The 57671-nt window shown below is 36.9% G+C and carries 52 protein-coding genes, 1 pseudogene and 1 CRISPR repeat array (2 of these 54 only partly in view); of the genes and pseudogenes, 32 read left to right on the top strand and 21 right to left on the bottom strand.

Features of this window, described 5'->3' with window-relative positions; translation table 11 throughout:
* A pseudogene (locus AC4PG8_RS05775) lies at positions 1-804 on the top strand (leucine-rich repeat domain-containing protein); its annotated part reaches 429 nt to the left of the window's first position; the annotation flags it as partial.
* Between the two features lie 722 nt (positions 805-1526).
* Here AC4PG8_RS05775 and AC4PG8_RS05770 read toward each other — a convergent pair.
* On the bottom strand, positions 1527-4430 hold the full coding sequence (locus AC4PG8_RS05770) for a hypothetical protein (protein ID WP_492170132.1): 2904 nt from the start codon (positions 4428-4430) through the stop codon (positions 1527-1529).
* Here AC4PG8_RS05770 and AC4PG8_RS05765 point away from each other — a divergent pair.
* Positions 4429-4605 (top strand): LPXTG cell wall anchor domain-containing protein, encoded by a 177-nt coding sequence (locus tag AC4PG8_RS05765; protein ID WP_185505237.1) that lies wholly within the window; start codon positions 4429-4431, stop codon positions 4603-4605. The two genes, AC4PG8_RS05770 and AC4PG8_RS05765, sit on opposite strands and share 2 nt — an antisense overlap.
* Positions 4606-4781: 176 nt before the next feature.
* On the opposite strand, the gene AC4PG8_RS05760 is transcribed toward AC4PG8_RS05765, so the two are convergent.
* The 3 genes from AC4PG8_RS05760 to AC4PG8_RS05750 form a co-directional block, all read right to left on the bottom strand.
* The gene (locus tag AC4PG8_RS05760; RefSeq protein WP_185540375.1) at positions 4782-5540 is read right to left on the bottom strand and encodes a LytR/AlgR family response regulator transcription factor; all 759 of its coding nucleotides are present in this window, start codon (positions 5538-5540) and stop codon (positions 4782-4784) included.
* Between the two features lie 22 nt (positions 5541-5562).
* Entirely contained in the window at positions 5563-6219 is a 657-nt protein-coding gene (locus AC4PG8_RS05755; protein ID WP_492170131.1) for a GHKL domain-containing protein, read from the bottom strand.
* 178 nt (positions 6220-6397) lie between these two features.
* Positions 6398-6841, bottom strand: coding sequence for a hypothetical protein (locus tag AC4PG8_RS05750; protein ID WP_185540371.1), 444 nt, complete (start codon positions 6839-6841; stop codon positions 6398-6400).
* 278 nt (positions 6842-7119) lie between these two features.
* Between AC4PG8_RS05750 and AC4PG8_RS05745 the strand changes: the two genes are divergently transcribed.
* Positions 7120-7764, top strand: coding sequence for a hypothetical protein (locus AC4PG8_RS05745; RefSeq protein WP_185540369.1), 645 nt, complete (start codon positions 7120-7122; stop codon positions 7762-7764).
* Positions 7757-8095: a hypothetical protein gene (locus AC4PG8_RS05740; RefSeq protein ID WP_185540367.1), complete on the top strand. Its 339-nt coding sequence runs from the start codon at positions 7757-7759 to the stop codon at positions 8093-8095. Before AC4PG8_RS05745 ends, AC4PG8_RS05740 begins: the two co-directional genes overlap by 8 nt.
* 57 nt (positions 8096-8152) lie before the next feature.
* On the opposite strand, the gene AC4PG8_RS05735 is transcribed toward AC4PG8_RS05740, so the two are convergent.
* Genes AC4PG8_RS05735 through AC4PG8_RS05720 form a run of 4 tightly spaced genes read right to left on the bottom strand, consistent with a single transcriptional unit; the run spans position 8153 to position 12103 of the window.
* On the bottom strand, positions 8153-9484 hold the full coding sequence (locus AC4PG8_RS05735; protein WP_492170130.1) for a glycosyltransferase family protein: 1332 nt from the start codon (positions 9482-9484) through the stop codon (positions 8153-8155).
* Positions 9465-10979 (bottom strand): glycosyltransferase, encoded by a 1515-nt coding sequence (locus tag AC4PG8_RS05730; protein WP_492170129.1) that lies wholly within the window; start codon positions 10977-10979, stop codon positions 9465-9467. The genes AC4PG8_RS05735 and AC4PG8_RS05730 overlap by 20 nt, the downstream gene beginning before the upstream one ends.
* 21 nt (positions 10980-11000) lie before the next feature.
* Entirely contained in the window at positions 11001-11867 is an 867-nt protein-coding gene (locus AC4PG8_RS05725) for a CatB-related O-acetyltransferase (RefSeq protein WP_185538003.1), read from the bottom strand.
* Positions 11864-12103: a hypothetical protein gene (locus tag AC4PG8_RS05720; RefSeq protein WP_160464209.1), complete on the bottom strand. Its 240-nt coding sequence runs from the start codon at positions 12101-12103 to the stop codon at positions 11864-11866. Before AC4PG8_RS05720 ends, AC4PG8_RS05725 begins: the two co-directional genes overlap by 4 nt.
* A gap of 280 nt (positions 12104-12383) precedes the next feature.
* Between AC4PG8_RS05720 and cas6 the strand changes: the two genes are divergently transcribed.
* The 7 genes from cas6 (at position 12384) to cas2 (ending at position 19261) form a co-directional block, all read left to right on the top strand.
* Positions 12384-13106, top strand: coding sequence for a CRISPR-associated endoribonuclease Cas6 (gene cas6 / locus AC4PG8_RS05715; RefSeq protein ID WP_492170128.1), 723 nt, complete (start codon positions 12384-12386; stop codon positions 13104-13106).
* 15 nt (positions 13107-13121) lie between these two features.
* Positions 13122-14810 (top strand): type I-B CRISPR-associated protein Cas8b1/Cst1, encoded by a 1689-nt coding sequence (gene cas8a1, locus AC4PG8_RS05710; RefSeq protein ID WP_492170127.1) that lies wholly within the window; start codon positions 13122-13124, stop codon positions 14808-14810.
* Positions 14800-15669 (top strand): type I-B CRISPR-associated protein Cas7/Cst2/DevR, encoded by an 870-nt coding sequence (gene cas7i / locus AC4PG8_RS05705; RefSeq protein ID WP_070753592.1) that lies wholly within the window; start codon positions 14800-14802, stop codon positions 15667-15669. Before cas8a1 ends, cas7i begins: the two co-directional genes overlap by 11 nt.
* A complete protein-coding gene (cas5b, locus tag AC4PG8_RS05700; protein ID WP_185512876.1) occupies positions 15647-16429 on the top strand; it encodes a type I-B CRISPR-associated protein Cas5b in 783 nt (260 codons plus the stop codon). Before cas7i ends, cas5b begins: the two co-directional genes overlap by 23 nt.
* Positions 16430-16496: 67 nt before the next feature.
* Positions 16497-18680: a CRISPR-associated helicase Cas3' gene (cas3, locus tag AC4PG8_RS05695; protein WP_185512875.1), complete on the top strand. Its 2184-nt coding sequence runs from the start codon at positions 16497-16499 to the stop codon at positions 18678-18680.
* A 16-nt stretch (positions 18681-18696) separates the two neighbouring features.
* Positions 18697-18978 (top strand): CRISPR-associated endonuclease Cas1, encoded by a 282-nt coding sequence (gene cas1, locus AC4PG8_RS05690; protein WP_312025204.1) that lies wholly within the window; start codon positions 18697-18699, stop codon positions 18976-18978.
* A 4-nt stretch (positions 18979-18982) separates the two neighbouring features.
* Positions 18983-19261 carry a CRISPR-associated endonuclease Cas2 gene (cas2, locus tag AC4PG8_RS05685; protein WP_003721310.1) on the top strand — a complete coding sequence of 93 codons (279 nt, stop codon included), beginning with the start codon at positions 18983-18985 and terminating at the stop codon, positions 19259-19261.
* Between the two features lie 197 nt (positions 19262-19458).
* Positions 19459-20777: direct repeats of the CRISPR family, unit length 29 nt; unit sequence GTTTTAACTACTTATTATGAAATGTAAAT.
* 72 nt (positions 20778-20849) lie between these two features.
* Here the strand turns inward: cas2 and AC4PG8_RS05680 are convergent.
* Complete coding sequence (locus tag AC4PG8_RS05680; protein WP_185512874.1) at positions 20850-21218, bottom strand: DUF1304 domain-containing protein; 369 nt, start codon at positions 21216-21218, stop codon at positions 20850-20852.
* Between the two features lie 145 nt (positions 21219-21363).
* Between AC4PG8_RS05680 and AC4PG8_RS05675 the strand changes: the two genes are divergently transcribed.
* Both AC4PG8_RS05675 and AC4PG8_RS05670 read left to right on the top strand, forming a co-directional pair.
* Entirely contained in the window at positions 21364-22779 is a 1416-nt protein-coding gene (locus AC4PG8_RS05675) for a DHA2 family efflux MFS transporter permease subunit (RefSeq protein WP_003770629.1), read from the top strand.
* Between the two features lie 131 nt (positions 22780-22910).
* Positions 22911-23915, top strand: a complete 1005-nt coding sequence (locus tag AC4PG8_RS05670; RefSeq protein ID WP_492170126.1) for an ROK family protein — start codon at positions 22911-22913, stop codon at positions 23913-23915.
* Positions 23916-23945: 30 nt separating this feature from the next.
* On the opposite strand, the gene AC4PG8_RS05665 is transcribed toward AC4PG8_RS05670, so the two are convergent.
* On the bottom strand, positions 23946-25262 hold the full coding sequence (locus AC4PG8_RS05665) for a 6-phospho-beta-glucosidase (protein WP_003726689.1): 1317 nt from the start codon (positions 25260-25262) through the stop codon (positions 23946-23948).
* Positions 25263-25464: 202 nt separating this feature from the next.
* Between AC4PG8_RS05665 and AC4PG8_RS05660 the strand changes: the two genes are divergently transcribed.
* Positions 25465-26217, top strand: a complete 753-nt coding sequence (locus AC4PG8_RS05660) for a MurR/RpiR family transcriptional regulator (RefSeq protein ID WP_003726690.1) — start codon at positions 25465-25467, stop codon at positions 26215-26217.
* A gap of 106 nt (positions 26218-26323) precedes the next feature.
* Entirely contained in the window at positions 26324-26767 is a 444-nt protein-coding gene (locus AC4PG8_RS05655; RefSeq protein ID WP_185481838.1) for a DUF2798 domain-containing protein, read from the top strand.
* A gap of 47 nt (positions 26768-26814) precedes the next feature.
* On the opposite strand, the gene AC4PG8_RS05650 is transcribed toward AC4PG8_RS05655, so the two are convergent.
* Positions 26815-28476 (bottom strand): SulP family inorganic anion transporter, encoded by a 1662-nt coding sequence (locus tag AC4PG8_RS05650; protein ID WP_003760615.1) that lies wholly within the window; start codon positions 28474-28476, stop codon positions 26815-26817.
* A 152-nt stretch (positions 28477-28628) separates the two neighbouring features.
* Positions 28629-29369 (bottom strand): MerR family transcriptional regulator, encoded by a 741-nt coding sequence (locus AC4PG8_RS05645; RefSeq protein ID WP_010990469.1) that lies wholly within the window; start codon positions 29367-29369, stop codon positions 28629-28631.
* Positions 29370-29606: 237 nt separating this feature from the next.
* Here AC4PG8_RS05645 and wsfD point away from each other — a divergent pair, with 237 nt between their 5' ends.
* From wsfD to AC4PG8_RS05605, 8 genes are all read left to right on the top strand, one after another.
* The gene (gene wsfD / locus AC4PG8_RS05640; RefSeq protein ID WP_492170125.1) at positions 29607-31082 is read left to right on the top strand and encodes a glycan biosynthesis hexose transferase WsfD; all 1476 of its coding nucleotides are present in this window, start codon (positions 29607-29609) and stop codon (positions 31080-31082) included.
* A complete protein-coding gene (locus AC4PG8_RS05635; protein WP_160464198.1) occupies positions 31075-32574 on the top strand; it encodes a DUF2334 domain-containing protein in 1500 nt (499 codons plus the stop codon). Before wsfD ends, AC4PG8_RS05635 begins: the two co-directional genes overlap by 8 nt.
* 10 nt (positions 32575-32584) lie before the next feature.
* Positions 32585-33835: a glycosyltransferase family 2 protein gene (locus AC4PG8_RS05630; RefSeq protein ID WP_160464197.1), complete on the top strand. Its 1251-nt coding sequence runs from the start codon at positions 32585-32587 to the stop codon at positions 33833-33835.
* 15 nt (positions 33836-33850) lie between these two features.
* Complete coding sequence (locus tag AC4PG8_RS05625) at positions 33851-35902, top strand: cellulose biosynthesis cyclic di-GMP-binding regulatory protein BcsB (protein WP_492170124.1); 2052 nt, start codon at positions 33851-33853, stop codon at positions 35900-35902.
* Between the two features lie 13 nt (positions 35903-35915).
* Entirely contained in the window at positions 35916-36770 is an 855-nt protein-coding gene (locus AC4PG8_RS05620) for a diguanylate cyclase domain-containing protein (RefSeq protein WP_003770648.1), read from the top strand.
* A 59-nt stretch (positions 36771-36829) separates the two neighbouring features.
* A complete protein-coding gene (locus AC4PG8_RS05615) occupies positions 36830-37660 on the top strand; it encodes a class I SAM-dependent methyltransferase (RefSeq protein ID WP_492170123.1) in 831 nt (276 codons plus the stop codon).
* 77 nt (positions 37661-37737) lie between these two features.
* Positions 37738-38007, top strand: a complete 270-nt coding sequence (locus tag AC4PG8_RS05610) for an ACT domain-containing protein (protein ID WP_003760632.1) — start codon at positions 37738-37740, stop codon at positions 38005-38007.
* Between the two features lie 18 nt (positions 38008-38025).
* Positions 38026-39381 (top strand): PFL family protein, encoded by a 1356-nt coding sequence (locus tag AC4PG8_RS05605; RefSeq protein ID WP_045554391.1) that lies wholly within the window; start codon positions 38026-38028, stop codon positions 39379-39381.
* Positions 39382-39420: 39 nt separating this feature from the next.
* On the opposite strand, the gene AC4PG8_RS05600 is transcribed toward AC4PG8_RS05605, so the two are convergent.
* Positions 39421-40389: a LacI family DNA-binding transcriptional regulator gene (locus AC4PG8_RS05600; RefSeq protein WP_070753580.1), complete on the bottom strand. Its 969-nt coding sequence runs from the start codon at positions 40387-40389 to the stop codon at positions 39421-39423.
* Between the two features lie 171 nt (positions 40390-40560).
* Here AC4PG8_RS05600 and AC4PG8_RS05595 point away from each other — a divergent pair, with 171 nt between their 5' ends.
* The 3 genes from AC4PG8_RS05595 (at position 40561) to AC4PG8_RS05585 (ending at position 44405) form a co-directional block, all read left to right on the top strand.
* The gene (locus AC4PG8_RS05595) at positions 40561-41883 is read left to right on the top strand and encodes a 6-phospho-beta-glucosidase (protein WP_003721330.1); all 1323 of its coding nucleotides are present in this window, start codon (positions 40561-40563) and stop codon (positions 41881-41883) included.
* A gap of 103 nt (positions 41884-41986) precedes the next feature.
* On the top strand, positions 41987-43231 hold the full coding sequence (locus AC4PG8_RS05590; protein WP_185540344.1) for a Zn-dependent hydrolase: 1245 nt from the start codon (positions 41987-41989) through the stop codon (positions 43229-43231).
* Positions 43224-44405, top strand: coding sequence for a M20 family metallopeptidase (locus tag AC4PG8_RS05585; protein WP_185540342.1), 1182 nt, complete (start codon positions 43224-43226; stop codon positions 44403-44405). Before AC4PG8_RS05590 ends, AC4PG8_RS05585 begins: the two co-directional genes overlap by 8 nt.
* A 53-nt stretch (positions 44406-44458) precedes the next feature.
* On the opposite strand, the gene AC4PG8_RS05580 is transcribed toward AC4PG8_RS05585, so the two are convergent.
* Positions 44459-45475, bottom strand: coding sequence for a tagatose-bisphosphate aldolase (locus AC4PG8_RS05580; protein WP_003770662.1), 1017 nt, complete (start codon positions 45473-45475; stop codon positions 44459-44461).
* A 237-nt stretch (positions 45476-45712) separates the two neighbouring features.
* On the opposite strand from AC4PG8_RS05580, the gene AC4PG8_RS05575 reads away from it, so the two are divergent.
* Positions 45713-46909: a serine hydrolase domain-containing protein gene (locus AC4PG8_RS05575; RefSeq protein WP_112120118.1), complete on the top strand. Its 1197-nt coding sequence runs from the start codon at positions 45713-45715 to the stop codon at positions 46907-46909.
* 36 nt (positions 46910-46945) lie between these two features.
* Here AC4PG8_RS05575 and AC4PG8_RS05570 read toward each other — a convergent pair whose 3' ends face one another.
* The 7 genes from AC4PG8_RS05570 to AC4PG8_RS05540 all read right to left on the bottom strand — a co-directional run bounded on the left by AC4PG8_RS05570 (position 46946) and on the right by AC4PG8_RS05540 (position 52793).
* Entirely contained in the window at positions 46946-47866 is a 921-nt protein-coding gene (locus AC4PG8_RS05570) for an ABC transporter substrate-binding protein (protein ID WP_003760649.1), read from the bottom strand.
* Between the two features lie 111 nt (positions 47867-47977).
* A complete protein-coding gene (locus AC4PG8_RS05565; protein WP_185484781.1) occupies positions 47978-48328 on the bottom strand; it encodes a PTS glucitol/sorbitol transporter subunit IIA in 351 nt (116 codons plus the stop codon).
* A gap of 19 nt (positions 48329-48347) precedes the next feature.
* Entirely contained in the window at positions 48348-49334 is a 987-nt protein-coding gene (srlE, locus tag AC4PG8_RS05560) for a PTS glucitol/sorbitol transporter subunit IIB (RefSeq protein WP_003765622.1), read from the bottom strand.
* Positions 49335-49355: 21 nt separating this feature from the next.
* Positions 49356-49877 (bottom strand): PTS glucitol/sorbitol transporter subunit IIC, encoded by a 522-nt coding sequence (gene srlA / locus AC4PG8_RS05555; RefSeq protein ID WP_003760655.1) that lies wholly within the window; start codon positions 49875-49877, stop codon positions 49356-49358.
* Positions 49878-49901: 24 nt separating this feature from the next.
* A complete protein-coding gene (locus AC4PG8_RS05550; RefSeq protein WP_070753575.1) occupies positions 49902-50282 on the bottom strand; it encodes a transcriptional regulator GutM in 381 nt (126 codons plus the stop codon).
* 54 nt (positions 50283-50336) lie between these two features.
* A complete protein-coding gene (locus AC4PG8_RS05545) occupies positions 50337-51587 on the bottom strand; it encodes an NAD(P)H-dependent oxidoreductase (protein ID WP_010990480.1) in 1251 nt (416 codons plus the stop codon).
* Between the two features lie 258 nt (positions 51588-51845).
* The gene (locus AC4PG8_RS05540) at positions 51846-52793 is read right to left on the bottom strand and encodes a sugar-binding transcriptional regulator (protein WP_003760660.1); all 948 of its coding nucleotides are present in this window, start codon (positions 52791-52793) and stop codon (positions 51846-51848) included.
* A gap of 365 nt (positions 52794-53158) precedes the next feature.
* Here AC4PG8_RS05540 and AC4PG8_RS05535 point away from each other — a divergent pair, with 365 nt between their 5' ends.
* The 5 genes from AC4PG8_RS05535 to AC4PG8_RS05515 all read left to right on the top strand — a co-directional run.
* Positions 53159-53824 carry a Crp/Fnr family transcriptional regulator gene (locus AC4PG8_RS05535; RefSeq protein ID WP_160464190.1) on the top strand — a complete coding sequence of 222 codons (666 nt, stop codon included), beginning with the start codon at positions 53159-53161 and terminating at the stop codon, positions 53822-53824.
* A 20-nt stretch (positions 53825-53844) separates the two neighbouring features.
* Positions 53845-55974, top strand: a complete 2130-nt coding sequence (locus AC4PG8_RS05530; protein ID WP_492170122.1) for a LapB repeat-containing protein — start codon at positions 53845-53847, stop codon at positions 55972-55974.
* 19 nt (positions 55975-55993) lie between these two features.
* Positions 55994-56287, top strand: coding sequence for an LPXTG cell wall anchor domain-containing protein (locus AC4PG8_RS05525; protein WP_492170121.1), 294 nt, complete (start codon positions 55994-55996; stop codon positions 56285-56287).
* A 46-nt stretch (positions 56288-56333) separates the two neighbouring features.
* A complete protein-coding gene (locus AC4PG8_RS05520; RefSeq protein ID WP_185341317.1) occupies positions 56334-57176 on the top strand; it encodes a WxL domain-containing protein in 843 nt (280 codons plus the stop codon).
* A 79-nt stretch (positions 57177-57255) separates the two neighbouring features.
* Positions 57256-57671, top strand: the start of a protein-coding gene (locus AC4PG8_RS05515) for a WxLIP family cell surface protein (RefSeq protein WP_492170120.1). It continues 616 nt past the right edge of the window; 416 of the gene's 1032 nt are visible here — the first part of the coding sequence; the start codon lies at positions 57256-57258; its stop codon lies off the right edge, out of view.

The following is a 57671-nucleotide window of genomic DNA, read 5'->3' as shown; positions in this document are numbered from 1 at the left end:
GGGAAGTCTTCTGTTGACGATACGGTAACTCAGGCCGAATTAGATTCTTGTACATTTCTAAATGTAAGCTTTAAAAATATTATTGATGTCACAGGGATTGAAAATTTGAGGGAGTTAACATATTTAGATATTGGTAACAATAAGATTGTTGATATAAGCCCGGTCGCTGGACTGGTGAATTTATATAACATGAGAGTAGACGGTAATAAAGAGCTTAGTGATATAAGTCCGGTGGCTAATATGCCAAGTTTGACTCATTTTTACATGCATAATTGTGCGATTAGTGATATAAGTCCCGTATCGAACCTAACAGGTATGCAGGTTATTACATTGAGTAACAATAAGCTTAGTGATATAAGCCCATTAGCAAATTTAACAAACTTAGTGCAATTAACCGCAGATGGTAATATGATTGAAAATGTAGATGTAATAGCAAATTTAAATAAACTATTTACTTTAAAATTAGATAATAATAAAATTAGTGATGTATCAAGTTTGAGTGGATATACAGGTGCCGAGCTATATATTAATAATAATAAAATTAGTGATATATCAAGTTTAAGTGGGTTTAATGGATTTATAAGAGCTGGACAACAAAAAATTACACTTCCAGCAATGGACTGGAATAATCCAATAAATATAACTAGCATAATAAAAGATAAAACAGGTAATTTGGTGACCCCTTCTAGTGTTGGTAGCGGGGGGAGCAGCATAGGTCCTTCAATAACATGGTCTATTCCTAATGCCACTAATCAAGTTTCGTATCAGTGGTCGGAAATATCATCGGCTGCAAAACAAAATTTTAGTGGGAAGGTAAGTATAGGAGTTAACCAAATTCATGCAGTGCATATTCTGATTGATGATGATGGTGATAGTAATACAACGGGAGATCAAACTTTACTAGGAGAAGAAATAAATAATGTTAGTACAGCAGAAGCTAAGTATAATTATGCGAAAGCACAGTTAGATGGAACCGATTATGGATTGGTAGATATTCAAATAAATGATTTAGATTATACGATTATCGTTTCTAAAGTAGGCGCATTAAAAAGAGTGGATTCCGAGGGTGCATCGATTGCAGCGGATGTTTCTTATACTCCCACTTATCAAGTGACGGGAACAGGGGATGCGGCGCAACTTTCTGCTTCTTATGAGGTAACCATAGATGCGCCACCATCAGGGTTTGTGTATGTTTACGAAAAAGGGACGGCACAAGAAAAACGTTATACTACAAATACGCCTGTAACTATCCCGAACACAGATGTTAATGGAAATGGAGTTTCTAACTGGCGTGATAACTATACAGTAGTAAAGTATAAGAAAGCCGGAAATTTGAATCCAGTTGGACCTGGAGGAACTCCAATTCCAGGAGGGGTAATTGACATTCCTGATGAATCCATAAAAGGAGACATCATTACTGTACCTGATAAGATTACAGGGACAGACGGAAACGAGTATACAGTAGATCCTAGTGTGGATAGAGATCCGAATAATCCAGGAGTTCAAATTACGTTAGAGGATGAAGATCAAGATGTCCCGTATCTTGATGTTGCTTTATCTGAATCGGAATCGACGTCGTTGAGCGAGTCGGAGTCCACATCGTTAAGCGAATCGGAATCGACATCATTGAGTGAGTCGGAGTCTACATCGTTAAGCGAATCGGAGTCGATCTCGTTAAGTGAGTCGGAATCCACATCATTAAGTGAATCCGAATCCATGTCGCTAAGCGAATCCGAATCCATGTCGTTGAGCGAGTCAGAATCCACATCGCTGAGCGAATCGGAATCCACATCATTAAGTGAATCGGAATCCACGTCGTTGAGTGAGTCGGAGTCCACATCATTAAGTGAGTCCGAGTCGACATCGTTGAGCGAATCAGAATCAACATCATTAAGTGAGTCGGAGTCTACGTCGCTGAGTGAGTCCGAGTCTACATCGCTAAGCGAGTCAGAATCCACATCATTAAGTGAGTCCGAATCGACGTCGTTAAGTGAATCGGAGTCCACATCGTTAAGCGAGTCAGAATCCACATCATTAAGTGAATCGGAATCGACGTCGTTAAGTGAGTCGGAATCCACATCACTAAGTGAGTCGGAGTCTACATCGTTAAGCGAATCGGAGTCGATGTCATTAAGTGAGTCGGAATCCACATCACTAAGTGAATCGGAGTCCACATCGTTAAGTGAATCCGAATCGACATCATTGAGTGAGTCCGAGTCTACATCGTTGAGCGAATCAGAATCTACATCATTAAGTGAGTCCGAGTCTACATCGCTAAGCGAGTCAGAATCCACATCATTAAGTGAGTCGGAATCGACGTCGTTAAGTGAATCGGAGTCCACATCGTTAAGCGAGTCAGAATCCACATCACTAAGTGAATCGGAGTCAATGTCGTTAAGTGAGTCGGAATCCACATCATTAAGTGAATCCGAGTCGATGTCGCTAAGTGAGTCCGAGTCGACATCGTTGAGCGAGTCAGAATCCACGTCGTTGAGCGAATCAGAATCTACATCATTAAGTGAGTCGGAGTCAACGTCGCTGAGTGAGTCCGAGTCTACATCGCTAAGCGAGTCAGAATCCACATCGTTAAGCGAATCGGAATCGACGTCGTTAAGTGAGTCGGAGTCCACATCATTAAGTGAGTCCGAGTCGACATCGTTGAGCGAATCCGAATCAACATCATTAAGTGAGTCGGAATCGATGTCGCTAAGCGAATCCGAATCCATGTCGTTGAGCGAGTCAGAATCAGCATCGCTGAGCGAATCCGAGTCGATGTCGCTAAGTGAGTCCGAGTCGACATCGTTGAGCGAGTCAGAATCCACATCACTAAGTGAGTCGGAGTCCACGTCGTTGAGTGAGTCCGAATCGACATCGTTAAGCGAATCGGAATCCACATCATTAAGTGAGTCGGAGTCAACGTCGCTGAGTGAGTCGGAATCCACATCGTTGAGCGAATCGGAATCGACATCATTGAGTGAGTCCGAGTCTACATCGTTAAGCGAATCGGAGTCGATCTCGTTAAGTGAGTCGGAATCCACATCATTAAGTGAATCGGAATCCACGTCGCTGAGTGAGTCAGAGTCCACATCGTTAAGTGAGTCCGAATCCACGTCGCTAAGCGAGTCGGAATCCACGTCGTTGAGTGAGTCCGAATCGACATCGTTAAGCGAATCAGAGTCCACATCGTTAAGCGAATCGGAATCGACATCATTGAGTGAGTCAGAGTCTACATCGTTAAGCGAATCGGAGTCGATCTCGTTAAGTGAGTCGGAATCCACATCATTAAGTGAATCCGAATCCATGTCATTGAGTGAGTCGGAATCGATGTCGCTAAGCGAATCCGAGTCCACATCGTTAAGCGAATCGGAATCGACATCATTGAGTGAGTCCGAGTCTACATCGTTAAGCGAATCGGAGTCGATCTCGTTAAGTGAGTCGGAATCCACATCATTAAGTGAATCCGAATCCATGTCATTGAGTGAGTCGGAATCGATGTCGCTAAGCGAATCCGAGTCGATCTCGCTAAGTGAGTCAGAGTCCACATCGTTAAGCGAATCGGAATCGACATCGTTAAGTGAGTCGGAATCCACATCACTAAGTGAATCCGAATCCACGTCGTTGAGTGAGTCGGAATCGATGTCATTGAGTGAGTCGGAGTCCATGTCGTTGAGTGAGTCAGAATCGACATCGTTAAGCGAATCGGAGTCAATGTCGTTGAGTGAGTCGGAATCGACGTCATTAAGTGAGTCGGAGTCCACATCGTTAAGCGAGTCTGAGTCTACAGCGTTAAGCGAATCGGAATCGACGTCGTTGAGCGAGTCAGAGTCCACGTCATTAAGTGAATCCGAATCAACGTCATTGAGTGAGTCGGAGTCCACATCACTAAGTGAATCGGAGTCCACGTCGTTGAGTGAGTCAGAATCGACATCGTTAAGCGAATCCGAATCAACGTCGTTAAGTGAGTCGGAGTCCACATCGTTGAGCGAATCAGAATCTACATCATTAAGTGAGTCGGAGTCTACGTCGCTGAGTGAGTCCGAGTCGACATCGCTAAGCGAGTCAGAATCAACGTCGTTAAGTGAGTCGGAGTCCACATCACTAAGTGAATCCGAATCAACGTCGTTGAGCGAATCAGAGTCCACGTCATTAAGTGAATCCGAATCAACGTCATTGAGTGAGTCGGAATCGACGTCGCTTAGCGAGTCTGAGTCCACATCGCTAAGTGAATCCGAATCCACATCATTGAGTGAGTCCGAGTCTACATCGTTAAGCGAATCGGAATCAACGTCGCTGAGTGAGTCAGAATCGACGTCATTAAGTGAGTCGGAATCGATGTCGCTAAGTGAGTCCGAGTCAACGTCATTGAGTGAATCGGAGTCCTCATCACTAAGTGAATCCGAATCAACATCACTGAATGAAAGTGAATCCATGATAGTTCCAGATAAAATAACAGAATACAGTCCGCCATCGTCCTTTTCAGATAGAGAAGGAAAACTTGCTAAAACGGGTGATGCAAGTACGATGTCCCTTCAAGGAGTAGGAGCAGGATTATTGGCTTACCTATCGGGAATGTGGATATGGGCAAAAAAGAAAAAGAATAATTAATAAAAAAGAACCAGTAAGCTTCCATTCAGAAATGAAGGATCGCTTGCTGGTTCTTTTTATAAGAAACGGATAATCTTAAAACAAAAAACTATCGTTACAATCAAATAAATGACTATAACGATAGCTGCACTGTTAGTAAAAGTACGAAACTCACCTAAACTTGCTTAGATTTTTTACTAGAGCATTTCATGATTATTTATGAATGTTTGAATTTTATCAATCAAACGAGGGGTTAATGTAAGTACATCTTCATTTTTAAAAATAATTAAGGATTCTTTTCTGTAAATTTCTTGTATATTCATAACATTGATAATAACAGATTTTAATTCAGTATGTAGGTTGGCAGAGTTAAGGCTTTTCTTTAATTTTGCTATCGTGGTGCCTAGAACAATCTCATTATTAATCAGTTTAAATAGCGTACTGTAACGGTTTCCCTCAATTGTTTGAATATAATTAATATCACTTTCTTTGAAAATATGCATTTGACCTCTAGATTTAACAGCAATATTTTTCTCGCTAGTTACTGGCTTTAAATGCTGAATAATATCATCAAAAGTATGCATCAACTGCTTATAAATTGTAGTAATAGTGTTGTTTTCTTTAACGATATAGGCAAAAGGATTGATGCGGAGATTTAAAATATCAATGCTCTTATCCAATTCAGCGGTTACGAAAATAAGAAAACAATTTAGATTGTAATTACGAACAATCTCGCCGATTTGGATGCCATTAAGAAAAGAAGAAAGATTTATATCTAAAAAAAAGATGTCTGTATCTGAAATGTTTTTTTCTGACAAAGAGCGGATAAAATTAGGAATATCATTGATTAGAATTAAATCAAAGTAAATATTTTTCTGGGAAATTACATTTGAAATTTGATCATAAAGATATTCTCGGTGTAAAAAATTATCTTCTATCAGATATATTTTTGCCATGGAGTCAGCTCCTCATAAATTGTCATTCTAAAGCAATCGTTAGTTCGAGCACAAAAAGATTATTTTGGATACTAATTGAATAAACTACATGTTCATATTTATGTGTTATTTTTGCAAGATTATATAGACCAATCCCTTGGTGATCAGTCTTTGTAGAAAAATTTTTCTTGTTAATTTCTGAAAGATCCACTTTGTTAGAAGCCTCAAAATTATTTTTTACAGTTAAAGTAATAACTTCATTTGTTTGGATTATACTTATGTCGATGCGAGGGTTTCTAGCTGATTGAGCCGCTTCAATCGCATTGTTAAGAATAATATCAAGGCAACGAATATAATCTAAAGTAGCTATAGCAGTAATGTAAATATCTTTGTTTATCGCAAGTGAATAGTGGATTTTCAAAGCATTTATCCTTTTGATTTTTTCGGCCAGTAAAGACTGAACAGGGATGGGCTGAATATTTTTTATAGTTTTACAAGATTCATCTTTAAGTCGTTCATTGGAGTAATCTGTGATAGAAGCTAATAAATCTAAGGCTTCTTTTGTTTTATTTTGTTCTATATAAGTAGTAAGGGAAAGTAGCAGACCTTTATAATCATGTTTAAAAGAGTTCACCTTATCAATATGATTTTGCTCTTGATGATGTGAGGATGCTGCTTGTTTTTTTTCAAGTTTTGCCAAATAGATATGGTATATAAAAAGACAAATAGAACTTAAATAAATCAAAATAAAAATATCTATTAAAAGAAATTGATATTTACTAGACGATATATGTAAGAAAGTTAAATAAACCGTATAACAATTAACGATAAAAAATGTAGTGACGAAAGGAAATTCTCCATTTACCAAAAAAATTAATTCAAATAGAGGAGCATGCAGTTTTGCTTTTTTTTTTGATATAAAAAATGACGGCAAGAAGAATGAACGCAATAGCAATCAGGATTAATGGTGGCATGTAGCTGGCAGATAGATTTGGATCGAAATGATATAGCATCACATAATTATCTGAAATAGCCACCCAAAGAAAGCCAATTAAAGCTGTAGAGCATAAGAGCATAATTGTAAAAATAAAAAATACACATGTTGTTATAATCAAAAAAACATCAATTGCAGTTATAATCAATAAAAAAACAATCTCCAGTGGAAGGCCTGAAAAAGATTGTGCCAGTACAGCAAACATGCAGGAGATAGTACTAAATATTAAGATGTTTTTAAAAGAAAACGGTAACTCGTTTTTAAAAATATAAAGAGCTAAAAGAAAATTTATTAGAATCAATATACAAATTAGTATATGAATATTCACGTTACATCCTCCTTTTAAAATGCATACTAGGTTCATTTCCTACTTAAGTATATAGATAAAGTAGTAAAGAATATAGCACGCCAAGAGCATTTTCTTAGCTGAGGATTTATTTGTAAAAGAATGTTCACAAAATGTATTTTTTTTAAAGAAATAACTACTGAAATGTATTTTAACAAACATGAAATGCACTAAATAGCACTAGTAAAAAGAGTATAATAATGAAACAATAGAGACTAGGAAAGGATAATATATGCTAGCTAACATATAAGGGTGAGGAAATGGAATATATTGAATTTTTTTATCACATTTGTCAAAAAACGATTTTGAAAGATTTTGTTTTTAGAAAACTATTAGTAAGAAGGAAAAGAGTTAAAAAAGATACCGAAATTGTTATTCCGAATGATACCGTTATTTATATTGATAATACTTACTTCTTAAGAGAAATTCACTTTGAAAATAAAGTCTACTATGACTTATTAGAAGGTGGTAATTTTGTTTTTGTTACAAAAGAAGATTCGGAAATGATTTTAGTTCCATTGGTAGATACAGAATATAATTTATTCAATAAAAATGATTTGTTCAAACTACTTGAATCTGAAAAAATTTTGTCCTGTTTCTATTTAATGTATGTAAAAAAAATACAAGAAGGTATTCGTTTCAATTTGAAAATATCTCAAGAAGAGACGTGGCTGAGAGTGATTTATTTACTTGATAGATTGTTTGAGAAAAAAGAAAGCAACATGGTTCTTAACACATTTTCTCTTCAGAACATTGCTCGTATAGTGGATTCCTCCTATAAAGAAATAGAGGAAGCTATACTGATTTTACAAGCGAAAGGATACATTCAAAAGAGCGGAAAAAAACTTATTTATTATCATTGTCCAAAGATTGTTAGCGAGAATGGAGCGTTAAAAATTGATTAGTGAACCATTTTTCTTTATGAAAATAATTGAAGAGGTAGAGCACCAAGTAATTAAATTAGAGCATAATAAACTATTATTAATAGATCAAGAGCATGTTGCTGCAGCAGATAAAAAAGTAAAGCAGTTGTTCTACAAAGAATTCGGATTAGTAGTGCCAGAATACCAATTTATTCAGGACTTCGAAAATTTCTATATCCAAAGTAAAGAGGAGAACACCGCTATTTATCTGTTCAATAAAGAAATCTTATTTACGTATTTAGAAGATAGCAATCTGTTAAATCTCTATTTTTTTAAAGGGGTAAGTTATTTTAATCAACTGTTGAGCAGGTAAGAATATTTCATGCAAAAACACCGCCAAGTAATCGTGATTGGCAGTGTTTTTTTGTATTTATTTGTGGGAATTTAAATATTTTTTATATTGTTTGATAGTAGATTTTGGACCATGTTTTCGTTCTAGCTTGTTAACTAGAGTTGCCGCAAATTTAGGATTAAGTCCATTTTGTAATAGTTCTATTAGCTTCACATACTCGTTAGAACTATTTAAAAGAGCATAGCGCGGGTTTTTAGCAACTTCTTCAAATCCGATAATTAAATATTTTTGGCAATATGCTCTGTAAATACAATTGTCGACCTCGCTCCCAGCATTAATATCGAGGTAAATATCATGCATTTCAAGCAGTGTAGAAATATCTTTTTCGGAAACGGAAGGCAAGAGAGAAATAGACGGATACTTTTCTTGTAAATTATATAATTTTTGACTCATATTTGTTGGTGCAGCAATGGTAAGCTTGAGATTAGGAACATTATCTAATATTTCTTCAATATGGTGAAGTTGGTCACTTTTTGTAAGAATAAGCGCCTTGCCAGAAGGTCTGTGTAATCGTTCAAATTTCTCAAGAGGAGATAAATAATTTAATTTTACATGTGAATTTGAATATAGTTGGGATACTTTCTTATACTCTTCTTCTGATTCAAAAATTATTTTCGTCAGTGCTCTTTTTTCAACTAACTCATGCACCATATTTTGCGGAATGTCATTTTTAATAAATTCTTGCCAGAATAATGTTGTTTGGTAAGAACAGGTATTAGCAACAAATAAAGGGAATGAGAGGCTATTAATAAATAATTGGTTGATTTTTTTAATTTCTCCAGAGTGCTGCAGCGTATGAATAAAATAAGATGTAAACTCAGTTAAATTAGCAAACTCTACTATTTTATGATTATTGTTTAATTGGACTGTGCCAACCTCTAAATTCCAACGAATAACTTCATCACCTTGTTCATTTAAAAAGATTTTCTGGGAGAGTTTTTTATCAGTTGCGTAAAGTTGGATGGCGTATTTAAAACCTTGGATGGAATAGCAATCACTTGTAACTACTGAACCTTTCCTGTCTAACCAATCAACTTGTTTTACGATGCGCTGGGTATTTTTAAAATAATGGAATTTCCCAACAATAAAATCACCAAGAAAAATATTGCCTCCAAGTGAGTTTTGGTGACGTATTTCATAGAGCGGTGGAACTTTAATTTCATTGAAAAAAAGCCCTGATCCTATTGCTGCGTGCCAACCAGTAAAGTAGGTGAACGGGGAATAGAACTCGGTAGAAATATCTCCATCATAGTGAATTACTACTGTTTTACAATTAATGGAAGCTAGAGATAAACTTTGTATTAATCGCTTAGTGGATTCATGATAATAATCAGCTAGAAATATATTCATGTAAGCCCTCCTTCGTTGTTATATCAGAAAAAAGCTGATCCCATCGTTTTCCAATATTTTCTACCGTGTATTTGGCCGCTTTTTCTTGGTTATAGGCGATAGCTTGTGTTAAGTCGAAATGAGGATATAGCATTTTGACCAAGCCGGCCGTAAGATTGAAGATGTTTTTTTCTTCAGAATCTGTTTTTTTAACTAAAAATCCATTGATTCCTTCCTGGACGAATTCCGTATTTCCATAGGGAACATGAAAGCCGACGATTGGAATTCCGTAGCTAATTGCTTCCAACAAAGTTAAACCGAAACCTTCTGAATAAGAGGCGGTTATATAGCCACCATATTTCTTGTATTCATGCGTCATTTCTTGATGTCCTTTTAAAAATATATAGTTTTCAGCATTTAATTTAGAAATGAGTTGCTGCAAAGAAGTACTACAACCGCCTTCTCCGTAAATCGACAAGGTAACTTCGGGAAATTGTTTCTTTGCTGCGACTACCGCCTTAACTAGCAAATCAATATGTTTTTCTGTTGCTAAACGTGAAACTGTGACTAAATTGTATTTGTTTCGTATGTCCATTGTGCCGTTCACTTTATCAACGCATCCTACAGGAATGGTGTGGATTTTTGAAGCATCTTTATTCATCTTTATAAAATGTTCTTTCATTGTTTTCGCTTGTTGTATAGTGGCAGGAATGTACCAGGTTACATATTCATCATGCGTAAAAACATATTCATAAAAATTATTCCAAAGAATTCGGCTTGGACTAGAGTAAGAAGCGTTATAGTGTTCTGCATGAATAATAATCCCAACCCGCGCGCCGTTCAATTGCGGGAAAACTGCATCAACTAATTCATGACTTTGATCCAGCAAAACAATATCTTCTGAATTCCATTTTAAGCGCTGGAAAAATAATTGAAAAAAAGCATTGCGTCCAATTAAAATTTTATTATCAATAAAAGTTAACGTTATTTGTCTGTTTTCATAAAACTGGCGATATGCTACTGATCCTTGTTCTGTATAAAAAGCCCGGGAAATTAACTGGTTATTCCCGAAGTATTCTATATTTGTTAATCGATCGGAATAGTGCTCTACACGAATTAATTTTTGGTTATACAAAATATCAATACGATCAACAAATTGCTGATCAATTAGCCAAACTCTATAACTTATATTAGCGTTCGGAATCGTATAAATTAGCTGATTCTGCAACATTTCTTTTTTTGAGAAAGAGCTATTTAATCGTTTTTCAAAAGACTCTAGTGGATAGCTGGAAGGGTGATTTTGTTGCTGTGCTAAAAATGCATAAATACCAATAATTTCATTCGTTTCAAGCCCTAATAACGTTGTAAAATGAATCAAATTAGTACCTAAATAATCTGTAAAAATAAATTGCTGTTCCGTCTCGGTAGAATGAAGCGCCAAACTTCGATATTTTTGAGCATATTCAACGCCAGATGAGGCCCAGCCAATTGCTTTATTAATATGATAAACGGTCATAGTTGTAAATCACTACTTTCTTTATGATTTTTGTGAATCTTCTTGTGCGGCTAATTTAAAATCTTTTATCGTTACAGGCTTGGGTGTGAATGGCTGAATTAGTTTATTTTCCGTAAGATAAGAAACTTTTTCAATAAATTTTTCTATTGAAATGTCGCCCTCTATCCCTTTAAAGTCTGTATAGGCGTATTTCCACCACTGTAATCGCTGTAATTCCTTGCAAACATCTTCATCAAAACGATATTTCAAAATTCTCGCAGGTGCTCCGCCGACAATAGCGAACGGAGGAACATCTTTAGTAACGATAGACCCCGCAGCCACAACCGCACCATTTCCAACTGTAATTCCGGTCGATACAAAACTTACATCTTGTCCAATCCATACATCATTCCCAATAATGATGGGAGAGTAGTTCTCAATTGAGGAAGGCTTACACGAAAATGTTGCTTGATGTTCAGAATTGTAAGCATCAAAAATCGATAAGTCTTGGGAATACGTCAATAAAGAAGTAGTGAATCTATCTGTCGGATGATTGGCTCCAAAACGACGAATATTTGAAGCTAACGAACAATACCGTCCGACTACAGTGTTAATTGGTAAGGTGTTGCTAAATGAAGAAGAAAAAGCCCCCATAGAGTGAAAAAAATTCCCCACTAAAAAAGCAGAATAAGGTTCAATAACAGCAAATTCACTAACAAGAAAACGTGTATTTCCGATATGTTGTTTGGATTTATTATTCATAGTATAAATATGGTGTTCATTAAAAAAATCAATCATATTTCTCGTGAAATCAAAGTAAGTGGAAGCATGACTCCTAGTAGCTACCAAGCCATTTATCGGAAACTCAAGCTCTCCCAAAATACTCTTTGATCCTTGTTTATTTGTCATATTAGTTTCTCCTCGCCATATTCTAATTCTACTTCCCATGGAAATTTCCCATTTTCATCTTTTTCATAAATAGCCTCAATCATTTTTTCTTCTTCAACAGGATCTCTGTTTTTAAACCGTTTTTTATTTATTAAATACCTAACAGCCAACAAACTTGGTCCACATAAAATAAATAACGAACAAATCGTAAAAAAAACACGCATAAAACTAGGCGCATTAACGTATGCAAATATCATGAACCCCACACTCTCTAAAATTATTTTCTTTCTACACATACCCATTGTATTTTACTTTTTAAAGTGGCATGAAGTATTACTTTTGATGCTTTATTTAGTACGGTTTGCGTTGTGTTTATAATAAGAAGTAGAGTATAAAATAAAATTAAAAGTGATAAATTTAAAAAAATAAAATCTGTAATGTGTAAAAAAACACAATAAATAATAAACCCTTTATTTGCAATTGATTTGGGCGTTTTTTTATGTTAAATTTATCTTACGGAATGGAGGTGGAGACACAGTGAGATTAAAGATAAATTGTGACTTTGATTCTAAAAAAATCCCTAAAGATTTTCGAAGTAAAATTGTTAGTCTATTTAAAGCGGGAATTACGAAATCAAACCCAGAGAGATATGAAGATTTATTTGGCGGGAACAAACATAAGAAGTATACTTTTTCAGTTTACTTACCTAAACCACAGAACAATAAGTCGGAAATTAATCTTGAAGAAGCTAATTGTATTATTAATTTTTCAACGGGAGATGCAGAAACAGGAGTCATTTTTTATAATGCATTAATCAGTTTGAGAGGTAGCAAAGTTTTATTTGGAGCTGAAAATAATATAACTATAAAAAATATCCAAATAGTCCCTGAGAAAAAAATCGTTGGCAATCGCACAATTATGAAAACGCTTTCCCCGATAGTTAGTCGAAATCATAATAAGGAAACATTCAAGAATTGGTTTTACAGTTTCGAGGATGCCGAATTTGAATCAACTTTGAAAAGAAACATGTTGCCTTATTTGGTAGAAGCACATGGTGAGCAAGCACGTTATGATTTGGAAAAATTGAAAATAACGCCAATTTCGATGAAGAAAGTAGTCGTCTATTGCCACGAGATACATATTGAAAGCTCAGTTGGGATTTTTGAATTGGAGGCTGAGGCATATTTGCAGAAATATTTAGTGGAGAACGGGCTTGGAACTATGACAGGATCGGGGTTTGGCATGATAGAGCAGCTTTAGACTGGAGGTGGAAAAGTGCGGACAGAAATAGAAGTAAGGGCAAATGATTGGTTAATAAATGCTGGTTTAACTGGTTTTCTAAATATCGTTGGTAAAGAAAATGTAAGAATGAACGGGCAATCTATTTATTTTAAAGCTGATTTATTAGTAGGGTTTGAAGATAAATATTTTAATTTTTTCATTCAAGAATACAAAGAAACATTGGCTTGGTTTAAAATTGTTTCTTATAAAGATACAATGGAGCGATTTAGAGCGGAAGACTTTGCTTCTTTTGATGAAAAAGCATTAAATGATTTGAATAAGTATATGAAAGATGTTGTTAAATTTTATTTAAAGAAGTCTAACTATATTAAGGTATTTTCGTTAATTGATGCAAAAGCTAATGTTACTAAATGGTTAGAAAATTTAAATGCAATTAATCTAACTAAAAAGCAACAATGGGGAGATGTGAAAATTGATATAGTTGAAAAAGTGAAGCGAAATTATATTCAGCTAGACTTTATTATCGATTTTTGTTTAGGTGAAAAGGGTCTTAAGTACCTTGGGGCAAAGAATCTGATTTATTCCGTTATCAATAAAGGATGGACGGGTACGTCTTTTCTGTATACAAAAACAAAACTTGCAGATCCTTATTTAGATTACAAAACTAGTTTTCTGGATCCAGTATTAGATTATGTAGATTCAGATTTATCTAAAGCAAAATATAATTGTTTCAATTGTAATCTGCCTATCAAAAATCTGAAAACTGGGCTTAGTTTTATGAATGATATTGGTTTTGATATAGAGAAGAAAACTTCGCACGTATGGGATTTTAACAATGATGTTGCGACTTGTCCGATTTGTCGTTTGATTTATTCATGTGTTCCAGCTGGATTTACGTATGTGTACGGAGAAGGTATGTTTATCAACGATTCATATGGCGTAGAGGAGTTGCATCGTGTTAATGAACGTATGCGGAATTCTATCCTGCGCTTTAATAAAGATGGAATTAATTCAACCAATACTTACCGAGCGCTTGTGGAGTCTATTACGATGGAGCATGAAAATAATCGTCGCTATGAACTGGCGGATATTCAGTTAGTTAGATACGAAAATGAGCATTATCGTTTCAATTTACTTTCTAAAAAAATGTTGCATATTGTAAATGATTCAAAGGGAATATTGAAAGGTTTAATTCGTTGTGGCTACAAAGAAGGTAATTTGAATGTTAATTTGTACAAAGAAGTTCTTCAGCATTTAATTAACAATGAAAATTTATTTACGCTTATTCATAAATTAATCTACTATAAGCAAACTAGTGTAAATGGGTTGTATTACAATATGGGGCACGTTTCAGGGATTTTAGATATAAATACAAAATTTTTGAAGGAGATGGAAGTGATGACAAATATTTCTCAAAATCAATTATGGTTCGTTCAAAATTGTGGAAAGGAATTTAAGGAAGGTTATGTTAAGAAGAAGTCAGAAAATAAAATTTCGGGAATAACATACAAATTATTAAATTCGTTAAAGGTCAATGATAAAGATGGATTTATGGATACTTTATTAAATAGTTATTCCTATTTAGCTATGCCTATTCCGGATGTATTCATAAAAATGTTTTCGAATGATGAAGCTTTTAAATCAGTAGGTTATGCATTTATGCTTGGAGTAGGTGGAGAGAAAACTAAAAAAGAAGACGGGGGAAACACAGATGAAAAATAAAGGACTAGCAATGACAATTATTTTCCAAGCAGAAAGTGCTAACTACGGGGAGTCTCTTGGTAATATTTCTTCACTTAAAAAGATTTCTAGAAATAACGGTGACCAATATACATATATTTCTCGCCAAGCAATTCGCTACAACTTAATGGATCAAATTGGAGAGAAAGAAGCTCCTGTAAAGGCAGAAGGTGGCGGTGATAAGAAAGTCATTCAATTCCTGAGTGAAGCGACTATTACAGATTTCCCAGAACTTGATTTCTTTGGTTACCTTAAAACAGAAAAAGGAAGCGGTGGGCAGAAACGTTCTGCAAAAGTCCGATTATCTAATGCAATTTCGCTTGAAACGTTTAAGGGTGATTTGGATTTTCTAACGAATAAAGGTCAAGCCGATAAATTAAATGAAAACATGAATATCGCACAAGCTGAAATTCATAAATCTTATTATCGTTATACCATTACGATTGATTTAGATCAAATTGGCATTGATGGTGAAATTGCACTTGATAATAAAGAAAAAGCTCGTCGTGTGAAAAAATTGATGGACACAGTAGCGTTCTTGTACCGTGACATTCGCGGGCGCCGAGAAGATTTAAAACCACTTTTCGTTATTGGCGGAGTTTATGATGTGAAAAATCCTGTTTTCCAAAATGTTGTAGATGTAACAGATAACAGTATTGTTATTAAAAATATTAAAGATTTACTTACGTATGAAGATATTAAAGAAAATACGAGAGTGGGTATTATTGATGGACAATTTGCTAATTCTGATGAAGTGAAAGCCGAACTAAAAGCAGAATCTGTGCCGGCATTCTTTAACGATATTAAAGGAAAGATTGATGCTTATTATGAAAGCAATTAGAGTAAAACTTTGGCAAGACTTGGTGAATTTTAAAAAACCAACTAGTTTTCAATTAAAAGAAACGTATCCTTTACCGCCTTATTCAACTGTAATTGGGATGGTTCATACGCTTTGTGATTTTACAAGCTATCATGAAATGAAAATTAGTATTCAAGGCAAGTACTTTTCGAAGGTGAATGATTTAGCGACGAGGTATGAGTTTAAAAATGGGATGACTTATGATGCATCACGACACCAAATTAAAGTAGATAAGTATGGTGTTAGTCGTGGTGTATCAACTGTTGAGCTTCTTGTGGATTTGGAACTACTGCTGCATATCATTCCTGAAGATCCATCACTCGTACCGATCATCGAAAAAGCATTTAGAGAGCCAATCGAGTTCCCATCGCTAGGTCGCCGAGAGGATATTGCGACTATTCAAAAGGTGGAAGTTGTGAATGTGGAGAAACGGCAACCTAAAAAAAGCACAGAAATATCAGATGGTTACAATGCCTATGTGCCAATCTCGCTCACTGAAAATAATTCTATTCATTTCAAATCACATGAAAGCTCAGTTGGTCGTGATAAACTGCTAGGCACAAGGTATTTGCTAACAGAAAAATATGAAAGAGTTAACCACGGAACAGAAAAAGCACCTAAGTTTTTCCGTAAGTGGCGAAAGAAAGATGTTATTTACTCAAGTAGAATTTTTGTCTCTAAGAAAGATGTTTTCTTTTTTGATAAAGATGATTACTTAGTCTTTATTGAAGAAGAGGAGTAATAATAACAAACAATTACCCCTTGAATGTATAGTGTTCAAGGGGATTTTGTATAAGGAGCGGCTTGAGATGCAGAAATATTTAGCGAAATCTAATCCAGAAGAAACAATTCAAGAACATACGGATAATCTATTAAAAAACTATCAAAGACTAAAAAAACTATACCCAGCTGTGGAAATAGATTGGTATTTACTAGAATTAGTTTGTTTACTACATGATTTAGGGAAAATGAATCTATTATTCCAAACGAAATTAGGTAATGCTTCTGGTAAAGGTAAAGAAATTCCGCATGGTTATTTGTCTGTTGCATTCGTTCCGGATAGTAAACTTGAAGAAATGGGATACTCGGAGGATGAAATTAAAGTTGTTTATCAGGCAATTGCACGACATCATGAAAGAAAATATGATTTTTCTGATTCAGAGTGGAAAAATGAAATTATTAGATTAGAAGAGCAGTGGGAGGATTTTAATTACAGTCAGCTAGGAGAAAATGCGGAATATAGTAGTGAGGTAGAAATGTTGTATTTCTACCCAGGATCCCGAATTTTCGAAGGTAACTCCGCAGCGGACGCAGAAACATTCAAAAAATACGTTCTACTAAAAGGCTTACTCAATCGAATTGACTTTGCAGCGAGTGGGGGAATTGATGTAGAACTTGAGAATGACTTCTTGATGGATTCGATGGAAATGCAACTAGGCCATTTTAAAGCAGAAAATCCAGAAGCTGATTGGAATGCTTTGCAAAAATATATGATGCAGCACCAAAATGAAAATATTGTCGTTATTGCTGAAACTGGCATGGGGAAAACGGAGGCAGGGCTGCTTTGGCTTGGGAATAATAAAGGTTTTTTCACGCTACCATTGCGGGCAGCAATCAATGCAATTTATGAGCGAATCACAAAAAATATTGTTACGACCAATCAAGCCGAGCGAGTGGGTTTACTTCATTCGGAAACATATAGTCAGTATTTGCTGCATGAAGGAAATGCGGAGATGGATATTGATGAATATTATACGAGGACGAGGCAAATGTCTTTACCTATAACTATTTGCACGCTCGATCAATTGTTTGATTTTGTCTTTCGTTATGCAGGTTTTGAACATAAATTAGCCACTTTATCTTATTCCAAAGTGATTATTGATGAAATCCAGATGTACTCACCCGACTTACTAGCTTATTTGATTTTAGGGTTATCTTATATTGATAAATTTGGTGGGAAGTTCTGCATTATGACGGCGACTTTACCGGGAATAGTGACAGATTTACTTTTAGAAAATGGAGTGGATTTTGTCCAACCAGAAGAGAAATTTGTATCGTCGCGAATTCGCCACAGCATGGAGATGGTTCATACAGAGATTGAAAGCGAATTTATTAAACCATTTTTTAACAATAATCGAATTTTAGTTATTTGTAACACTATTAGTAAAGCGAAAAAAATCTATTCGGAGTTAAAAGAGCATTTTCAAGGCGAGGAAATTCATCTCATTCATAGTCAATTTATTAAAAAAGATCGTTCGGCTAAAGAAAAAGCAATTTTAAAAGATGGGCAAAAAGATAGTACGAAAAAATGTATTTGGGTGGCAACGCAAGTCGTGGAGGCTTCTTTGGATATAGATTTTGATTTACTGTTCACGGAGCTATCGGATGTTAATGGACTGTTTCAACGGATGGGCAGATGCTATCGAAACCGGGCACTGGATGTAGATACGAATGTCTATGTTTTTGATGGTGGTGCAAAAGTTTGCTCAGGAGTAGGGACTTTTATCGATAAGTTGATATTCGAAAATTCTAAGACGATTTTGAATGAGCATGTTGGCGTTTTGACAGAAGAGAAGAAAATGGAGCTGGTGGAGCGGGTTTATTCAGCAGAGGCTTTACGTGGTAGTGAGTTTTATAACGATTTGAGAAAAACGATAAACTATGTGAAAGCTTTTGACAGTTATGTAATGGATAAAGCGGATGTTCGTATGAGATTTAGAAACATTAATTCCGTTTCTGTCATTCCGGAAAAAGTTTGGCAAGATAATGCGGAAGAAATCAATTCTTATTTTGCTACTCTTCGTAAAACCTCTAAGGAAATATCAACAAAAGAGAAAATGATTGCAAGAACCAATTTAGCAGAATTTATGGTGAGTATTCCTGACTATCTTTATAGGAAAGGCGAGGGCGTTGTGCACGAAATAAACGGTTATGAGAGTGTTATTAAGTTTAAATGTGATTATTCGGATGAGATAGGGATTTTTATGCGGTGAGCTCTCTTTAACAGAGATTTTCAAACCGCTAATTGCTGATCGGATTATTTTTAGTTTGTTAAACAAAAATATTATTACCCAAGATGACTTTGAAAAAGAGGCAAACTTTTGCTATATGAAAAAAGCAGCTCGGCAAAAGGTATTACAAGCATATGATTTACGGATGAAGGAAACGATTAAACATCGGGATTTAGGAAGAAATGTATCTTATCGACATTTAATTCGCTTAGAATGTTATAAATTAGTAAAGCATTTAATGAATGACAAAGAATACGAAGCATTTAAAATTTGGTGGTGAAGATATGTATGTAATTTTAATTTATGATATTTCAATCGAAAATGGTGGAGCAAAAGTCTGGAGAAATGTATTTAAGATTTGTAAAAAGTACTTAACTCATGTTCAAAAATCAGTTTTTGAAGGTGAAATAACTCCAGCGCTTTTAGTTAAGTTAAGGATGGAGTTAGATAAGTATATTCGAGATGATCAAGATTCAGTAATTGTTTTTTCTAGTAGACAACAAAGATGGCTAGAAAAAGAATTTTGGGGATTAACGGATGAAAAGACTTCTAATTTCTTTTGATGTTCTCGGTCTGTCGACCTTTAGTAGTGCGAAAAATAGTGGGGTTCGACAGATTTTGGGAAATCATTGGGGGAGAAAGAGTTTAAAGTTTTTAAGCGAAAATCTAAAGGGATAAGTTATGATTTTTACGCAATTTTTAAGAGGTCGACAAAAATAGTGATCTGAGTTATGATGGGAGTAGGCGTAAAATAGAGCGGGTTTTAACTACTTATTATGAAATGTAAATGTTGGAAATGTTAATCCTTCTGGAAAAGGCATGAACGGTTTTAACTACTTATTATGAAATGTAAATTCGATTTGCAAGATGATCGGTGCAGGCTTGCTATGTTTTAACTACTTATTATGAAATGTAAATAGCGTAAATGCTCCCGGCGGAAACACTGAAACAAAGTTTTAACTACTTATTATGAAATGTAAATTCAATAAAAGCAAAACGATGATGACGGCAATTACGTTTTAACTACTTATTATGAAATGTAAATCACTCAAGTAACAACTTGGAACGCCCGCTACTGATTGTTTTAACTACTTATTATGAAATGTAAATATTATGGGCGGGGATATCTATATTAGATCTACAAAGTTTTAACTACTTATTATGAAATGTAAATGAAATTCGTCAATCTGCACTTTGCACTTTTGCGTGGTTTTAACTACTTATTATGAAATGTAAATAGCCTTGACACGTGCCAGTAATATTTTCCCAAGAAAGTTTTAACTACTTATTATGAAATGTAAATCTAAATATGGCACTTGGTTAATCACTAACACAGAGCGTTTTAACTACTTATTATGAAATGTAAATCGCTCAATGAACTGGGGTATGATGCGGAGTGGCGAGGTTTTAACTACTTATTATGAAATGTAAATGTGGTAAAATTGGCGGTTTTTTCATCAATATTCGGGTTTTAACTACTTATTATGAAATGTAAATTTGTAATCTTCGAATGTTTTCTTTCCATCGGCAACCGTTTTAACTACTTATTATGAAATGTAAATATACAAATCGATGAGGGAGCAGAGCTACAAGAAATAAGTTTTAACTACTTATTATGAAATGTAAATGAATCCGATGTAATGATAGGCACTTATCCTTGTACTGTTTTAACTACTTATTATGAAATGTAAATTTTAAATAGAAAAAGCGGCATAAAAAGTTGTGGTTGAGTTTTAACTACTTATTATGAAATGTAAATTCATTTATAGCGACTATGAGGACGCAGACATCGTCGTTTTAACTACTTATTATGAAATGTAAATATTTAAATGAACTTGCTGACGGATTGACGAATAAAGGTTTTAACTGCTTATTATGAAATGTAAATACAACATGTCAAAAGGCAAATTAAAAAAGACTAGGTTGTAACTACTTATTATGAAATGTAAATTCTGGTAATGGTAGAGTATAATAATTAGTTCCTCCAGTTTTAACTACTTATTATGAAATGTAAATAGTATAAGCACAGCAATTCAGACAGCTATAATCTGTTTTAACTACTTATTATGAAATCGTAAACTTCCTCTTAAAATTTATCTCTCAAAAATAAAAAAGGCCAGGACCCAAATCCAAGCCTTTTCCTACACTCCTCTAAACCAACAAAACCACAACCAACGCCAAAACCGCCGGCAAGCCCTGCTTCAACAAAATCCCCTTAGAAGAAGTCGCACCGCCAAACAGCGCCGCCACAACTACACAACTCAAAAAGAAAATCTGCACAGTTTCCGCAAATCCTGCCCCCGCGAAAAACAATCCCCACACAAGTCCTGCCGCAAGAAAGCCATTATAAAGCCCTTGATTCGCAAATAGTGTCTGTACTTTCTTATTCGCAAGTAGTTTCTTCTCGACACCAAACGTCTTGGCTGCGAGTTTGGTATTGGAGAAAAACATTTCTAAAATCATTATATAAATATGCTCGATCATTACGATGAAGGTTAAAATAAATGCTAAAATGGCCATAAAAAATCCCTCTTTTCTACTCCGAAGTATAGCATAGCTTGTAAATTTTTCGTAAAAATAAAGCTTGAAACGTTGACTTATTGGCAAAATCTCCGTAATATCAAACGTAGACTACTTATTTTTAGTCTGAGAAGGGGGAAATTATATGCAGCAAGAAGCAACAGGTGGGCAGAAGATTCGCCCAATACCAATTATTGCCTCATTTTTGATGGCAGGTTTTATTGGACTATTCAGTGAAACTGCTCTTAATATGGCGCTTAGTGATTTGATACAGGTGTTTGATATTAGTTCAGCGACAGTGCAGTGGCTTACGACAGGTTATTTGCTAACGCTTGGAATATTAGTGCCGATTTCGGGATTGCTTTTACAATGGTTTACAACACGAGGTTTATTTTTTACAGCAGTGAGTTTTTCGATTGCAGGCACGCTGATCGCGGCGCTTTCGCCAACGTTTGCGATGTTAATGATTGGACGCGTAGTGCAAGCAGTAGGTACGGCGCTATTACTACCGTTAATGTTTAACACGATTTTACTGATTTTCCCAGAGCATAAACGTGGCTCGGCAATGGGTATGATTGGGCTGGTAATTATGTTTGCACCAGCAGTTGGTCCGACAATCTCAGGACTTATTTTAGAAAACTTGACTTGGAACTGGATTTTCTGGATTTCCTTGCCATTCCTTATTATTGCGTTATTATTCGGAATGAAATTTATGCAAAATGTTTCGGTTGTTACGAAGCCGAAAATTGATATTTTATCGATTATTCTTTCGACGCTAGGTTTTGGTGGAGTTGTATTTGCCTTTAGTAGTGCGGGAGAAAATGGTTGGGGAAGCGCGACGGTATTAGTTTCAATTATCGTTGGTGGAATTGCGCTTGGACTCTTTGTTTGGCGCCAACTAACAATGGAAAAACCTTTGATGGACTTGAAAGTATTTAAATACCCAATGTTCACATTAGGACTTATTTTAGTATTTATCAGTTTTATGATGATTCTTTCGACGATGATTTTACTACCGCTTTACTTGCAAAATAGTTTAGCACTCGCGGCATTTTCGGCGGGATTAGTATTACTTCCGGGTGGGGTGTTGAATGGTTTAATGTCACCATTTACTGGGCGTTTGTTCGATGCATACGGTCCACGCGCACTTGTTATCCCAGGGTTTATCGTAGCGGTTATTGCACTATTTTTCTTAACGAGAATAGAAGTTGGAACATCTGCATTAACCATCATCGTGCTTCATTCGGTATTGATGATTGGGATTTCAATGGTAATGATGCCGGCACAAACAAACGGATTAAACCAATTACCGCCAAAATTATATCCTGATGGCACGGCGATTATGAACACATTGCAACAAGTTTCCGGCGCGATTGGAACGGCTGTTGCGATTACAATCATGTCTGCTGGACAAAAAGCTTATATGGAAACGGCGCAAGGGATGGGACCTGAACAAATGGTCGCTTCACTGACAGCCGGAATTCAAAATGCTTTTGTTTTTGGACTGATTATGGCTTGTATTGGCCTTCTATGTTCGTTATTTATTCGTAAAGCTAAATAATAAAGCGAAGAGAACTTCTCGTAATGAGAGGTTCTTTTTTTGTTTTGACAAATGGGTTCTGAGTGGTTAAAATAATATTAAATATAGTTTATAAAGTTTGTTTAATAACTTTACGAATGGAGCGATTGATAATGGCACTTCCTCGTGATTTAAAAGAGTTGAATAAGAAAAATATCAAGTCGATTTTACGCCACCAAGGTGCAATGACAAAAGCGGAAATCGCCGAAGTGACTGGACTTAGTGTAGTTACAGTGAATAAGTTGATTCGTGATTTAGTGGAAAATGAAGAGATTTTAGAGCAAGATAATTCAGTTGCGACTGGCGGAAGAAGAGCTGTTTCGTATAAAATTAATCCTAATTTTCAGCAGGTGTTAGTTATTAGTTTGCAAGAAAAGTGGAAGAAAATTACTTATTCTTTTTCGGTCTATAATTTGCTTGGTGAGCCGGAGTTTGTGGAGGATATGTCTGGGGAGGATTTGGACATTACTGCGCTGAAACGGAATACGAAAGATCTTGTTTGCGCTTTTCCGAAGATTTCTTGCGTTGTAATTGGGGTGCCAGGGATTGAAATTGGTGGTAAGCTGCGCGCGATGGATTTTCCGCTACTTTTAAATGTGCAACTGCGGGAGACTTTGGAGGCGGAAGTAAATTTGCCAGTGTTGGTTGAGACGGATACGAATGCGGCAATTTTAGGGTATAAAAATCGGCCTGTTGTAGAGGAGAACATTGTGGGACTTTACTATCCGGAACGTTTTCCTCCAGGTGCTGGATTGTTAATGAACGGCGAGATTTTGAAAGGGCAGAATGGGCTCGCTGGGGAGATTAAGCATATGCCGCTTCAAGTGGACTGGGATAACTTTGACTTTTCGGTCGATGAAATTAAAGCACATATTCGAAAAATGGTGCTCCTCACGATGAGTTTTTACGATCCGGAAACGATTGTGTTATATACGAACTTTTACTTTGGGCAGAAGGATTTTACCGAGGAACTGACGGAAGAGTTGAAGCAAGTTTATCCGTATGCGACTTTGCCGAAAATTGTGTTGTCGCGTAAGTTTACGACGGATTATCGGATTGGGCTTTTGGCGTTTGGGATTGATTATTTGGAGAATAATATGACGGATTGGCGGATATAAAAAAGAGCCCTTTGACAGGCTCTTTTTTACTTATTTAAAGAAATTCGGTAAATACTCTTTATGCGCTTCTAAAAGTTCGTCCAGCATTTCGCGGGCTACAGATTCGCTTGGAGTTAGTGGGTTGATTGTCATTGCAAGGAGTGCTTTGTCGTAATCACCAGTAACTGCTGCTTCGGCTGTTAGGCGCTCGAAAGTTTTGATTTCTTGGATGATGCCGTTGATAGCGATTGGAAGGCGTCCGCTTGCTAGTGGAATTGGACCTTGGCGAGTGATGACACAGTTTGTTTCTACTGCGGAATCAGGGTCAATATCAAGGATGGCACCATTGTTACGAGTATTAACGATTTGAATGTCGCGTTTGTCGTTGTAGATAGAGTTAATTAGGTTACATGCTGCTTCACTGTAGTAAGCGCCGCCGCGTTGTTCTAATTGTTTTGGTTTTTCAGCAAGTTCTTCTTGTTTGTAAAGCTCGAAAAGTTCAGCTTCTACTTTTTTAACAACTTCTGCACGAGTACCATGTTCTGCGTATGCGCGAGCTTGGTCTTCTAGTTGTTGTTTTGTTTGCCAGTAGTAGCGCAAGTAGTCGATTGGAATCATATTAAGTGTACGTAAGAACGTTTTGTCCCAACCAGTTGCATTGATATTTTTAAGGCTTGAGCCAGCTTCATCTTCTGTCATTTTGAAAACAACATCTTTTGTTACGTCTTTGCCATTATGGTAAACAGTTTTCGCGAATACCATGTGGTTTAGACCAACGAATTCTACGTAAATTTCAGAAACGTCTACGCCAAGAGTTTCAGCGATGTTACGTTCGATGCCGATAGGACCGTTACATAAACCGACAACTTTCTTTTGGTTACTGTAACGAAGAACTGCTTCTGTTACCATTCCTGCTGGGTTAGCAAAGTTGATTAACCAAGCATCTGGGCAAAGGCGTTCCATGTCTTTACAAATATCTAAAATAACTGGGATTGTGCGAAGTCCTTTGAACATGCCACCTGGTCCGTTTGTTTCTTGACCAACAACGCCATATGAATTCGGGATGCGCTCATCTTTCACACGTGCGTCTAATAAACCTACACGTAATTGTGTTGTTACGAAATCTGCGTCTTTTAAAGCTTCTTCACGGTCTAGTGTTAAATGTACTTCCATGTCAACGCCAGCTTTTTCTACCATACGTTTTGCTAAATTACCAACGATTTCTAATTTTTCACGGCCAGCTTCTACGTCTACTAACCATAGTTCACGAACTGGTAATTCGTCTTGACGTTTAATAAATCCTTCGATTAGTTCGGGTGTATAACTTGATCCGCCACCAATAGTCGCGATTTTAATACCTTTAGTCATTATTTATACCTCCAAGGATATTTTTTTGAAAAGGCTTACTTAATTGTTAGTGTCCTTTTCTTCTCACAGTTATAGTATAGGAATATTATGGAGAAATAGCTAGTATTTGGTTAGGTTTAGGTAAGGATTTTCTAAGTAGGAACTTGTCACATTTGAGTAACGAGGTGTTACATGGTAAAATAAAGCGAAAAGAGGTGCGGAAATGCTTTTTTTGGATAAAAATTTGGAGTTAAATGATACAGAATTAGATATTTATAATTATATTGTGGCGAATTTAGATAAGGTTGTTTATATGCGGATTCGCGATTTGGCGACGGAAGCGCATGTGAGTACGACGACAATTCTACGTTTTTGCCGAAAATTTGGTTGTAATGGTTTTTCGGAGTTTCGTGTGAAGTTGCAGCTTTATTTGGAAGAGCAGAAGTTGGCGCAAATCGATATGGCGGATGAAACGACTTATATCGATTTTCTGAAACGGACGGCGCAACCAGAATTTAAAGCGCAAATTCAAAATGCAGTAGAAATTCTCCGCGACCGCGAACTTGTTTTATTTGCTGGGGTGGGTTCATCGGGCGTAATCGCTGAATATGGCGCGATTTATTTTTCGTCATTATTCACGCTGGCACTACATATTGAAGATCCGCTCAACCACCCGTTTTACCATTTATCGAGCAAATTATCTGATAAAATCTGCATGATTGCGATTTCGGTGGAAGGTGAAAATGAAGACATCATTCGCTACATTCACCAACTGAAGGCGCAAAATTGTAAAGTAATTTCGATTACAAATAGCGCGAAATCGACCATCGCGAGGCTATCTGATGCGAATATTGCTTATTATATTAATAAGGAAATGTACCAGGAAGCCAACATCACTTCCCAACTACCGGCACTATATACAATTGAAAATATTGCCCGGGAAATAAGAACCCAAATTGACAAAGAAAAAATGTAAAAAGCTAAGTTTTGCTTGGATTTCCGAGTAAAACTTTTTTTGTAACAAAATTGTCACTTACGAAGAATTTTTTATTTTGCTACGATAGTTCTTTGGAGGTGAAATTATGTACAGTAATATGAAAGAGAAGGTCGTTTTTACACTTATTATGTGTTCTTTAATGATTTTATGCATGAGCTCTTATAATATCTTTCTTGAAAATGGTATTGGCGCGGATTCTTTTATGATTATTCTAAAAGCGTTTGTTCCGTTTCTTTTTATTGGATTTTTATTAGACTTTTTTGTAGTAGGAAAAATCGCGTCTCGTCTGCACGCCCTTTTGGTAAGTGAGGATGCTTCGAAATTTAAAAAGATCATCATGATGCAATTGTTAATGGTTACGTTTATGTGTGTGCTTATGTCGACCCTTAGCCTGATTGTAAACCAAGGCGAATGGAGTCACTTAGGTATTCTTATTTTGCGCAACTATTTTGTGGCTTTATTTTTGCAAATTTTTATCGTGTCACCGTTTGTGCGATTAATTAGTCCGCGGATTTTTGCCCTTTTGTAAAAATGAAAAAAACGCTTAGTCGAGTTTAGACCCGGCTAAGCGTTTTTTTATTTATGTTCGGCATAATAAGCATCGAGCGCGTCTTCCACGGTTTTCTTCGTGTAGCCGTTATCGATAATATAGCCAAGATCATGTTTTCTAAAGCTGGTTTTTAAATGGTCAATTAGGTCAGCGAAATAATATTCAATGCCTTTATCATCAAGCCATTTGAGCAAGTCTTTCATAGATTCGGTAGCGGTTGTATCGATATTAATAATCGCACTCGCTTCAAAAATGACTAGTTTTGTATCATCTTGGACAGCTTCTTTTAAGCCATCTGCGAATTTGTTAAAGTTCCCAAAGAAAAGGGAAGCGCTATAACGATAAATAACTACATTTGGAATAGGTTTTGCTTCTGGTTTACGTTTTAAGTCAAAGTAACCATGGCGTCCGTCAATCACGCCAAGAATCGCAATTGGTGATTTCATTGAGCGACTGACTACATTGATGAACGATAAGAAAATTCCAAGTAGTACCCCGAAAATTACACCTACTAAAAGTGTTCCAAGAGCGGCAACAATCCAAACGGTTGCTTCACGACGAGAAACTCTGAATAAACCTTTTAACACATCTACATCAATAATGCCCACAAGAGCGGCGAATACGATACCTGAAAGAACTGGTTGTGGCATATAGTAAAGTAAGCCACTTAAGAAGGCAACAATCAGTGCGATAATGGTTGCGGCAACAATCGAAACCATTTGTGTTTTACCACGAAATTGCTCGTTTGCAGCTGTTCTTGATACGCTGGCACTCGCTGGAGAACAACCAGAAAACGCAGCGACGAAATTAGAAATCCCGTAAGCGAATAACTCACGATTATCATCAATCGTATATTTGTTTCTCATTGCAAAACTTTCACTTGGTAATAGTGAACCGGCAAAGGTAGCGATAGCACAAACTAAACCGCCACCAATCGCAAGTGCCCATGAACTTGCTCCAAAATCAGGAAGTGCAAGGGAAGGGAAACCAACCGGGATTTTACCGACAATATCTACATTATATTGGTCGAGTTTGAAGAAATAAGCTGCCATTGTTCCGAGTACTAAGACAACAAGTGACATCGGAATTTTTGGAATTACTTTTTTACAAGTTATGACAATGATGATTGTAACGATACCCATTGCAAATGAAATCCAATTAGACTGGAAAAATTGACCGAAAATAATACCTAAACTAGAAAAGAAACTATCTCCGCTTTCTTTAAGTCCCATTATTTTTGGAATTTGCCCCATAATAATGGAAACACTAAGTCCTGAAATGAATCCACTTAGAACTGGAGCAGATATGTATTTTGCGAAACGACCTAATTTTAAGACGGAGAAAAGTACTAAAAAGACTGCACAAAAGAATGCTAGAATCGGGGCGAGCGCGATGGCTTCTTTGGATCCTGCTGCAAGTCCAGCTGTTCCTAAGATAATGGACCCAGTAATGGCGCTAGCTGTCGCATCAATCCCAAAAATCAATTGCGGCGAACTGGCAAAAATAACATAAGCAATAACCGGCAAAAATGATGCATATAAACCATAGATGGGTGGAAGTCCAGCTACTTGCGCGTATCCCATTGCAACAGGAATTGTCAGTGCAGCAACCCCAACACCTGAAATAACATCATTTCGTAAATAGGATGCTTTATACCCATTTAATGAAAGCAAGATGTGTTTAAACATAAGTTCCTCCCTTTAAAACATAGTAATTTTCTTCTTCTACAATATTATTTAAATCTTATACTATTTACCCTGTTATAAGTTATACCAACCCTATTTTGGTGGATTAATTAAAAAAAACCGCGATTTTCGTTAAAAAGAAAATCGCGGTTTTTTTAATTGTTTTTGGCATAAATCGCCATAGCTTCTTTCAGAAAAGCAGAAAGGCCATCACCAAACTGGTCGATATTTTTAGTGAAACGTTCATCTGCCACGTACATTTCTCCGAGTCCTGCAAATGCTTCAAGCGAGTATAAATTCCCGTGAGTATCATTTAAATATTGGAAAAACTGGTGGACTGCTTGTTGGGCTTCATTTGATTCTGGGGCGGATTTTCTAACAGCGGCCAATTGGCGAAATTCTGCATCAAAACTTTCTTTTATAGCCATTTGTTCTTTTTCATTCATATTAGTGATTTTTTCATTTGCTTGATTTACAACTTTATCTCCCCAAAGTTTTCGTGCTTCTTCTTCATATGGATTAGTTGAAAAGTCAAAGCCAGTAAATTTTTCTTCATTCGTCATAATTATTTCTCCTTTTTCGTTCTTGATGGTTTGATCTAAGGTTTCGAGCATCGCTTCAATTCGTGTTTTTTTCTCTATTAATAAATGGCGTTGCAAGGATAAAGCGACTTCTTTATCAAAACTAGGATCATCAAGAATTTGCTTTATTTTTTTCAAAGGGAAATCGAGTTCTTTAAAGAAAAGAATTTGTTGTAATTTGTCGACATCTTTTTCTGAATAAATACGATAGCCGTTCCAGTCGTCTTTTTGCGGGACGAGTAGGCCGATTTTATCGTAGTGATGCAGCGTGCGCACACTTACACCAGTGAGTTCAGCTAATTCTTTTGTTTGCATGAATGATTCCTCCTTCTGATTTCAACTATAAAGTATGACGCGACGTAGTAGTCAAGAAAGTTTTTTTGTTTATTATAACTCTTTTAGTGGAAAAGTGTTGCTAGTAAATAAGTTGTTCGCGTTAATTGTAATAAAATAAATAAAACCATGGAAAAACTTATGACATTCTCGTATAATGGAGTGTAAATGTGTCTAATTTGTGAATGGAATTAGCGAGAATAAAAAGGGGATAGCATCATGACGGGGAAAATAAAATCCATTAGTACGTGGCTATGGCATCATCTAACACCGCAAATATTTGCGGTTATTTGTGTTTTTATTATAACTATTATTGCGCTTTTTGTGCCACCGTATATTGGTATGGCTGATAATGGAGACTTTTTTAGAATATTCTCAAGCAATGGTTTATTTGTAAATAATGCTAATTATGACGCGTTACAATTTGGACATTTTGTGAAGGAGTTCGGGATTTATCAATATTTTAATGAAAATCAAGTTGCGATATACTCCTCGCAAAGTATTTTTATTCAAATTGCGCTTCTTTTAAATAAAATTTTTTGGTCAACAACTGTTTTTGATGTACGTTTTTTAGGTGCTTTGCAATTAGTGCTTCTATTGCCAGCAATTTACTTATTAGTGGCTGGTTTAACGGCAAAAATGAAAGGTTGGTCTGGTTACGTTATTGCTGCGCTAACTGTATTTATTTTCGCAGATACCGCTTATACAGCTTATTTTAATTCGTTTTTTAGTGAAGGACTTATTTTGATTATGATGCTGTATATTTCAGCGGGATTTTTACTTTTATATCACCATAAATATAACGACTATGCGATGTTAGGCTTGATTTTTGTAGCGTCCCTTATTTTAATTACGGCCAAGCAGCAAAATGCGCCAATTGCGGTTGTGATTGCAGTTTGCGGTATACTCGTGTTTTTCATCCGGAAAAATCGCGCGTTTCGGATTTCGGCTGCGGCTACCTTTTTTGTTATTTTCATGAGCGGTGTAGTGATGTACGCATTCATTCCAGGAGAGTTTGTCACGATAAATCAGTATCAAACAATGACTCGCGGTGTGTTGCTTGATTCGGAAAATCCAGAGAAATCACTCGAGGAAATGGGAATGAACTCTGAATTTGCTTTACTTAAAGGAACCAACTTTTATCAAAAATATAAAATGATTGATTTAGACTCGAAATTAATGGAACAGGAATTTTATCCAAATTATAATTTTGTCACGGTTTTAAGTTATTATTTGGAAAATCCGAAACAATTTGGGAAAATGCTTGATTTATCCGCGCAAAATAGTTTTTCAATTCGACCATTTGAAATGGGTAATTTTGAAAAAGCGACAGGATATAAATTTAAAGAGAAAACGCATTTTTTCTCGGCTTACAGTGATGTGAAAGAAAAACTTGCTCCGGAGAAATTCACGTTTTTGATTTTATGGGCGCTTGTTTTTCTGATTGGATATGGTGTGAGCGCGTTTAAACATTTCCGCGAGAAGAACATTCGGGGAACGCTACTGTTTGATTTAGTCGTTTTACTGATTGGCTCAGGATTTGCAGTGATTTTAGTGACAATTGTTGGTGACGGAGAAGCGGATTTAACGAAGCATAATTTCCTGTTTAATGTTTGTTTTGACTTAACGATGTTGATTGGCGCGGCTTCATTACTCGAATTTTATTTGAAGAAACGAGGTGAGCGGAATGCGTAAAAAAATCATTATAAGTATTCTCTTTGCCTGCGTCGCTCTCGTAGTAACTGCCCATCCTCAAACAGCAAAAGCAGATAGTGATGTGGTCGTTTTTTATGATAGTTTGGCAAAAGGGACGGATAACGAAGGGAATATGGACTCGCTACTTCGAATGTTAAACAGTTTGGGAAAACGGGTGACGGTCTACTCTTGGGAAGAAAATCCGGATCTAAGTCAAGCAAGCGAAATTATCGTACTGCAAAATAAAAAGGATCAATTAACGGACAAATGGAACGAGAAATTAGCTGAAAGTAAGGCGAAAATCGCATATATAGGTGCAAATCCACCAACTTTCTTAGCGAATAAATTGCAGTTGCAAACAAAAGCGATTACAGATACTTCCATCACTATTAAAACCGAGGCAGGACTAGCGGGAAAACCTCAGTTAGTGAGCGAAACGAATTTAATTACTTCCTATAAAGGAGAAGCGTTAGGCGAAATGGATGCTGCGGAAAATGGCAAAGCAGCATACGGTATTCGAGCTGGAAATTATGCATATACGCCAATATTTCAAGCAAATAATACGAGTGAATTTGCGTTGATGGATTTACTCAAAGCAGTATTTGAAATTAAAACTACGACGAATCAATATGCACTTATAACGGATGTAAACCCGTTTGTTGATTTTGATTTACTTAAAAAAACGGCAGACACATTTTATGAAAAAGGAATTCCTTTTATTATAAGTGCTGGGCCGGTTTTCTATAATCAAGATTTTCAAGCAGCAAAAAATTATGCGGAAATTTTACGATATGTACAAGCAAAAAATGGCACTATTATGATGGATGTTCCAGTCGTTACGTATGGAGATAGTCCGCCGGGAGACCTTGAAAACATTATCCAAAAATCGTTACATTTTTTTGCAGACCATGATATAGCGGCACTCGGTGTGACAGCAGAACTATATTGGAATTTTGATAAAGTATATGGTACTGAAGGCTTTGAACCATTTAACACTGGAATTTTACTACCGAACCAAAAAATTATTCATACAACGAAAAAGAACAACGGTAGCGCTTTTGAAAAGTCACCTTATAGTGTAGCGAATGATTTTTATGAAACGACGACAAGCGGAAAAAACTTCCCTGTTGATATAGCGGTGACTTATTCATTTTTCCAGAATGAGAAGGAGTTAAAGGCTGCTGCGAACAATCTGGCAAATGAAAACATAAGTGACTTCCGGTATAAAGATCATCAAGTAAAAACAAATAAAGACACAATCGAATCAAATGCTGGCTCGCTTTATATCAATAATCAGTCCGTAACGCTAGATGGTGATTTAAAGTATATTAAAACAAATAAAGATAAAACTAAAAAACAAGCTGGTAGTCTAGAAGGATTTTTCGGCTATCAAAATACATTTTTCACGATAATTATTGTACTTTCTCTTGGAATTATTGGTGTTTTATTCATCTTTGGATACCGGCTTTATATGAAAAAATATATGAAATGAGGTGAAATAAATGGTTGTTGCAGATTATTTAGCATTATTCGCGGTGGTTTGTATCTGGGGACTTTTACTAATTAATATTGTGTTAATCGTTTCGGGATATATCTATTATTTGAAAAACGAAGCGCGTAAAGTGCCAGAAATACCAGCGGAAGTACCATTTGTTTCTGTCATGGTGCCGGCCCATAATGAAGGAAAAGTAATCGTGAAGACCGTAGAATCGCTACTGGCTTTTGATTATCCGGTCGATCGTTACGAAATTATTGTCATTAATGATAATTCATCCGATAATAGCGCAGAACTTCTAGCAGCTATTCAAGCAAAAAATCCAACCCGTCAGTTAAAAATAATTAATACTGATAATATTACGGGTGGCAAAGGAAAATCGAACGCCCTCAATATCGGATTTGCGCAAAGTCGCGGCGAACTGGTGGCAATTTATGATGCTGATAATACGCCAGAACGACAAGCGCTACGAATTCTTGTCGGCGAGATTACCAACGATGCAAAACTCGGTGCGGTCATTGGTAAATTCAGAACGCGGAATCGAAATGCGAGCTGGTTAACGCGATTTATCAATATCGAAACATTAAGCTTTCAGTGGATGGCTCAGGCTGGTCGATGGGCGCTATTCAAACTGTGCACCATTCCCGGTACCAATTTTATTGTGAGAAGATCGCTCCTAGAAGAAATTGGTGGTTGGGATGTGAAAGCTGTCGCTGAGGATACCGAGATTAGTTTTCGGATTTATATGATGGGATACCGCATCAAATTTCAAGCGAAGGCAGTTACTTGGGAGCAAGAACCACAAACATTGCCAGTCTGGTTTAAACAGCGCTCAAGATGGGCGAAAGGTAATATTTATGTGATTTTAAAAAATGTTCCACTCCTTTTCAAACGAGAAGGTAGACGCGTTCGCTTTGATATTTTGTACTTTTTATCCATTTACTTTTTATTATTAACTTCCTTGATTGTTAGTGATGTTTTACTTGTATTATATGCGCTTGGACTTGTACATACGACGCTTGCTGGCCTTAGCGGGGCGCTTTGGTTGCTTGCTATTTTACTTTTTGTCGCTGGTACTTTTATTACGCTCACCACTGAAAAAGGGGAAATTAGTTTTTCAAATCTATTATTTATTATGTTAATGTATGTGACTTATTGCCAACTTTGGATGGTGGTCGCCGCATATGGGTTCTTTATTTTCTTAAAAGATACTGTACTAAAGAGAGAAACCAAATGGTATAAAACCGAGCGTTTCTAAAAAGGAGAGTGCCTAATGAAAAAATTAGCTGTTATGGGGCTGCTTGTTTTCGCCGTACTATTTCTGTATAGGCCAGACGTTTTCGCAGCAGATAAAAATTATCAAACGGTTTTTGGAACAGATAAAACCGCTCAAGGAAAATTCACGACAACGAAACAAAACTTCACTGTGGAGAATTATTGGGACGTGTCAAACGCAAACGTGAAACTTGTATACACGATTACCCAACTGAGCGAAAGAGAAGTTTCAACAATGACATTAAAAATTAACGATGTTGCCTTTTACTCATTTAAACCTGATAAAACCGACAAAGGAACGAAACAAATCGAAGTTGAAATTCCAAAAGATAAACTAAAAAAAGGCGTGAACGTTCTATCCATTGAAAGTTTTGTCTACACAGATTTACCAGATGGTCGTTGTACGATTGATGATACGCCTGCCAATTGGCTACAATTCGACAAAACCAGTGCGGTAAACGTTTCTTATTCCGATAAAGCTTTTCAAAATACGGTCGCTGATTTTGGCGAACGCTTCACTGGAATTGACACCGTGAAAAGTGGGCAAGGCGCGGTAGCTGTCCTCAAAAAAGCCGGCGACGCAGAACTTGGCGCAGCGCTTGAAGGCCTTTCTGGATTTTCAGCAGCGAATACGTTAGAAGATAAAAATATCACTTTTGGTCAGTACGAAGAGGCAAAAACGCGCGATGGCAAAAACTATATCGTTCTTTTTTCCAGCTATGACAATTTACCAAATGACATAAAATCACAAATTAAAGACGATCAAAAACTAGAAAAGCAAGCACTTTTCCAAGTTGTGAAAGTAGGAAACACAAACACACTTTTGATTACCTCTAAATCAAATGATGCCCTTAAAAAAGCAGGGAAATTAATTGCCAACCAAAATTACTTAAGTCAACTCGGAGCAAATACTAAATGGCTAACAACGGATGAACAAATTGACACACCAGCCAACAATATTGATAAAAATACCAAACTCACAACAACTGGCGATAAACTAAAAGGAATCGGTCACATCACGCAAGATTATTTCATCAGTATGCCTGCAAACCGAAGCGCCTCAACAGGAACAGAGGTATCGCTTGATTTCAGATACGCCCAAAACTTAGATTTTGAGCATTCCTTAGTAACAGTTTTAGTCAATGGAAAACCAATCGGTAGCCAAAAACTTTCTGCCAAAAAAGCAAATAGTGATAAAGTAACGTTCCAAATTCCAAGCGATTTAAATGTAAAAGGTGATTTTTCTGTGACAGTTGCCTTTGATTTAGTTTTAACAAATAATTATTGTGGTTTTATTGCAGATTCCGAAATTCCATGGGCATATATCACACCAGAATCTACCATTAACCTGAATACAAGCGAAGAAACAGACTTGTTATTTGAACAATATCCATATCCATTCGTTGCTGGTGGAGATTTTAACAATGCAGTTGTCGTTGTTCCGGACGAATTAACGACCGAAGATACGGATTCGTTAGCAAATATTTTCAATCTATTGGGTCGCTTCCATGACGGAAATAGAGGCAATCTAACTGCCGTACATGCAGCAAACTGGAAAAAGGCAAAAGAAGGCTCGAACGTTATCGCAGTGGGCACAATGAATAACAATCCAGTCATAAAAAATGCCAATGATGACCTATATTTCCAGTACAACAAATCAGGTAGTTATTTCCTTTCCAACGAAAAAATCTCGATTGAAAAAAATTACGGCAAACAACTCGGTAGTGTGCAACTGATTACTTCTGGTGGCGTACCTGTTCTTGCAGTAACTGGTCCGGGCGCTAAACAAACAGAGCTTGGTTCTGATTTAATCTCCACAAAAGCTAATTTAGCTAAAATTTACGGGGACGGCGCCATTGTTGATAATGACAACACGATCCACTCTTATAGGTTCAAAAAAGCAGCAGATACAAAAGAAGAAAGTTTTGGGACAAAAATTAGTAATAACAAAGAAGTAACCGTGTTTGGAGCATTCGCGCTTCTTACAATCGTTATCCTAGTTGTCGCTGTCCTACTAATCTTGCGTAAATATCGCCGGAGCCGGAAGTGAGGGAGAAATAAACATGAAAAAAATAACGAATAACTTATTTGCAGATATTGGCTTTTTATTTTTCATCTTGCTTTGTTTCATCACGATTGGCTTTATGATTAATACGCCAGATGAATATTTGCGAAACATTATTTTATTAAATATCACTTTTTTACTTGTGATTATCACCTATTTTACGAATTTAACGCTTGGTTTGATTTTAAATGTCCTCTATATTTTCATTTATGCGACTTACATTATTTATGAAATTGTTGCAAATCAAATGGCATATGGGATTGGCAGCTACTACTGGCTTATTATTACGCCACTTTTTACTGTAGCGAGTGCGATGTTTACAAGAAATACCTCCAGACTACAAGAAGAAAATACGAAAATCAAACAGCAAAACTTATATTTAGGAACCATCGATCAAGAAACTTTACTTAAAAATATCGTTTCTTTCCAAAATGACGAGCGCATTTTTTCCAGTATTTCGCGTCGTTATGATTTACCTTTATCACTGATGGTTATCAAAGTTCGTCACTGGCGCGAGTTGAAACGATTCCAAAGCGAAGATGAAATGCGCCTGGCACTGCAAGATATTTCGGCAGTTTTAGAGACTTGTATCCGTACGAGTGATGTTCTTTATTTGCTAGATAAGGACGATGCGACTTGGGGGCTCTTGCTTTTAACAGATGAGCCAGGCGGGAAATTAGTTGCTGACCGAATTAAAAGTCGCATAGCTGAGGCCAACACCGAAGAATTTGCCGCGAAGTACCGAGTGAAGCTAGAACTTCGCATTGGAACAAGCCAATTTGACAGCGAAAAAGTGAAGACACCACTCGATTTTATTGATTTAGCGACAAAAGAATTAGAATATGACGTGTAAAATAGAGAGTTACCTTCTATAATAGGAGGTAACTTTACTTTTTTGATAGGAGGCGCTTGATGAACTTAGAAGAAATAGTCGCATGTATGTTATTAAATGAAAATGACAAAGAAATTCAGCGAACACAAACGGAGCATCGTATGAAGTTGGTCGACTTTTGGCAAATTAAAAAAGGAGAACGTGTCCTTGAAGTTGGCTGTGGGCAAGGCGATACGACGGCAGTGCTTGCGAGTGCAGTTGGCGCAGATGGCTTTGTTCAAGCAGTTGACATTGCCCCGAGCACGTACGGAGCACCGTTTACGATTGGCGATGCAACGGCCCACTTGAAAAAATCTAAACTAGGTGCTCAAATTGATTTTAAGCTAGGAACAGATATTTTAAATGGCGATATTACTTTTTCGGATAAAGCTTTTGATGTGGCGTTGTTATCACATGCTTCTTGGTATTTCAGTTCTAAAGAAGAGCTAGTCGAAATGCTCATTTTACTTAGCAAGTGGGCGAAACGGGTTTGTTACGCGGAATGGGATACGAGAATTACAGATGTGAAACAAACATCTCACATGTTAGCTGTACTGACACAAGCTTCCTACGAGGCGTTCAAACAAGAAACCCAGTCGAATGTCCGAACTTTTATCACGCCAGTAGACATGCAAGAAATTATTCAAGCCCAACATTGGAAGATAGGCGCGGAAACAAGTATTTTCTCAGAAAAAATGCAAGATAGCCGCTGGGAAATCAGTTATGTGAAAGATTTTATAACGAAAGAATTAGCTGCAGATATAGGTTTACCAGAAAAGTTCAAAGCATTTTTACTGAGCCAAAGCAATTTAATTACACTAGAAAATAGTTTGCCAATGGCGTCGTATTGCACTTTTTGGCATGCGGAGTAATTTTGCTTTCTTTTTCACAAGATTGCGATTTTTTATGCTATAATGGAACGTATTAACGAACTAAAGGAGTGTTGAATGTGAGAGCTGTACTTACTGTAATTGGAAAAGATAATGTGGGAATTGTCGCTGGAGTTAGTAATAAATTAGCTGAACTGAACATTAATATTGTCGACGTATCTCAAACGATTATGGATGGATATTTTACGATGATGATGATGTGCGATATTAGCCAGATTACGAAAGAATTTGATGAAGTAAAAACAGAATTAACTGGAAAAGGTGAAGAACTCCAAGTAAAAATACATATTCAACGTGAAGAAATTTTCAACGCAATGCATAAACTTTAGGATGGAGGCGATTCTAGTATGGAAACAAACCAAATTTTAGAAACAATACGTATGATTGAAGAAGAGAAGCTAGACATCCGAACAATTACCATGGGGATTTCTTTGCTAGATTGTATGGACGGCGACGGTGAAGTAGCTAGAAAGAAAATCTACCAAAAAATCGTGACAAAAGCGCGCAATCTAGTGGCTGTTGGTGAAGCGATTGAATCCGAGTTTGGTATTCCGATTATAAATAAACGGATTTCTGTCACACCAATTGCGATTGTAGCTGGCTCAAGCGCTGACACTGACTACGTAGAATTTGCTAAAACACTCGATGCGGCCGCAAAAGAAGTTGGCGTGAATTTTATCGGTGGTTATTCCGCTCTTGTCCAAAAAGGTTACACAAAAGGCGACGAGATTCTCATTCGCTCCATTCCGCAAGCTTTAGCTCAAACAGAACGAGTTTGCTCTTCCGTTAACGTCGGCTCGACTAGAACAGGAATCAACATGGATGCAGTTCGTCAAATGGGTGAGGTAATTAAAGAAACAGCTGATTTAACAGCAGACACTCAAGGACTCGGTTGTGCGAAACTCGTTGTATTTGCCAATGCAGTCGAGGATAATCCTTTTATGGCAGGAGCATTTCACGGTGTTGGTGAAGCTGACTGTGTTATCAATGTTGGCGTCAGTGGTCCTGGTGTTGTGAAACGCGCTATCGAAAAAGTAAAAGGCGAACCATTTGATATTGTTGCCGAAACAGTGAAACAAACAGCTTTCAAAATTACTAGAATGGGTCAACTCGTTGGTCAAGTCGCTTCTGAAAAACTCGGTGTTCCTTTTGGAATTGTTGATTTATCTTTAGCACCAACACCAGCGATTGGTGATTCAGTCGCACATATTTTAGAAGAGATGGGCCTAGAAATGGTCGGAACGCACGGTACAACGGCTGCTTTAGCACTATTAAATGATGCGGTGAAAAAAGGCGGCGTCATGGCTTGCGGTCACGTTGGCGGATTATCAGGTGCATTTATTCCGGTTTCTGAGGATGCGGGGATGATTGAAGCCGTACAACAAGGCGCACTTAATCTTGAAAAACTAGAAGCGATGACGGCAATTTGCTCAGTTGGACTTGATATGATTGCTGTACCAGGTGATACAACTGCCGAAACATTAGCTGCGATGATTGCTGATGAAGCTGCAATCGGCGTGATTAACAATAAAACAACCGCTGTCCGAGTAATTCCGGCAAGCGGCACCAAAGTTGGCGATATGGTCGAATTCGGCGGTTTACTTGGAACGGCGCCAGTAATGCCAGTAAACGGTAAATCCTCCGCTAGTTTTATTGCGCGCGGTGGTCGAATCCCAGCACCAATTCATTCATTTAAAAATTAACAAAAAGGTTTCCTCGCAAATTTACGAGGAAACCTTTTTTTATGTCGTTTTTCTCTCTACCAAATGGAAATCTAAATCAAGCAGCGGCAAGTTGCTTCCAAATAATTGATTCATAATGAGCGTAAAAGCATTTTCAGCTTGTAAATTTACAGGGTAATGAATCGTTGTAATATCAAGCAAATGCGCCACTTCCATATTATCAAATCCACAAATCGCAAAATCTTCCGGGACACTGTAACCAAGCCGTCTAGCTTCCGTAAGTAACCCCGCCGCAAAATAATCGTTTGGCGTCAAAAATGCATCTGGTTTATGCTCAGTTTCACTCCACCAATGCGCAATTTTTTCCCCGTCTTGCCGACTACCCTGCCCATAAAACTGTCTAAATTCATGAGGATCAAGCTCATAACGCGCACAAAAATCTTTAAAAGCAAGCATGCGACTTTGCGTATTGAGTCCGGTCGTATTCCCATAAACATTCACAAATTTTCGGTAACCTTTTGCATATAAATGTTCTAGTGCAAGCGTATACCCATCATATTGATTCATAAATACAGAGGGGATTTTTTCACTCTCGACACGCTGCCAAGTGACAATCGGGCCGTATTTTGTGTAATGTTCAATTGTTTTCCAATCATTTGATCGAATCACAAGAACGAGTGCATCGATTTGTTTTTGCCGCAGCATTTCTAAAGCTTCCAGTTCTTTATCCGGATCAATCCGCGTCATAAACAAAGTAACGTTATAACCATGCTCCTGAGCCATCATCGTAAAACTTTTTAAAAATACATTCAGTGAATCTGTAAAACTAGGAATGACCATACCAATTAACTTAGTTGCGCCTTTTTTCAGTGATACAGCGTTAATATTTGGAACGTAATCTAACTTGTCAATAATTGCCTGGACGCGTTTTCTTGTTTCTTCACTCACATAGTCGCGATTATTAATTACTCGGGAAACTGTTGCTGATGAAACACCCGCTAGTTTCGCGATTTCTTGTATATTTGCCAATTGCAAAACACCTCGATTTCTCGTAGCTCTGTATTTAGTATACCAAAAAAGCCCGCCAAATAGCCAGTTTAGATAAATTTAAAATAAGTGCTTGACCTGTAATGCATTACATGAATTATGATGAATGAGAAGAAAAGAAAACGCTTTAAAATTCTAGGAGGTAAGTATATTATGAAAAAAGGTGTAAAAATCGTTACAATTGGTGGGGGTTCCAGTTACACACCAGAACTTGTTGAAGGATTTATTAAACGCTATCATGAACTTCCAATCAGAGAACTTTGGCTAGTAGATATTGAAGCTGGTCGTGAAAAATTAGAAATCGTTGGTAATATGGCAAAACGTATGGTCAAAGCAGCAAACATTGACTGCGAAGTACATTTAACACTCGACCGTCGTGAAGCTTTAAAAGATGCTGATTTTGTTACAACACAATTCCGCGTTGGTTTATTAGACGCTCGTATTAAAGATGAAAGAATTCCACTTAGCCACGGTATCATTGGTCAAGAAACAAACGGAGCAGGTGGGATGTTCAAAGCATTCCGTACGATTCCTGTTATTCTTGGTATCGTCGAAGATATGCGCGAACTATGCCCAGATGCTTGGTTAATCAACTTCACTAACCCAGCAGGAATGGTAACAGAAGCAGTTCTTCGTTACGGAAATTGGGATAAAGTTATCGGTCTTTGTAACGTGCCAATCGGAGCAGTGAAAAGCGCTTCAGACGTTTTAGAAAAACCAGAAGAAGATTTATTCTTCAAATTTGCAGGAATCAACCACTTGCACTGGCACCGCGTATTTGACAAAGACGGTACAGAATTAACAGAAAAAGTGATTGATGGTCTTTACGCGCCAGATGCGAATCCTGGAAAAGTTGTTGAAAACATTAAAAACATGCGCTTCTTATATGAGCAAGTTAAACATCTAAAAATGCTTCCTTGTCCGTACCACCGTTACTACTACATGACTGATGCAATGCTTGAAGAAGAACTGGCATCTTTCAAAAACGAAGGTACTCGCGGAGAAGTCGTGAAAAAATTAGAAGACAGCTTATTCGAATTATATAAAGATCCAAATCTTGATTACAAACCAGAAGAATTATCTAAACGCGGCGGCGCACACTACAGTGATGCAGCATGTGAAATCATCAACTCCATTTACAACAACAAAGGTACCGTAATGGTAGTATCTACTCGTAATAATGGCGCAATTGATGACGTTCCTTATGATAGTGCAGTAGAAATCACAAGTGTTATTCGCGCGCACGGTGCGGAACCAATCAACTTCGGTAAATTCCCACCAGCACAACGCGGCTTACTACAAGTAATGAAATCAATGGAAGAATTAACAATTGAAGCAGCAGTAACAGGCGATTACGCAACTGCACTACAAGCCTTCACTTCTAACCCACTTGTTCCTAGCGGCGACTTAGCAAAAACAATTCTAGATGAAATGCTAGAAGCACACAAAGAGTTCTTACCACAATTCGCTAAATAATTCGCAAGTGATCCCTATTTTCTAGGGATCACTTTTTTTGTGAGTTGTTTTAGCGAGCATTTTTTCAAGTTTCCTGTAAAATAGAAAAAAGGAGGTATGCTTCATGCAAACAAATCTTGAAAGAATAAAAAAACACATAGAAAATTTAGATAGATTTACAGCAACTCCGGGTCAGGGGACAACTCGGCTTACATATAGCAAAGAAGACCTCGGCGCGCGCAATTATTTAAAAGAAGAAATGGCTAAAGTAGGCCTTACTGTCTCAGAAGATGCGATTGGAAATATCTACGGACGACTAGAAGGCGACAATCCAGACTTACCAGCAGTAATCGTCGGTTCTCATTTTGACTCTGTGCCAAATGGTGGTGCTTTTGACGGTCCAGCAGGTGTTATAACTGGACTTGAAGTAGCTAGTGTTTTTCATGAACAGCAAATAAAACCCCATTTTCCACTTGAAATCATCGCAATGGTGGAAGAAGAGGGATCTCGTTTCGGAGCGGGACTACTTGCCTCCCGAACAATTACAGGAAAAGTGACAAAAGAAATGCTACATGAAATGAAAGATATAAATGGTGTTACTGCCGCAGAAGCTATGGCAAACCTAGGATTTGACGCAAATCAAGTACATACAGCCATTCGGTCCAAAGATTCCGTCAAAGCTTTCATTGAACTACACATCGAACAAGGCCCAGTCCTAGAAAATACGAATGAAGATGTTGCGCTCGTTGACACGGTCGTTGGTTTAACAGAAATAAAAGTTACCGTAAAGGGTCAAGCAGGTCACGCCGGAACAACCCCAATGCTAGAACGAAAAGATGCTCTAAGTGCAGCTGTCGAAATTCTTAATAAGCTTCCTGAACTAGCTATCCAAGAAGGCGGCGGAACTGTCTTAACAATTGGCAAACTTAATGTCTACCCGAACGGCGCCAATGTAATACCAAACAAAGTCGTTTTCACAGTAGATATTCGAGCAAAAGACGAAATCCACGTCCAAAATACATTAGAACAAACAAAAAAAGTTATTCAAGCTATCGAAAAAAACGGTATTACGTGTGAAATAGAAGATATGCTCTATGAAAAACCAACACATTTATCAACAGAAATTCATCAAGCATTGACCGAAAGCGCCGATAAACTTGGTCTTAAATATCGAACAATGGTTAGTGGTGCAGGGCACGATGCAATGATTTTCGCAAGTTTAACCGAAGTAGGACTTATTTTTGTACCAAGCCATAAAGGCATAAGCCATTCGCCAGAAGAATGGACCGATTATGACAAGCTCCAAAAAGGCATCGAAGTCGTACTTGAAACAGTTAAAAAATGGACGGGGGAAAGCGAACATGAATAATAAAATAAAACAAATAGTCTTAAATAATGAAGAAAATATGATAGCCTTCCGTCGCGATTTGCATATGCATCCAGAACTGCAATGGCAGGAATTTCGAACAACCGATCAAGTTGCAAAACAACTAGATCAGCTCGGAATCCCTTACCGACGTACTAATCCCACCGGACTAATTGCAGATTTAAAAGGCGATAAAGCAGGCAAAACGATTGCTTTACGAGCGGATATGGATGCACTCCCAGTCCAAGAATTAAACCAAGATCTTCCTTATAAATCTACAGAAGACGGCAAAATGCACGCATGCGGTCACGATGCCCACACAGCCATGCTATTAACCGCAGCAAAAGCACTCGTGGAAATTAAAAGTGAGCTACGCGGAACAGTCCGCTTCATTTTTCAACCATCCGAAGAAATTGCTGAAGGCGCGAAAGAAATGATTGCCCAAGGAGCGATGGAGGGCGTGGACCACGTCTTTGGTATTCATATCTGGTCCCAAACACCAAGCAATAAAATATCTTGCGTAGTTGGCTCGACATTTGCTTCTGCGGACATCATCCAAATTGATTTCAAAGGTCAAGGCGGTCACGGAGCAATGCCGCATGATACAATCGATGCTGCGGTTATCGCTTCTTCGTTTGTCATGAATCTCCAAGCTATTGTAGCCCGTGAAACAGACCCGCTTGATCCGGTCGTCGTAACAATCGGAAAAATGGAAGTCGGAACCCGCTATAACGTAATTGCTGAAAATGCCCGATTAGAAGGGACGCTACGTTGCTTTAACAACACAACCCGCGCCAAAGTGGCAAAAACAATTGAACACTACGCGAAGCAAACAGCCGCTATCTACGGCGGCACAGCTGAAATGATTTATAAACAAGGCACACAACCAGTTATTAATGATGAAAAAAGCGCATTACTCGTCCAGAAAACAATCACTGAATCATTCGGTGAAGAAATGCTTTACTTTGAACGCCCCACAACTGGCGGCGAAGACTTTAGCTATTTTCAAGACGAAGCTCCCGGAAGTTTTGCGTTGGTTGGATCCGGAAATCCCGAAAAAGATACCGAATGGGCCCACCATCATGGACGTTTTAATATTGATGAAAGTGTCATGAAAAACGGCGCAGAGCTATACGCCCAGTTCGCCTATAATTATTTAAACCAAGATGAGATTTAAACAAAAAAACAGCCTCAAGCGATTTCACTCGCTTGAGGCTGTTTATATATCGACTATTGTTTTTCTACTACATGTACGTCTTCAAAAGAACCGTATTTTGTCCACCAAGGAACGGCACCTTCATCAAGTAATTTATCAAGAGAAGTAATATTTTCTTTCCCTTGAGTACGAAGCCATTCGCGTAAAGCATCATCGCCTTGTTTACCATAAACTTCGATACCATCAGCCCAAGTTGCACGGCCACAAAGTACACCACTATATTGTACGTTATGTTGATTAGCAAATTGGATTGTTTTATGGAACATTTCAGAAGTTACGCCAGCACTTAGATAAATAAATGGAAGTGGACTTAAGTCAGAGCATTCTTCAAAATGACGAGCTGCTTCATCTTGCGTATAAGCTACTTCGCCTTCAGCAAAACCTTCCACATATTTGAAGTTTACTGGAACCTCTAGTTTAAGTACATCTACACCGTAACGAGGTTTAGAGAATTCTTTAATAGATGCTTTTACTTTCGCTGGTTTTAATTTTGCATACTCTAAAGAACCAGAATCAGTAACTTTTGCATCGTAAGTAATTGGTTCTAAGAAAAATGGAATATCAACTGCGCGACATTCTGCACCAATTCTTTCTAAAAAGGCATATTTAATTTCATTGATTTCAGCAGGCTCATCTGGATCATAATAAACAAGAATTTTAACAGCATCTCCGCCATTTTCTTTAATACGAAGTGCCGATAAATCTTCAATTAAATCAGGAAGTTTACCAGGAGTAGTTGCGTCATAACCTGTTTTTTCATAAGAAGTTAAAAGTCCGCTACCTTCGTGACGAGCTTTGATTGCTGGAGTACCATATTCTAAATCAAGCAAAATCGCAGAAGCATAAGGTGTAAGCTCTTCAGAAACAAGTTGTTTGAAGTCTTCCACATCTTTTTTGTTTTCTGTTCCTTTTGCTTGTTGAATCATTTTTTTCAGTGAACCGCGTTGGTCAATGGCAAGTGCTGCAATGACGCCTTTGTCGTTGGAGAGTCTTTGTAAACCATCAAATTTACCTTTTGTTATTTGTACCATTTTTATCTAGTCTCCTTTATAGCAATTTGTCGTTGCTTTTATCAATTTGTCCATCATTAGTATACCACTTATAACTTTTTTTAAAACATAGGTATATTTCCGTATTGATTTATCCTGGATAATAAATTACGATATATGTGGAGTGTTAGGTATTATTAGAAATTTGGGATAATTTCTTTTAATACATTCTCTTTTGGGAAAGTCAGTTAGCGATTAGACTAGACCAGGAGTGATGAAATGAATCGACGCGAAAGACTAAAACATAAAAGACGCAAGAACGTATTTATCGTGTTGAGTACTGTACTTATACTTTTTTTTATGGCCACTAGCTGGATGATCTATGAATTTAAAAGTAAAGAACAGCAAACAGTATCCGCACCAACAAAGAAAAAAGCAACTACAGCCACTAAGCCAAAGGAAAAACCGACTACCAAAAAAGCTGAAAAGCCAAAAGAGCCGGAACAAGTTGAAGAAAAGCCAAAAGAAACGATAGTAAATAACAAAGAAATTGATGCTTATTTAAAAGAAATCGGATTTAGCGGCTCGGCACTTGTTGTTCGTGATGGACAAATTGTTATACAAAAAGGGTATTTATATGCAAATCGTGATGCAAAGGTATTGAATACGCCTGATACGCTATATTATATCGGCTCTTCTCAAAAGGCGATAATAGCAGCAGCTTTATTACAATTAGAAGAAAAAGGTAAAATAAATACAAACGATCCAGTATCGAAGTATTTACCTAATTTTCCTAATGGTAATAAAATATTGATTAAAAACTTTTTGAATCATACCTCTGGAATTGTCGGACGGCCAGAGTTTTCTGGGACTGTAACGCCAGAACAATTAGTTACAGGTATTGAGAAGCGGGGAATTAAATCACAGCCTGGGAAATGGGATTATATGGATGCAAATTATACAATTGCAGGATATATCGTAGAAAAAGTTAGCGGACAACCACTCGCTACTTATTTGCAAGAGAATATATTCGAACCAGCAGGAATGAAACATACTGGATACTTTCAAAAAGATGTTGATGGGGGAAAAAACATATCAACAGGCTACAAAATAGATGAAAATGGAGTTTATCAAAGTCCGAAGTTAGTAGACCTAACTAAATTATATGGAGCAGGGGATATTAGTATGTCTACTACGGATATGTATTTATTTGATAAAGCTTTGATGGATAAAAAAATAATTTCTGAAGCAAGCTTTAAAAAAATGTTCACACCGGGTAGTAAATCTAATTATGGAATGGGATTTTATGTAGATCCTGGGAGCTATAATAGCCACGGGGTTGTAACTGGTTGGGATGTTTCTAATAGCATGAGCCACACTGGTAGAACCTATGTGATTTTATTCTCTAATGTCCAAAATAAGATTGCCTCTTTTGGAAAAGTGAACAATCATGTTTATAGTTTATTAAACAAATAAAAAAACTCGATTCTGTTAACAGAATCGAGTTTTTATTTATTTACCAGTAATTTGTTTTACCGCATCTTCCATTTGATAAAGTTGAGCAGCGGCACTGTAGTCACTCCATTTGGTGTTATCTACTTTATATACTTGGTTTTTCTTCACAGCTGGAATATCTTTCCAAACCCCGTTAAGCATTTCGTTAACAGAATCTTCATTACCATCAGTAGGCATTAAGATAAATAATCGATCCGCTCCGGCTGCATATTCAGGAATAGCTTCACTTGAAATTGCTTTTGTTTCTTTGTTTGCTTTAGCACCATCAGTTGGAGTAAAACCAGCTCCAGAGAATAAGCCGTCAAATACTTTCGCATCATGAACATAGATTTCTTTGCCGTAGAATTGAATCACAGCAGCTTTTTCGTTCTCCACGCCAGCATCTTTTAACGTTGCCTTAGCTTCTTTAGAACTTTGAGCGTAATCTTTGTCCCATTTTTCTTTTTCTGATTTTTTATTTAAGAGATTTGCGATATTAGAAAGTTGTTTGTCAGGAGTATCACCGAAATGCGAGATGTAAACTGGCGCAACTTTTTCTAAATTCTCTAAAAGGTCTTTTTGATAATCACTAATAATAATTAAATCTGGTTTTAAATTAGCGATTTTCTCAATACTTGGTTTATCATTACCAACACTTTCTGTCCCTTTTGTTGCTTTGGGATATGTAGTGATGTAATAATCCGTTGTACCAACAGGTTTTACGCCTAGAATTTCCATTTCACTTACGTTTTGAAGTGCTACAATTCTTTTTGGCGTTGTTGGTACTTCTACTTTACGATCCATTGTATCAGTTACCGTTTTTGTCGCAGCTTCTTTTTCTTTGCTTGAATCTTTATCCGAAGAGTTGCCACAAGCGGTTAGTACTACTGCTAAAAGTACAGTCATTAAAATAGCAGCCCATTTATGCTTTTGGTACATTGTGTATTTCCTCCCTAATTGAAAATGATTTTCATTATCGTTACAAAAGTAATTATATCGAAAAGAGGGAGGATTGACAAGGTGAAACATAACACAAATTATTTTTATTTTTTAAAATTGGATCGTGTCGCCTATTGCCAGGGTAGGAAATACTTCTGGGGAGACAACGATTGCGCCAGGTAATACTTCATTTTGACCAGAGCGGAAATAAACAGAAATGTGTCCAAGTTCTTCCAGATTTTTATTTGCTTCTGTGCCGACTTCTTCTATTATATAGACTTGATCTCCAATTTGTAGTGTATTCCCTTTCGAGAGGGCACTTTGGGGTGCTGCTTCAAACTCATGAATAACGGAGATTTCTCGTAATTCATTGGTGGCTGTTGGTCCAAATAAAATGACAATCTTTTCTTCTTCAAAAGCTGGGACAAGTGGCCCGATTTCAATGATTTTACTTTTAGTCATAGCAATTTCCTCCTAAAAATTAATACATGCCGATACTGAATACCCAAGCGATAACAACAGCAAGGACACCTGTAATCATACGGCTATACAAAATGGCCGGAACGCCGAATTGAACCGTTTTTGGCTTAGCTTCTGCAAGAGATAGCCCAACTGGAATAAAGTCACATCCGGCTTGTGCGTTAATAGCGAATAAAGCAGGTAAAGCATAAGTTACCGGGATGGCGCCAATCGCAATTTGTGAACCAATTAAGACACCAATAACTTGGGCGATAACTGCGCCAGGACCAAGAATCGGTGATAGGAAAGGCAAACTACAAATAAAAGCAATTAAAAGCATTCCCCAAATGGAACCAGCGAGCGGGGAGAGTGTATTCGCAATTAATTTTCCAATCCCAGTGTAGTTAATAATACCGATAATCATACTAATAAAAGCCATAAAAGGAATAATGTTTTTAATGAGCATATCAACAGAATCACGACCAGCTTGATAGAACACGCCCATTGCCTTACCAATACCTCGAGAAAATTTCACAAGATAGCCTTCTTTTAAATCACTCGCTTCTTGTTGATCTTCTTTAATCTTGGCATAATCTTCTTTAAATTTTTCTCTGTCAAAAGGTTTTCCGGGGTCTGCTTCTGATGAGGTAACCATAATATCTTCTGGCTTCACTCCCGAAACAAAAATATCTTCTGTAATATGTTTTGCTAGTGGACCTGATGGAGAAGAAGGGAGAATATCAACAGTTGGAATACGTTTCATTGGATAGACGCCAATTCGAGCCGTACCACCGCAGTCAATGACAACACACATCATTTCTTCTTCGGGAATGGAGTTTTTAAAACCATCGACGGCTTCTGCACCGGATAATTCAGCAATTTTCAAAGCTACGGGGTGGATACCGCCGCCAGTAATAGAAACAACTTTTGTTCTTGGTTCGCTTGGAGTAAGGTCTAGCCCAGTTCCCCAACCGCCTTGGCCTTTATTCACATGAATTGATTGATACATTTTATTTGCCTCCTATCGATTTCAGACTTTTTCTTTTCGCATTAAGAATTTTGTAATGGTTTCCGTAATCACACCACGCATTAAAATGATAACAATACCTGCTAAGAAGTAACGAACTGCAAGACTAGACATACTATAACCAGCTTCGACAACCCCATTAGCAATTCCTAAATAAACAAATAATTCTCCAGCATTCGCATAAGGGAACAACCCTGTGACTGGATGTAAAAATGAAACAACCGAATCATAAAAAGCAGGTTTTTGATGTTCTTTAACGAATCGTCCAAATGTGTACGCCATTGGATTTGTTAGCATTAAGACAGATAAAATCGGCATAAGTGAATAACGTAAAATCATGTTTTTAGCTGAAAATTGAATTGCACGGTTGACTCGTTCTTCCCCGATAAATGCAATAATCGAGTACGTAAAGGTTAAAAGGACAATTAAAAGCGGGACAATTCCTGTCATAAAGCTCACGAACTGTTTTCCACCAGCCTCAAAAAGACCGATAAAGTTGGTTCCAAACCATTCAATATAATTCACTAGGAAACACTCCTTTTTAATTATTTAAAGCGCTTTCATACAACTGTTGGCGGTTTTGATAATGGCTTTTTCTTGTATGGAATGCTTTTTCTTTTCATGTAATTCTTGTAGTATTTCGGATAAATCTTTCTGGTGATAGTCAGTGAATGTTTTAAACTTCGCAAAAATCGTTTTTCCTGTTAAAATTTGGCATTCATGAACAATATGCTCTTCATTTACAACTAAGATAGCTACGGCACTTGTTCGAAACTTTAATCGCTCCATTTCAGAATAAAGATGGTAACCGATTTTTCCAGCATATTTATTTGCAACTTTATTCATGTGATGTTGGTAATACCTCACTTGAAAAAAAGCAAGAAATGTCTGAGCGATGAAAATAACGGAAGCAATAAGGACAATTTTCATTCACTTTTCCTCCTTATAATAGGTGGGAAGCTAGCCCTTCCCACCATGTTACCTTTAATTGCTAAATGTTTCGTCTTGTAGTTTTCTAAGTTTCCAAACAGTAGTTGATTCGTCGAGTGAAACATCTTCGTCGGTAATAAATGTGCCAGCTTTAATGTTTCTGCGTGCAACTACTTCACCGCTAATTAGCCCGATTGGAATATGACCTTCTGCCGCCATATCTACGTGAGTTTCGAGCACACCGCGGACACAGAAACCGCCAATCCCATCTAATCTTTCTCCAGCAGCTATATCTTTTTTAGCAACTGCAACTGTTTCGGAAACGGGAGCTCCCATAGGAACAATAGCGTGATCGTGATTCAGAACAGCTTTCGCAATAGTTAGTGGAGTTTCTAGGCTCGCTAGATGATAAGGACGATAAAGAATGTGATGATCGCGTTCACCTTTTTTCATTAAGTAGCTAAGTTCATGACTAACACCTTCATTTTGGCCTTTAACAATTACGAAAACGCCTGGCGCCAAGCCATCTACATATTCTACGACACCAAATTGGTTTAAAATACCGCCTTGCTCTTTTAAATCGAGGTCTTTAATGACGGAATCTACGTCACCCGAGATACCATGCATTCCAACGACATCGGGAACATATCCAATAGCGTTTGAAAGTAAGTTCATTTCTGCCATTGTTTTCGTTCCATCTTGGAAAGCTGCTAGCATGTGAGAAGCCATATTTTTTCCGTCTGCTTCCACTTGGCAACTATCTGGATTAGCGCTAATTTTTAGTTTGTTGTTTTTTCCTTTACCGGCAACAAGTACTTCCATACCCATTGATTTGGAAAATTCGTAAAGTTCAGTTATCGCAGCGGGTTCGTCCCCATCAGATCCGGTATAAACGAGGCCAGCGCTATCATATAATTTTTTCATTAATGGTCCGATAGTAATGTCAATTTCTACATTTAATAGAACAAGTTGTTTTTTTGCAAGTAAAGTTTCTAGGGAAATTTTAGCGCCGACTTCTGGAACGCCAGTGGCATCGACAATCACTTCTACAAGATCAGAATGAATAATTTCTTTAAAGTCATTTGATAAAAGAATTTTTTCTTTTTTTGTTGCTGTAGCATTGTATGCATCTGCGGCTTTTTTTGCGGCGTCCACATGAATGTCACTTATACCAACTACGCTCATTCCAGGAATAGCGGCAATTTGCGAAATCATACCGAATCCCATTTGACCTGCGCCAATAACGCCGACGCGAATAGGATTATTTTCTTTCTCACGGGCAAGTAACTGTCTATATAAAGTCATTTCAAGTTCCTCCTAGTAATCGTTTTCATTTATTAAAAATAAAACTCCGGATAAAGCTATTTTACCTTAATAAATGAATCGTGTAACATTTGTCACCACTAGTGACAAATGTCGTATTTCACAAATCAAATATAACATTTTAACTTTTTTTCGTCAATGAAATATTAAATGTTTTTTATTTTAAAGAAATAAAAAAAGCCCAATCCATTGGTGGAGAGTGCTTTTGGGGTTTTATATTTTTGTGTGGTGGAATATTTGTTAATCGTTTTTTTGTAGGATGTATTCAGCCATTCTATCAGTAATCACAATCACATCTATCAATCCGGCATTAAGTGCTGAAACAAGTGCGTCTTTTTTTTGTAGTCCATTTGCTAAAGCTACGACAGTTGGGATTTTTTTTAGTTCTTCTAAACTGAGTCCGATAACATGTGTATTTATCTGTGTATTTGCTTCTTCTCCATTTGCCGTGAAAAAACGTGAATTAATATCGCCGACAACATCTTTGTATCGCAGTTCTTCAATATCTTCGGGGGTGATATAACCAATTTCTTCCATGGTACTTTGATTATAAGGACTTGATACCCCAACAATAGCCATATCAACAGTTTTACCTTCTTCAAGGACCTCATTAATGTATTTGTTTTTAGATAGATCGGCTTTCATTTCCGTATCTTCTACAAGGGCAGGGGCATATAAATATTTACTATGGCACTGCATTTTTTTCTTTAAATCGTAGCAAATTTGGTTGGAATGGAGGTCAATATCGCTTGATCCCATACCGCCGATTAACGGAATAATAGTTAAGTCTTTATGAGGGATATACGGGAATTCATTGGCGAATTTACGGATTGTTTTCCCCCACGAAATCCCGAGCGTATTCACTTTGGCAATTCTTTTACTAAGCGTATATGCTGCTTCTTTGGCTAGAAAATTAAGGGCTTCTTCTTCGGACATATCGTGTGTTGCAACGACAATCGCTTCTTCTAAACCAAACTTTTCTTCTAGTTTTTGTTCTAAATCGACCGTATAGTATGTTTCATCTTTAATAAAAATTTCTACAATACCTAAGTCTTTTGCACGTTGCAAAGTTTTAGAAATAATTGATCTTGAAATCCCGATTTTTTTGGCGATTTGCGCTTGAGTCCAACCATAATGATAGTACCATGTAGCGATTTTCACCATATCTCTTTTTTCTTCCCATTTCATCTTTGTTACCTCCATTCTACATAATAATGGAACAAAAGTTATCTGTAGTCACAAATGTTTTTATGCTAATAGTATCATAGAATTGCCCGTCTGGAAAGATATCGGAGGGATATATAGTGCTTTAGTAAAGAGAAAATGAATTTTTATATGGTTTTTGCTAATTTGTGACAAAATTACAAACAATTTTATTTTGAGATTTACGAGGAATTTTGCAAGCGTTTTTAATAATTTTTGAGTGGAAAGCGTGTAATTTGTTCTCCATAGAGAAACACCATTATTTGATGGGTGGTAGTATAAATTTAGTTCTTAACGAGCCCAACAATAAGCTAATTAAACAGTTCATCTTAGAAGAGGAGTGGATTTTAGTGGAAAAATTATTTACATACAAGGAATTTATCAAAATGATGCAAAATTATGGAATTAAACATAAAAAACGTAAATTAAGACGTAATGAAGATGTAATGACTAATTCTTCAAATCCACACAATGTCATTTTATTGATAAAAGGCTATATAAGCAGTTACACATGCGAGTCGCCTGAAACACTATTATCTGTTTTTGAACCAGGTGTATTTTTAAGTTATTCGATTTTGGAAGATTTGCCACCGCTTGTAACGAATATTGCGCTTTCAGAGGAGTGCATCGTGTATGAGTATAGAAAAGAAGACATAGAATATGCATTATCGCTCTTTCCAGAAAACTTTGGCTTTCAATATTTCTTTTTAAAAAAGATTGGACGTCATTTATACTATAAGGCTTTACTTAATGCCAAAGATCACCAAGAAAAATTATATTATACGATTAAGTATTTAGGAAAACTCATTGGTGAAAAGGATGAAAAAGGCAATATTGTCTTACCATCAGAAATTACAATCAAAATCTTAATTGAATACAGCACTTTATCAAAAGCGGCATTTTATAGACAGCGTATCCGTCTAATAGAAGAAGAAATTTTAAAGCCACATAAAAAAACTTTCTTAGTCCCAAAGAAAGTAGTAAAACACTATGAAAAACAGTTAACTAGCATTTAAAAAGGAGACCTTAAAAAACAATGAAAATAAATTGGAAGATAGTTCTGGTCTTTGTTTTGATTTTGGCGCTTCTCGGTCCTGTTTACTCGAAAGCTATAGAGACGGAACAAAGCACCTCGCCAGAACAACCAGTGGAGCCGGTAGTAGAGGAAGCTATAAAGGAAACTCCAGAAAAAAAAGAAGCGGAAACAGAACCTGAACCAAAGCCAGAAGCAGAACCAGAACCAGAACCAGAACCCCCGAAAACAGAAGAGATTGAACCAAAAAAACCGTCGACTGAACCTAGCAAACTGAAAGCTAACCCTTCATCAATACCTGAGAATAGTACGATAGCAGATTTATTTCCGGATCCGGTAATGGCAGAATCGGTAGTTCGAAACTTAAATGATCAAATCCGCTATAAAAATGATTGGGTTGTGACTGATGTTATTACACAAGAGGATTTAGATAATCTATCTTCTTTTTCTGATTTATCTACAGTAATTATAAAAAATCTGGAAGGTATACAGTATATGACTAATCTAGTGACTATAAATTGTAGGTCAAATGGTAATTTACAAGGTATATCAGCTTTTTTAAAAGCACCAAATGGATATCCAGAATTGAAGGCGTTAAGTATTATAAAAGCGGGAATTGCGGATGTTTCACCGATTTTAAAAATGAATGCACCAAAATTATCATTCCTAAACTTATCCCAGAATAATCTTAGTGATTTGTCTCCATTTGCTAGTATGCCGAATAATTTTCCGGTTCTAGATGAAATAATGCTTGAGAGTAACAATATTTCAAATGTCGAGCCATTAGCTAAATATGCTAGTAATAGTTTGAGGTTTATTGCGCTTAATAGCAATAGCATTTCGGATTTATCGAGTTTTAAAAATAATTCTATGCCAAATCTAATCGAAATTACTTGTACGAACCAACAAATTTATTTAGAACCAATGGAACTTTCTGCAAAATTTGATTTTACTTTAAAGGCAGAAGAAGTTAAAGGTGTAAATAAATCAATTCCCATAACTGTGTTCGATCCAATTGCAACAATTGATAATACAACTTCCATGGTTACTTGGGAGCAAGAGATTATAAAACAGAAACCAATGATTAATTTAAAAGAAGGTGGACGTAAAGAAGGTGTTCGATATGGATGGGATGAAGTTACTCCAGTTAAAGATAATGTTGGACAGGTGTTCTACGATGGTAAATTCTTTCAACCATTACTATATGTAGTGGCTCCGAAAATTATATCAAATGAAAAACAGCTTATTTATGATATTGACACACCACTCACAGAGGAACAATTGATAGAAGATGCAAAAATCGTAGTAGATCAACCATCAAAAATCACAACTAATTTTAAAGACATAATACCGAGTTCACCAGATCCCACTAAATATGTAGTGACAATCGAAGCTTCTAATATAGACGGAGGCGAGTCGGTAAATGTAGATGTTATATTTCAACCTAAGCCACCTATTATAACTGCGGACGAAGAATATACCTATTTAGTTGGTGAAACTATTGATGCTAATCAATTTAGATTAGATGTGAATGCGACTTTGACTGGCGTTGGTTCGCTAGTGGATGATTTTGAGTCAGTAGTAGACCTTACGAAAGTTGGCGATTATGTTGTAACGCTGTCGTCTCCCGGAAATCCACCAGCTTCTCAAACAGCTATTCCTGTAACCGTGGTTGTTCACGTCAGAGAAAGTATGGAGCTGCAAATTCCTAGTGATTTTCGGATGGGCATAGATGAAAATTCAGAATCAGTGCCGATTTTAAATAGAAAGCAAACCCTGAAATGCTATGGGGCTGACGGAAAAGTAGATTTAACGGTGACAGATAGAAGGAAATCAAAGCAAGGCTGGACGATAACAGGAGCAATGACAACATTTACAAATAGCAGTGGAGACATCATTCAAAGTTCGCTAAAGTATCAAAGTAAATCATCTGGTAGCAGCCCAGTTTACTTAAATAATGCAAATCAGCCTATTGAACAAAAACAAGCAACTCCTACAGAAACAGGCTTTGTCTCAACTATTTTCGACTTAGAAGATAGTTTATCAATAGAAATTCAGCCTAATGATGCTTTAGTGGGTGATGCTTATGAATCTAAGGTTACGTGGACTCTAGAAGATGCGCCTAGGCCTTAACTAAAAGGAGCTATTCGATTTGAAAAAAATAGGATTCATTATATTTTGTTGTTTATTCTTATTCGCAGCACCATTTTATGTAGAAGCAAAAAAGGCAGATACAGTGACTAGTAAAGCAAACGTTGTAATTAAGAAAGACCCTCATAAGGCTAAAAGCGGAACAGATGATAGAACAGGTACATATCCTACAAAGTTTCCCAGAAAGCTTCCAAAAACTGGGGAGTCGGGCGATTTACCACTTATTGTGGTAGGAATTAGCCTCATTTTATTTGCAAGTAAAAAACACTTTAAGGGGGTGAGGGAAGAAATTTAATTGTTTAGCACGACAAAAAAAGGATAACAGAAAGAGGAGAATAATAATGACAAGTAGAACAGTAAAAGTAACAACAGCAAGTTTATTAGCACTAGGACTTATTGTAGCACCAGTACTTTCTGGGGATTTTGCTTCAGCAGCAACTTCCGTAACACAAGATTCAAAAGGGATTGTAAAATTTGATAAAAGCGCAACTCCAGATCCAGTTCCAGTAGATCCAGATCCAACTGCTACAGATCCAGTTGTTCCAGATCCAATTAATCCACCAGTAGGTAGTGATGGTCTATGGATTTTAGCAGTATCTAATTGGGACTTTGGCACACTTGACGCATCCGAATTATCTAAAGGTGCAATAAATGTGCATTCTAAAGATGGAAAAATTACTACGTATGAAGATACTAACGGAAATGGTACGCAAGATTTACCAGGAGAAGTTTCTGTTACTAAAGATGTAACTCCTTTCGCTCAGATTAGTGACTTACGTGGTTCGAATAATGGTTGGACTCTTTCAGTAACAGGTAGTGAGTTCGAAGATGATTCTACACCTGCCAAAAAAATCGCTGGTGCTGAGTTAACTATTCCAAAATCTACTGTTAAATCAAAAGATTCTACTGCACAAGCACCAACTGGATATGATAACGTTGCAATTTCCATGACTGGTGGAGCAGCAGTTCCTGTAATGGCAGCTAAAGATTTGCAATCTACAACACCAACAGACTTCAGTGATGATGAAGGTATGGGAACTTGGACAGATAGCTTTGGTTCAGCAGAAGTATCTGCAACAGAAACATCTAAGCCGAAATTATCTATTCCTAAAAACGTGGCTGTAGCAGAAGGCACTTATCAAAGTACATTAACTTGGACTTTAAGCGATACACCAGCAGTCTAACATTTTTCAAAAAGAGAAAACTGCATTTTTCGATGTTGTTTTCTCTTTTTAAATTGAGTAATTAGGAGGAAAGAGAGACTTGAAAAAAATATTCGCTATCATCTTTGCCTGTACATTTGCTATTATTTGTTTGCCAAATCAACACGCCGAGGCAGCAGAAGGTAATAGTTTTTCCGTAAAAGCAATTCTTCCAGGTAATCAGGCGTCTAGCGTGACATATTTTGATTTACAAATGGAACCTAAGCAGAAGCAAAAATTAGATGTCGAAATTACCAATCACAGTAAAGAACAAATTACTATTAATTGCGTCGCCAACACAGCTATTACCAATGAGATGGGATATGTCGATTACTCGATACCAAAAACAAAACCGGATGAAACGCTCAAATATCCATTTGCTGATATAACAGAAGTAAGTGACTCCGAGATTACACTTGAACCAAATGAAACTAAAATTTGGTCGGTAACTATCCAAATGCCTGAAGAAAGCTATGA

The sequence above is a fragment of the Listeria sp. MAN/IMW/UF555 genome (assembly GCF_058684075.1).
This window is presented reverse-complemented; position numbering and strand designations above follow the sequence as displayed.

Bases quoted from the DNA above. Each gene is read 5' to 3' on its own strand.
- AC4PG8_RS05765 (WP_185505237.1), top strand. From the start codon at position 4,429: ATGATAGTTCCAGATAAAATAACAGAATACAGTCCGCCATCGTCCTTT.
- AC4PG8_RS05770 (WP_492170132.1), bottom strand. From the start codon at position 4,430: ATGGATTCACTTTCATTCAGTGATGTTGATTCGGATTCACTTAGTGAT.
- AC4PG8_RS05760 (WP_185540375.1), bottom strand. From the start codon at position 5,540: ATGGCAAAAATATATCTGATAGAAGATAATTTTTTACACCGAGAATAT.
- AC4PG8_RS05745 (WP_185540369.1), top strand. From the start codon at position 7,120: ATGGAATATATTGAATTTTTTTATCACATTTGTCAAAAAACGATTTTG.
- AC4PG8_RS05735 (WP_492170130.1), bottom strand. From the start codon at position 9,484: ATGAATATATTTCTAGCTGATTATTATCATGAATCCACTAAGCGATTA.
- AC4PG8_RS05730 (WP_492170129.1), bottom strand. From the start codon at position 10,979: ATGACCGTTTATCATATTAATAAAGCAATTGGCTGGGCCTCATCTGGC.
- AC4PG8_RS05725 (WP_185538003.1), bottom strand. From the start codon at position 11,867: ATGACAAATAAACAAGGATCAAAGAGTATTTTGGGAGAGCTTGAGTTT.
- AC4PG8_RS05720 (WP_160464209.1), bottom strand. From the start codon at position 12,103: ATGATATTTGCATACGTTAATGCGCCTAGTTTTATGCGTGTTTTTTTT.
- cas7i (WP_070753592.1), top strand. From the start codon at position 14,800: ATGAAAAATAAAGGACTAGCAATGACAATTATTTTCCAAGCAGAAAGT.
- cas5b (WP_185512876.1), top strand. From the start codon at position 15,647: ATGCTTATTATGAAAGCAATTAGAGTAAAACTTTGGCAAGACTTGGTG.
- cas3 (WP_185512875.1), top strand. From the start codon at position 16,497: ATGCAGAAATATTTAGCGAAATCTAATCCAGAAGAAACAATTCAAGAA.
- cas2 (WP_003721310.1), top strand. From the start codon at position 18,983: ATGTATGTAATTTTAATTTATGATATTTCAATCGAAAATGGTGGAGCA.
- AC4PG8_RS05680 (WP_185512874.1), bottom strand. From the start codon at position 21,218: ATGGCCATTTTAGCATTTATTTTAACCTTCATCGTAATGATCGAGCAT.
- AC4PG8_RS05675 (WP_003770629.1), top strand. From the start codon at position 21,364: ATGCAGCAAGAAGCAACAGGTGGGCAGAAGATTCGCCCAATACCAATT.
- AC4PG8_RS05670 (WP_492170126.1), top strand. From the start codon at position 22,911: ATGGCACTTCCTCGTGATTTAAAAGAGTTGAATAAGAAAAATATCAAG.
- AC4PG8_RS05665 (WP_003726689.1), bottom strand. From the start codon at position 25,262: ATGACTAAAGGTATTAAAATCGCGACTATTGGTGGCGGATCAAGTTAT.
- AC4PG8_RS05660 (WP_003726690.1), top strand. From the start codon at position 25,465: ATGCTTTTTTTGGATAAAAATTTGGAGTTAAATGATACAGAATTAGAT.
- AC4PG8_RS05655 (WP_185481838.1), top strand. From the start codon at position 26,324: ATGTACAGTAATATGAAAGAGAAGGTCGTTTTTACACTTATTATGTGT.
- AC4PG8_RS05650 (WP_003760615.1), bottom strand. From the start codon at position 28,476: ATGTTTAAACACATCTTGCTTTCATTAAATGGGTATAAAGCATCCTAT.
- AC4PG8_RS05645 (WP_010990469.1), bottom strand. From the start codon at position 29,369: ATGCAAACAAAAGAATTAGCTGAACTCACTGGTGTAAGTGTGCGCACG.
- wsfD (WP_492170125.1), top strand. From the start codon at position 29,607: ATGACGGGGAAAATAAAATCCATTAGTACGTGGCTATGGCATCATCTA.
- AC4PG8_RS05635 (WP_160464198.1), top strand. From the start codon at position 31,075: ATGCGTAAAAAAATCATTATAAGTATTCTCTTTGCCTGCGTCGCTCTC.
- AC4PG8_RS05630 (WP_160464197.1), top strand. From the start codon at position 32,585: ATGGTTGTTGCAGATTATTTAGCATTATTCGCGGTGGTTTGTATCTGG.
- AC4PG8_RS05625 (WP_492170124.1), top strand. From the start codon at position 33,851: ATGAAAAAATTAGCTGTTATGGGGCTGCTTGTTTTCGCCGTACTATTT.
- AC4PG8_RS05620 (WP_003770648.1), top strand. From the start codon at position 35,916: ATGAAAAAAATAACGAATAACTTATTTGCAGATATTGGCTTTTTATTT.
- AC4PG8_RS05615 (WP_492170123.1), top strand. From the start codon at position 36,830: ATGAACTTAGAAGAAATAGTCGCATGTATGTTATTAAATGAAAATGAC.
- AC4PG8_RS05605 (WP_045554391.1), top strand. From the start codon at position 38,026: ATGGAAACAAACCAAATTTTAGAAACAATACGTATGATTGAAGAAGAG.
- AC4PG8_RS05595 (WP_003721330.1), top strand. From the start codon at position 40,561: ATGAAAAAAGGTGTAAAAATCGTTACAATTGGTGGGGGTTCCAGTTAC.
- AC4PG8_RS05590 (WP_185540344.1), top strand. From the start codon at position 41,987: ATGCAAACAAATCTTGAAAGAATAAAAAAACACATAGAAAATTTAGAT.
- AC4PG8_RS05585 (WP_185540342.1), top strand. From the start codon at position 43,224: ATGAATAATAAAATAAAACAAATAGTCTTAAATAATGAAGAAAATATG.
- AC4PG8_RS05580 (WP_003770662.1), bottom strand. From the start codon at position 45,475: ATGGTACAAATAACAAAAGGTAAATTTGATGGTTTACAAAGACTCTCC.
- AC4PG8_RS05575 (WP_112120118.1), top strand. From the start codon at position 45,713: ATGAATCGACGCGAAAGACTAAAACATAAAAGACGCAAGAACGTATTT.
- AC4PG8_RS05570 (WP_003760649.1), bottom strand. From the start codon at position 47,866: ATGTACCAAAAGCATAAATGGGCTGCTATTTTAATGACTGTACTTTTA.
- AC4PG8_RS05565 (WP_185484781.1), bottom strand. From the start codon at position 48,328: ATGACTAAAAGTAAAATCATTGAAATCGGGCCACTTGTCCCAGCTTTT.
- srlE (WP_003765622.1), bottom strand. From the start codon at position 49,334: ATGTATCAATCAATTCATGTGAATAAAGGCCAAGGCGGTTGGGGAACT.
- AC4PG8_RS05550 (WP_070753575.1), bottom strand. From the start codon at position 50,282: ATGAAAATTGTCCTTATTGCTTCCGTTATTTTCATCGCTCAGACATTT.
- AC4PG8_RS05545 (WP_010990480.1), bottom strand. From the start codon at position 51,587: ATGACTTTATATAGACAGTTACTTGCCCGTGAGAAAGAAAATAATCCT.
- AC4PG8_RS05540 (WP_003760660.1), bottom strand. From the start codon at position 52,793: ATGAAATGGGAAGAAAAAAGAGATATGGTGAAAATCGCTACATGGTAC.
- AC4PG8_RS05530 (WP_492170122.1), top strand. From the start codon at position 53,845: ATGAAAATAAATTGGAAGATAGTTCTGGTCTTTGTTTTGATTTTGGCG.
- AC4PG8_RS05520 (WP_185341317.1), top strand. From the start codon at position 56,334: ATGACAAGTAGAACAGTAAAAGTAACAACAGCAAGTTTATTAGCACTA.